Annotated in this window: 67 protein-coding genes, 1 tRNA gene and 15 pseudogenes (2 of these 83 running past the window's edge); 18 read left to right on the top strand and 65 right to left on the bottom strand. The window is 71.9% G+C overall.

The window, feature by feature from the left end:
* A protein-coding gene (locus G5V59_RS34705) for a hypothetical protein (protein ID WP_278259479.1) crosses the window boundary here: on the bottom strand, positions 1-217 show its 5' portion. The gene continues 32 nt to the left of window position 1, outside the view; only the first 217 of its 249 coding nucleotides appear in the window; its start codon is at positions 215-217; its stop codon lies beyond the left edge, outside the window.
* Between the two features lie 18 nt (positions 218-235).
* On the opposite strand from G5V59_RS34705, the gene G5V59_RS34700 reads away from it, so the two are divergent.
* A complete protein-coding gene (locus G5V59_RS34700) occupies positions 236-565 on the top strand; it encodes a hypothetical protein (protein WP_278259478.1) in 330 nt (109 codons plus the stop codon).
* On the opposite strand, the gene G5V59_RS34695 is transcribed toward G5V59_RS34700, so the two are convergent.
* The 13 genes from G5V59_RS34695 to G5V59_RS34635 form a co-directional block, all read right to left on the bottom strand.
* The gene (locus G5V59_RS34695) at positions 546-701 is read right to left on the bottom strand and encodes a hypothetical protein (protein WP_278259477.1); all 156 of its coding nucleotides are present in this window, start codon (positions 699-701) and stop codon (positions 546-548) included. The genes G5V59_RS34700 and G5V59_RS34695 overlap by 20 nt on opposite strands.
* 125 nt (positions 702-826) lie before the next feature.
* Positions 827-1426, bottom strand: coding sequence for a hypothetical protein (locus G5V59_RS34690; protein ID WP_278259476.1), 600 nt, complete (start codon positions 1424-1426; stop codon positions 827-829).
* 2 nt (positions 1427-1428) lie between these two features.
* A complete protein-coding gene (locus tag G5V59_RS34685) occupies positions 1429-1758 on the bottom strand; it encodes a hypothetical protein (protein WP_278259475.1) in 330 nt (109 codons plus the stop codon).
* The gene (locus G5V59_RS34680) at positions 1758-1952 is read right to left on the bottom strand and encodes a hypothetical protein (protein WP_278259474.1); all 195 of its coding nucleotides are present in this window, start codon (positions 1950-1952) and stop codon (positions 1758-1760) included. Before G5V59_RS34680 ends, G5V59_RS34685 begins: the two co-directional genes overlap by 1 nt.
* 366 nt (positions 1953-2318) lie before the next feature.
* Positions 2319-3545 (bottom strand): hypothetical protein, encoded by a 1227-nt coding sequence (locus tag G5V59_RS34675; RefSeq protein ID WP_278259473.1) that lies wholly within the window; start codon positions 3543-3545, stop codon positions 2319-2321.
* A 138-nt stretch (positions 3546-3683) separates the two neighbouring features.
* Positions 3684-4973: a hypothetical protein gene (locus G5V59_RS34670; protein WP_278259472.1), complete on the bottom strand. Its 1290-nt coding sequence runs from the start codon at positions 4971-4973 to the stop codon at positions 3684-3686.
* The gene (locus G5V59_RS34665; RefSeq protein ID WP_278259471.1) at positions 4970-5590 is read right to left on the bottom strand and encodes a hypothetical protein; all 621 of its coding nucleotides are present in this window, start codon (positions 5588-5590) and stop codon (positions 4970-4972) included. The genes G5V59_RS34670 and G5V59_RS34665 overlap by 4 nt, the downstream gene beginning before the upstream one ends.
* Positions 5587-6291, bottom strand: a complete 705-nt coding sequence (locus tag G5V59_RS34660) for a hypothetical protein (protein WP_278259470.1) — start codon at positions 6289-6291, stop codon at positions 5587-5589. The genes G5V59_RS34665 and G5V59_RS34660 overlap by 4 nt, the downstream gene beginning before the upstream one ends.
* A 10-nt stretch (positions 6292-6301) precedes the next feature.
* The gene (locus G5V59_RS34655; RefSeq protein WP_278259469.1) at positions 6302-6709 is read right to left on the bottom strand and encodes a hypothetical protein; all 408 of its coding nucleotides are present in this window, start codon (positions 6707-6709) and stop codon (positions 6302-6304) included.
* 430 nt (positions 6710-7139) lie between these two features.
* A complete protein-coding gene (locus G5V59_RS34650) occupies positions 7140-7844 on the bottom strand; it encodes a hypothetical protein (RefSeq protein WP_278259468.1) in 705 nt (234 codons plus the stop codon).
* The gene (locus G5V59_RS34645; RefSeq protein ID WP_278259467.1) at positions 7765-8064 is read right to left on the bottom strand and encodes a hypothetical protein; all 300 of its coding nucleotides are present in this window, start codon (positions 8062-8064) and stop codon (positions 7765-7767) included. Before G5V59_RS34645 ends, G5V59_RS34650 begins: the two co-directional genes overlap by 80 nt.
* A 3-nt stretch (positions 8065-8067) precedes the next feature.
* On the bottom strand, positions 8068-8298 hold the full coding sequence (locus G5V59_RS34640; protein WP_278259466.1) for a hypothetical protein: 231 nt from the start codon (positions 8296-8298) through the stop codon (positions 8068-8070).
* 147 nt (positions 8299-8445) lie between these two features.
* Positions 8446-8613: a hypothetical protein gene (locus G5V59_RS34635; RefSeq protein WP_278259465.1), complete on the bottom strand. Its 168-nt coding sequence runs from the start codon at positions 8611-8613 to the stop codon at positions 8446-8448.
* A gap of 254 nt (positions 8614-8867) precedes the next feature.
* On the opposite strand from G5V59_RS34635, the gene G5V59_RS34630 reads away from it, so the two are divergent.
* Positions 8868-9116: a hypothetical protein gene (locus G5V59_RS34630; protein WP_278259464.1), complete on the top strand. Its 249-nt coding sequence runs from the start codon at positions 8868-8870 to the stop codon at positions 9114-9116.
* 472 nt (positions 9117-9588) lie between these two features.
* On the opposite strand, the gene G5V59_RS34625 is transcribed toward G5V59_RS34630, so the two are convergent.
* From G5V59_RS34625 to G5V59_RS34485, 28 genes and pseudogenes are all read right to left on the bottom strand, one after another.
* Positions 9589-9900, bottom strand: a complete 312-nt coding sequence (locus tag G5V59_RS34625) for a helix-turn-helix domain-containing protein (protein ID WP_278259463.1) — start codon at positions 9898-9900, stop codon at positions 9589-9591.
* Between the two features lie 78 nt (positions 9901-9978).
* A complete protein-coding gene (locus tag G5V59_RS34620) occupies positions 9979-10215 on the bottom strand; it encodes a hypothetical protein (protein WP_278259462.1) in 237 nt (78 codons plus the stop codon).
* Positions 10205-10747, bottom strand: coding sequence for a hypothetical protein (locus G5V59_RS34615; RefSeq protein WP_278259461.1), 543 nt, complete (start codon positions 10745-10747; stop codon positions 10205-10207). The genes G5V59_RS34620 and G5V59_RS34615 overlap by 11 nt, the downstream gene beginning before the upstream one ends.
* A pseudogene (locus G5V59_RS34610) lies at positions 10740-11458 on the bottom strand (ParB/RepB/Spo0J family partition protein). The gene G5V59_RS34615 and the pseudogene G5V59_RS34610 overlap by 8 nt, the downstream one beginning before the upstream one ends.
* A 305-nt stretch (positions 11459-11763) precedes the next feature.
* Complete coding sequence (locus tag G5V59_RS34600; RefSeq protein ID WP_278259460.1) at positions 11764-12300, bottom strand: hypothetical protein; 537 nt, start codon at positions 12298-12300, stop codon at positions 11764-11766.
* Between the two features lie 196 nt (positions 12301-12496).
* Positions 12497-13144: a hypothetical protein gene (locus G5V59_RS34595; protein ID WP_278259459.1), complete on the bottom strand. Its 648-nt coding sequence runs from the start codon at positions 13142-13144 to the stop codon at positions 12497-12499.
* Positions 13141-13566 (bottom strand): hypothetical protein, encoded by a 426-nt coding sequence (locus tag G5V59_RS34590; protein ID WP_278259458.1) that lies wholly within the window; start codon positions 13564-13566, stop codon positions 13141-13143. The genes G5V59_RS34595 and G5V59_RS34590 overlap by 4 nt, the downstream gene beginning before the upstream one ends.
* Before the next feature lie 34 nt (positions 13567-13600).
* On the bottom strand, positions 13601-13900 hold the full coding sequence (locus tag G5V59_RS34585; protein ID WP_278259457.1) for a hypothetical protein: 300 nt from the start codon (positions 13898-13900) through the stop codon (positions 13601-13603).
* A complete protein-coding gene (locus G5V59_RS34580; protein WP_278259456.1) occupies positions 13897-14085 on the bottom strand; it encodes a hypothetical protein in 189 nt (62 codons plus the stop codon). Before G5V59_RS34580 ends, G5V59_RS34585 begins: the two co-directional genes overlap by 4 nt.
* Positions 14070-14633 carry a hypothetical protein gene (locus tag G5V59_RS34575; protein WP_278259455.1) on the bottom strand — a complete coding sequence of 188 codons (564 nt, stop codon included), beginning with the start codon at positions 14631-14633 and terminating at the stop codon, positions 14070-14072. The genes G5V59_RS34580 and G5V59_RS34575 overlap by 16 nt, the downstream gene beginning before the upstream one ends.
* 41 nt (positions 14634-14674) lie before the next feature.
* Positions 14675-15118 (bottom strand): hypothetical protein, encoded by a 444-nt coding sequence (locus G5V59_RS34570; RefSeq protein ID WP_278259454.1) that lies wholly within the window; start codon positions 15116-15118, stop codon positions 14675-14677.
* Positions 15111-15590, bottom strand: coding sequence for a hypothetical protein (locus G5V59_RS34565; protein ID WP_278259453.1), 480 nt, complete (start codon positions 15588-15590; stop codon positions 15111-15113). Before G5V59_RS34565 ends, G5V59_RS34570 begins: the two co-directional genes overlap by 8 nt.
* Positions 15587-16834, bottom strand: coding sequence for a helix-turn-helix domain-containing protein (locus G5V59_RS34560; RefSeq protein ID WP_278259452.1), 1248 nt, complete (start codon positions 16832-16834; stop codon positions 15587-15589). Before G5V59_RS34560 ends, G5V59_RS34565 begins: the two co-directional genes overlap by 4 nt.
* Positions 16831-17013 (bottom strand): hypothetical protein, encoded by a 183-nt coding sequence (locus G5V59_RS34555; RefSeq protein WP_278259451.1) that lies wholly within the window; start codon positions 17011-17013, stop codon positions 16831-16833. The genes G5V59_RS34560 and G5V59_RS34555 overlap by 4 nt, the downstream gene beginning before the upstream one ends.
* 57 nt (positions 17014-17070) lie before the next feature.
* Positions 17071-18051, bottom strand: coding sequence for a hypothetical protein (locus G5V59_RS34550; protein WP_278259450.1), 981 nt, complete (start codon positions 18049-18051; stop codon positions 17071-17073).
* Positions 18048-18524 (bottom strand): hypothetical protein, encoded by a 477-nt coding sequence (locus G5V59_RS34545; RefSeq protein WP_278259449.1) that lies wholly within the window; start codon positions 18522-18524, stop codon positions 18048-18050. The genes G5V59_RS34550 and G5V59_RS34545 overlap by 4 nt, the downstream gene beginning before the upstream one ends.
* Before the next feature lie 111 nt (positions 18525-18635).
* Positions 18636-18878 carry a hypothetical protein gene (locus G5V59_RS34540; RefSeq protein WP_278259448.1) on the bottom strand — a complete coding sequence of 81 codons (243 nt, stop codon included), beginning with the start codon at positions 18876-18878 and terminating at the stop codon, positions 18636-18638.
* Positions 18879-18895: 17 nt separating this feature from the next.
* Positions 18896-19888, bottom strand: coding sequence for a ParB N-terminal domain-containing protein (locus G5V59_RS34535; RefSeq protein WP_278259447.1), 993 nt, complete (start codon positions 19886-19888; stop codon positions 18896-18898).
* Between the two features lie 16 nt (positions 19889-19904).
* On the bottom strand, positions 19905-20030 hold the full coding sequence (locus tag G5V59_RS34530) for a hypothetical protein (RefSeq protein ID WP_278259446.1): 126 nt from the start codon (positions 20028-20030) through the stop codon (positions 19905-19907).
* A complete protein-coding gene (locus tag G5V59_RS34525) occupies positions 20027-20653 on the bottom strand; it encodes a hypothetical protein (RefSeq protein WP_278259445.1) in 627 nt (208 codons plus the stop codon). Before G5V59_RS34525 ends, G5V59_RS34530 begins: the two co-directional genes overlap by 4 nt.
* A gap of 645 nt (positions 20654-21298) precedes the next feature.
* Positions 21299-21523: a hypothetical protein gene (locus G5V59_RS34520; RefSeq protein ID WP_278259444.1), complete on the bottom strand. Its 225-nt coding sequence runs from the start codon at positions 21521-21523 to the stop codon at positions 21299-21301.
* A gap of 175 nt (positions 21524-21698) precedes the next feature.
* Entirely contained in the window at positions 21699-21932 is a 234-nt protein-coding gene (locus G5V59_RS34515) for a hypothetical protein (protein ID WP_278259443.1), read from the bottom strand.
* Positions 21933-22449: 517 nt separating this feature from the next.
* Positions 22450-22525 (bottom strand) — tRNA-Asn (locus tag G5V59_RS34510).
* 288 nt (positions 22526-22813) lie between these two features.
* Positions 22814-23083, bottom strand: coding sequence for a hypothetical protein (locus G5V59_RS34505; RefSeq protein WP_278259442.1), 270 nt, complete (start codon positions 23081-23083; stop codon positions 22814-22816).
* Complete coding sequence (locus G5V59_RS34500; RefSeq protein WP_278259441.1) at positions 23080-23364, bottom strand: hypothetical protein; 285 nt, start codon at positions 23362-23364, stop codon at positions 23080-23082. The genes G5V59_RS34505 and G5V59_RS34500 overlap by 4 nt, the downstream gene beginning before the upstream one ends.
* 410 nt (positions 23365-23774) lie before the next feature.
* A pseudogene (locus G5V59_RS34495) lies at positions 23775-23828 on the bottom strand (hypothetical protein); the annotation flags it as partial.
* Between the two features lie 147 nt (positions 23829-23975).
* Complete coding sequence (locus tag G5V59_RS34490; protein WP_278260246.1) at positions 23976-24161, bottom strand: hypothetical protein; 186 nt, start codon at positions 24159-24161, stop codon at positions 23976-23978.
* 70 nt (positions 24162-24231) lie between these two features.
* Positions 24232-24981, bottom strand: a pseudogene (locus G5V59_RS34485) (DNA primase); the annotation flags it as partial.
* A 216-nt stretch (positions 24982-25197) separates the two neighbouring features.
* Between G5V59_RS34485 and G5V59_RS34480 the strand changes: the two are divergent.
* From G5V59_RS34480 to G5V59_RS34470, 3 genes and pseudogenes are all read left to right on the top strand, one after another.
* Entirely contained in the window at positions 25198-25587 is a 390-nt protein-coding gene (locus G5V59_RS34480; protein WP_278259440.1) for a hypothetical protein, read from the top strand.
* Positions 25588-25653: 66 nt separating this feature from the next.
* Positions 25654-25971, top strand: a pseudogene (locus tag G5V59_RS34475) (L,D-transpeptidase); the annotation flags it as partial.
* A gap of 121 nt (positions 25972-26092) precedes the next feature.
* Positions 26093-26968 carry a choice-of-anchor P family protein gene (locus tag G5V59_RS34470; RefSeq protein WP_278259439.1) on the top strand — a complete coding sequence of 292 codons (876 nt, stop codon included), beginning with the start codon at positions 26093-26095 and terminating at the stop codon, positions 26966-26968.
* A 71-nt stretch (positions 26969-27039) separates the two neighbouring features.
* On the opposite strand, the gene dgt is transcribed toward G5V59_RS34470, so the two are convergent.
* The 8 genes and pseudogenes from dgt to G5V59_RS34430 form a co-directional block, all read right to left on the bottom strand.
* A complete protein-coding gene (gene dgt / locus G5V59_RS34465) occupies positions 27040-28278 on the bottom strand; it encodes a dGTP triphosphohydrolase (RefSeq protein WP_278259438.1) in 1239 nt (412 codons plus the stop codon).
* A 34-nt stretch (positions 28279-28312) separates the two neighbouring features.
* Complete coding sequence (locus G5V59_RS34460) at positions 28313-28963, bottom strand: hypothetical protein (RefSeq protein WP_278259437.1); 651 nt, start codon at positions 28961-28963, stop codon at positions 28313-28315.
* Positions 28944-29168, bottom strand: a complete 225-nt coding sequence (locus tag G5V59_RS34455) for a hypothetical protein (protein ID WP_278259436.1) — start codon at positions 29166-29168, stop codon at positions 28944-28946. The genes G5V59_RS34460 and G5V59_RS34455 overlap by 20 nt, the downstream gene beginning before the upstream one ends.
* 129 nt (positions 29169-29297) lie before the next feature.
* Positions 29298-30385, bottom strand: a pseudogene (gene dusB / locus G5V59_RS34450) (tRNA dihydrouridine synthase DusB).
* Between the two features lie 53 nt (positions 30386-30438).
* Positions 30439-30735, bottom strand: a complete 297-nt coding sequence (locus G5V59_RS34445) for a hypothetical protein (protein ID WP_278260387.1) — start codon at positions 30733-30735, stop codon at positions 30439-30441.
* A complete protein-coding gene (locus G5V59_RS34440; protein WP_278260386.1) occupies positions 30723-31091 on the bottom strand; it encodes a hypothetical protein in 369 nt (122 codons plus the stop codon). Before G5V59_RS34440 ends, G5V59_RS34445 begins: the two co-directional genes overlap by 13 nt.
* A 64-nt stretch (positions 31092-31155) precedes the next feature.
* Positions 31156-32557, bottom strand: a pseudogene (locus G5V59_RS34435) (glycine--tRNA ligase).
* Positions 32558-32653: 96 nt separating this feature from the next.
* Entirely contained in the window at positions 32654-32800 is a 147-nt protein-coding gene (locus G5V59_RS34430; protein WP_278259435.1) for a hypothetical protein, read from the bottom strand.
* Between the two features lie 262 nt (positions 32801-33062).
* On the opposite strand from G5V59_RS34430, the gene G5V59_RS34425 reads away from it, so the two are divergent.
* The 5 genes and pseudogenes from G5V59_RS34425 (at position 33063) to G5V59_RS38375 (ending at position 35802) form a co-directional block, all read left to right on the top strand.
* Positions 33063-33242 carry a hypothetical protein gene (locus G5V59_RS34425; protein ID WP_278259434.1) on the top strand — a complete coding sequence of 60 codons (180 nt, stop codon included), beginning with the start codon at positions 33063-33065 and terminating at the stop codon, positions 33240-33242.
* Positions 33212-33700, top strand: a pseudogene (locus G5V59_RS34420) (zinc ABC transporter substrate-binding protein); the annotation flags it as partial. The gene G5V59_RS34425 and the pseudogene G5V59_RS34420, both read left to right, overlap by 31 nt.
* A 258-nt stretch (positions 33701-33958) precedes the next feature.
* Positions 33959-34885: an ATP-binding cassette domain-containing protein gene (locus G5V59_RS34415; RefSeq protein ID WP_341351365.1), complete on the top strand. Its 927-nt coding sequence runs from the start codon at positions 33959-33961 to the stop codon at positions 34883-34885.
* Positions 34791-35144: pseudogene (locus G5V59_RS38380) on the top strand (metal ABC transporter permease); the annotation flags it as partial. The gene G5V59_RS34415 and the pseudogene G5V59_RS38380, both read left to right, overlap by 95 nt.
* A gap of 127 nt (positions 35145-35271) precedes the next feature.
* A complete protein-coding gene (locus G5V59_RS38375) occupies positions 35272-35802 on the top strand; it encodes a metal ABC transporter permease (RefSeq protein WP_341351364.1) in 531 nt (176 codons plus the stop codon).
* Positions 35803-35890: 88 nt separating this feature from the next.
* Here G5V59_RS38375 and G5V59_RS34405 read toward each other — a convergent pair.
* The 5 genes and pseudogenes from G5V59_RS34405 to leuA form a co-directional block, all read right to left on the bottom strand.
* A pseudogene (locus G5V59_RS34405) lies at positions 35891-36664 on the bottom strand (isoprenyl transferase).
* Between the two features lie 72 nt (positions 36665-36736).
* Positions 36737-37493: pseudogene (recO, locus tag G5V59_RS34400) on the bottom strand (DNA repair protein RecO).
* 833 nt (positions 37494-38326) lie between these two features.
* The gene (locus tag G5V59_RS34395) at positions 38327-38746 is read right to left on the bottom strand and encodes a hypothetical protein (protein WP_278259433.1); all 420 of its coding nucleotides are present in this window, start codon (positions 38744-38746) and stop codon (positions 38327-38329) included.
* Positions 38746-39207, bottom strand: coding sequence for an alpha/beta fold hydrolase (locus G5V59_RS34390; protein ID WP_278259432.1), 462 nt, complete (start codon positions 39205-39207; stop codon positions 38746-38748). Before G5V59_RS34390 ends, G5V59_RS34395 begins: the two co-directional genes overlap by 1 nt.
* A pseudogene (gene leuA, locus G5V59_RS34385) lies at positions 39207-40922 on the bottom strand (2-isopropylmalate synthase). The gene G5V59_RS34390 and the pseudogene leuA overlap by 1 nt, the downstream one beginning before the upstream one ends.
* 251 nt (positions 40923-41173) lie before the next feature.
* Here leuA and G5V59_RS34380 point away from each other — a divergent pair.
* The 7 genes and pseudogenes from G5V59_RS34380 to G5V59_RS34350 all read left to right on the top strand — a co-directional run.
* Positions 41174-42139: pseudogene (locus G5V59_RS34380) on the top strand (catalase); the annotation flags it as partial.
* An 88-nt stretch (positions 42140-42227) separates the two neighbouring features.
* Positions 42228-42545: a catalase gene (locus G5V59_RS34375; protein WP_278259431.1), complete on the top strand. Its 318-nt coding sequence runs from the start codon at positions 42228-42230 to the stop codon at positions 42543-42545.
* Positions 42440-42676, top strand: a pseudogene (locus G5V59_RS34370) (hypothetical protein); the annotation flags it as partial. The gene G5V59_RS34375 and the pseudogene G5V59_RS34370, both read left to right, overlap by 106 nt.
* A gap of 208 nt (positions 42677-42884) precedes the next feature.
* Complete coding sequence (locus G5V59_RS34365) at positions 42885-43385, top strand: hypothetical protein (RefSeq protein WP_341351363.1); 501 nt, start codon at positions 42885-42887, stop codon at positions 43383-43385.
* Positions 43386-43930: 545 nt separating this feature from the next.
* A complete protein-coding gene (locus G5V59_RS34360) occupies positions 43931-44587 on the top strand; it encodes a septum formation family protein (RefSeq protein ID WP_278259430.1) in 657 nt (218 codons plus the stop codon).
* Positions 44587-44739, top strand: coding sequence for a hypothetical protein (locus G5V59_RS34355; protein WP_278259429.1), 153 nt, complete (start codon positions 44587-44589; stop codon positions 44737-44739). Before G5V59_RS34360 ends, G5V59_RS34355 begins: the two co-directional genes overlap by 1 nt.
* Before the next feature lie 161 nt (positions 44740-44900).
* Positions 44901-45605, top strand: a complete 705-nt coding sequence (locus tag G5V59_RS34350; protein WP_341351362.1) for a septum formation family protein — start codon at positions 44901-44903, stop codon at positions 45603-45605.
* 70 nt (positions 45606-45675) lie between these two features.
* Here G5V59_RS34350 and era read toward each other — a convergent pair.
* The 3 genes and pseudogenes from era to G5V59_RS34335 all read right to left on the bottom strand — a co-directional run.
* Positions 45676-46626, bottom strand: a pseudogene (era, locus tag G5V59_RS34345) (GTPase Era); the annotation flags it as partial.
* A gap of 264 nt (positions 46627-46890) precedes the next feature.
* Positions 46891-47094 (bottom strand): annotated as a pseudogene (locus G5V59_RS38370) (SIP domain-containing protein); the annotation flags it as partial.
* 371 nt (positions 47095-47465) lie between these two features.
* The gene (locus tag G5V59_RS34335; protein WP_278259428.1) at positions 47466-47915 is read right to left on the bottom strand and encodes a hypothetical protein; all 450 of its coding nucleotides are present in this window, start codon (positions 47913-47915) and stop codon (positions 47466-47468) included.
* Positions 47916-47975: 60 nt separating this feature from the next.
* Between G5V59_RS34335 and G5V59_RS34330 the strand changes: the two genes are divergently transcribed.
* Positions 47976-48248, top strand: a complete 273-nt coding sequence (locus G5V59_RS34330) for a hypothetical protein (RefSeq protein ID WP_278259427.1) — start codon at positions 47976-47978, stop codon at positions 48246-48248.
* Between the two features lie 14 nt (positions 48249-48262).
* Here the strand turns inward: G5V59_RS34330 and G5V59_RS34325 are convergent, their stop codons facing one another.
* The 7 genes in view from G5V59_RS34325 to G5V59_RS34285 are tightly spaced (at most 20 nt apart) and all read right to left on the bottom strand, a layout consistent with a single transcriptional unit that may run on beyond the window.
* On the bottom strand, positions 48263-48973 hold the full coding sequence (locus tag G5V59_RS34325; RefSeq protein WP_278260385.1) for a hypothetical protein: 711 nt from the start codon (positions 48971-48973) through the stop codon (positions 48263-48265).
* Between the two features lies 1 nt (position 48974).
* Positions 48975-50102 carry a tail fiber protein gene (locus tag G5V59_RS38365; RefSeq protein WP_341351102.1) on the bottom strand — a complete coding sequence of 376 codons (1128 nt, stop codon included), beginning with the start codon at positions 50100-50102 and terminating at the stop codon, positions 48975-48977.
* On the bottom strand, positions 50065-50286 hold the full coding sequence (locus G5V59_RS34305; protein WP_278259426.1) for a tail fiber protein: 222 nt from the start codon (positions 50284-50286) through the stop codon (positions 50065-50067). Before G5V59_RS34305 ends, G5V59_RS38365 begins: the two co-directional genes overlap by 38 nt.
* A gap of 14 nt (positions 50287-50300) precedes the next feature.
* Positions 50301-51161: a hypothetical protein gene (locus G5V59_RS34300; protein WP_278259425.1), complete on the bottom strand. Its 861-nt coding sequence runs from the start codon at positions 51159-51161 to the stop codon at positions 50301-50303.
* Positions 51109-51516, bottom strand: coding sequence for a hypothetical protein (locus G5V59_RS34295; RefSeq protein ID WP_278259424.1), 408 nt, complete (start codon positions 51514-51516; stop codon positions 51109-51111). The genes G5V59_RS34300 and G5V59_RS34295 overlap by 53 nt, the downstream gene beginning before the upstream one ends.
* Positions 51517-51536: 20 nt before the next feature.
* Positions 51537-52808 (bottom strand): hypothetical protein, encoded by a 1272-nt coding sequence (locus G5V59_RS34290; protein WP_278259423.1) that lies wholly within the window; start codon positions 52806-52808, stop codon positions 51537-51539.
* Positions 52805-53675: the 3' portion of an Ig-like domain-containing protein gene (locus G5V59_RS34285; RefSeq protein ID WP_278260241.1), read on the bottom strand. 818 nt of this gene lie beyond the right edge of the window; only the last 871 of its 1689 coding nucleotides appear in the window; the start codon falls outside the window, past its right edge; it ends in the stop codon at positions 52805-52807. Before G5V59_RS34285 ends, G5V59_RS34290 begins: the two co-directional genes overlap by 4 nt.

Here is a 53675-nt window from a genome sequence, read left to right as displayed (position 1 = left end):
ATGTCACCGGCGGCCAGGTGCCGTCGGTGGGGATAAGGTCGCCGACCATGTCGGCCGAGACGTTGATGGCCAGCGCGCCGGCGGCGATCGTCCGGGCCTGGTTGCGGTTGGGCAGGAGACGGTGTTCCTCGCCGGCCCACTCGAGGCCGGTAGCGATGCCGCCGAGGCTGGGGTCGGTGCGGAGAGCCAGCCGGGTGATCGCGAGCCAGTTGCGCACGCGCGCCTGGGTGTTGTCGTGGTCGCGGCCGCGGACGTAGACGCCGATCGCGATGCGCCAGGTGGTCTCCCAGGCGTACTTCGCGCGGCTGTACCGCGGCGGCTCGACGAGTCCGGCAGACGCGATCGCGCCAGCGGGGAGCCTGGCCTCCGACAGCGCCTCGATGCTCGGGAGCTGCTGCCAGGTCGAGATCTTGTCCTGCTCGTAGTGACGGGCGTCGTCACCGACGAGACTCGACGACGTTCGGGTGCTCGAGCACCGCCGGCAGCCGGTCCACCAGGAGCCGCTCGGCGGCCGTGCACAGCCTGGTCGACGGAGATGATGGTGGTCACGGTCGACGTCCCGTAACGACGAACCCAAGGAGGTCGCGGCTCCACTTGGCGAGCACCGGCTGGTCGGGCTTGGGTGCAGGGTTGCGCTTCTCCATGCCGCGGTCGCCGTCGCGGTGGAAGCGGCCGTAGTACGCCGTGCCCTGGTTGACCACGACGGCCTCCCCGCTGATCTTGTAGCGGGTGAGACTCCTGCAGGAGGTGGCCGGTGTCGACGAGCACCCTGTTGGAGTGCTTCGCGTCGATGGTCACCTGGTCGGTCTCGGCCCACTGTCCGTGGTCACGGCTCTCGAACACGTCGCGCTCGTACTCCTCGAGGTCCTCGCCGAGGACGACCAGGGAGCTCGCGCGGGTCGTCGAGCCGCTCGCGGATCTCCGAGAGCAGGCCGGCGGCTGCGTCGACCTCGACGTCGATCAGTAGCCGCACCACGGCTCCTGGTAGGGCTCCGGGACCGCGGGGTCGAAGATCGGCCGGTACGCCGGGGGAAAGCTGCCGACCGGCGCCGGCGTCGTCGGGAGAGCCTTCCCCGTCGTCCGGGCCGTGGCCAGCGTCGACGAGGCTCTGCAGGCGCTGCAGCAGACCGAGGTAGCGCTGGTGGAGGTGGTAGCCGCGCCCGGTGTCTCCCTGGGCCTGCTGCTCGGGGAACTCGGCGTACTCGATCGCCGAGGCGGTCTGGACGGCGATCGCCTCGACCGCAAGGGCGCGGATGGCCAGGTCGTCGGGGTCGTCCCCCGTCAGGAGCACCACCTCGACGGCGGCGCCCCTGACGCGGGCCTCGAAGACATCCGTCTCCTCGAAGACCATGGGGTCCTCACGGCGGAGGAGCAGCCCCTTGATCTTCGTCTCGTCGATCTCGTCGAGCATGCCGTCGAGCGCCACGCTCAGGCCTCGGGGTCCTCGACCTCGGGGTCGGTGGATGTCTGGGCGGCGGCCAAGATCGCCTCGAGCCGGGCGATCAGGCCGGCGCGAGGCTTCGACCGAGTGCGCTCGGCGTCGAGGTACTCCTGTGCCTTGAGCGGGTCGTCACCGACCGCGGCGAGGATCTCGTCAGCCGTGGCCGGCGGGGGCCCCTGCTCCTCGACGATGGCGCCGAGGGACAGGAGCCGCTCGATCGCGCTGGGGAGTGCGTCCGTCGGGACGCGCTCCCCAGCGGCGACCTTGACGACACCGGTCTTGGTGCGAACGAAGGTCAGCGTCGTCGTGGTGAACATCAGGCACCCGCCGCCGCGGCGACGATGTTCTCGAGCTTGGCGACGAGGGTGCTCCGCGGCTTGTCCTTCGCCTTCTCGGCATCGAGCGCGGCCTGGGCCTTGTCGGCGTCGTTGCCGACGCTGGCCAGGACGTCCTCGACCCGGTCACCGCCGCCGTTGTCGCCGCCGTCCCCGCCCTGCGGGGTCTGCGGCACGGTCTCGGGCGCGACCTCGGACCGGACGTCCTCCGGCAGGCCGGCGAGGATGGCCCGGTAGTCGGCTGCCGCGCGCTCGGCGAGTCTCGCGCGCCTGCTCGGCCTTGGCCTTCTCGAGGGCGCCCGGCTTGACGACCGCGCCCGCCGCGACGAGGCGCTTCGCGTCCTCGGCGTTGAGCTCGACGATGTCGCCGCGGCGGTGACGGATGTAGTCGAGCGGCTCGCCCGGCTTGGAGGTGATCTGGTCCCACCGCGGGGAGACGAGTCTGGTACTTGCCCGCGGTCACGTCGTTGAGGTCCATCAGGGCGTCACCACCCCGGTGATCCAGCACGCGGCGAGCGGGTTGTCGATCCCCTCGCCCCGCTTCATCGTCGCGTCGGTCCGGTGCGACTCCGTCGGGCCACCGTTCGGGCCGTTGCCCTCCGGGTAGAGCGGCGTGACCTCGAGCGGCCGCGGGTCGGTGTAGAACCCGAGCGTCTTGCGCTGGCAGACCAGCACCCGGTCGCTGGGCCAGAACCGCGCCTTGAGGCCGAGCATCCCGAGGATGTCCTGCGGCAGCTTTGCCGGTGTAGGCGATGCTCTCGCCAGCGATGTTGCCGCGGTAGACCTTGAGGAAGTCCTCGTTGTCGAGCAGCACCGGGGTGATGCTGCCCGGGACGACCGTGGTGTCGGCCTCGTAGCCGAAGGTCGTGCCGGCCGTGTCGTCGCCGGCGGAGGCGATGACCTCCTGGGCGGCGGCGAAGTCGCGGCGCGGACGGCCCGACGAGGTGTCCCAGGCCGCGGACGCCGGGATCGAGGGGATGGCCGGGTTGAGCACCAGCCTGGCGCATCGCGACGAACCGGGCCCGGATCAGCGTGTTGACCAGGGCGGTGACCTGCCGGTTGATCGCGGCCATGTTGTTCTCGCGGCGCATGTCCTCCGAGACGCGGACACCGAGACCCTTCTTGGTCGCGATCGCGAGGCGCTGCAGGCCGCGCTGCATGCCGGCGACGGGGATCTCCTCGAACTCGATGAGCTCCTGCACCTCGCTGTCGAGGAACAGGGAGGTCCCCCTCCTCGAAGGCGATCGTGCTGGCGTCGCCCTCGTAGCGCAGCAGCACGTCGTCGATGAACTGCCCGTCGAGCAGTCTCGAGGATCCGGGCAGGCAGGATCAGCGGGTTGTTGCGGATGTCGTCGACGGTGGTCTTGCGACCGCCGTCGAGGGTGAGCCTGAGTCATCAGGTCTCTCCTCAGTAGATCCAGGCCAGGGCGACCGTGTCGGCCGCGGCGACGCCGCCGACCTGGGTGCACTCGCCGACGATGGTGCGGGCGTCGGGGGTCGCCCCGGCGGGGGTGACGCGCCCGTTGGAGGCGGCGACGAGTCTTGTCGCCGAAGGCCGCGGCCGCGGCGTACTTCACCGGGACCTCGACGCTCTTGGCCACGTTGACCCGGGTCCCCTTCGGGGCCAGGTCGAGCACGCCGTTGACCGGCTCGGTGACGAGGGTGGCGACGGCGTCGTTGAGCGCGACGCCGAGGACCTTCACGGAGCCGGCGGCGGCGACGCCGGCGCTGCCGCCACCGGCGGTGCGGCCCTCGACCAGCCCGGCCACCGACGATCGTCTCCGCGGCGGGGTAGGACTTGGGGCCCGTCTGGCGGACCTGCGGGATGGCCGGCATGTCAGATGCTCCAGTTCTGGTAGGCGGGGCTCTTGCGGACGTCCTCGAGGGTCGTGCCCGCGTTGGCGTCGTCACGGTTGACGCCGTCGGCCTGGTGGCCGGTCTCGTTGGTCGGGACCAGGTCGGGCGCCTCGGCGAAGTGCTTGCGCGTGCCCTCGGGGTCGCGGTCGAACTCCTTCGCCCAGGCGGCGCGGTTGGTGGCGGCGAACTTGGACTTGTTCGCGTCGAGGAAGGCCTCGCGCTCCATCACGTGGAGCCTTCTCGGCGGCCTTGAGGCCGGCGGCCGCGCCGGTCTCGAGGTCAGCGATCTTGGCCTTCGGCACGACGACGTGGTCCTCGGGGACGCCGCTGTCGGACGGGGGACGCTCCTCGAGCGACTCCGCGACGACGGTCGTGACGGCGGCGACGATGGCCGCCTCGTCCGCGTCCGCGGGGAGCCTCGAGCGTGTCCCGCAGGGTGGTGAGCCTGCGCGTCGCTGAATGCCACGGCAGATCCTCCTTCGGTGTGGGTGGACCCGCCCGCGGACGCGGTCGGGGGCTTGGGGAGCGCCGGGCGCTGGGTGGGCTGCTGGCCCTGCCAGGCGGCGCGGGCGGCGGCGTGGACGTCGTGCTCGAGGATCGCCAGGTCGTGCTCGATGCGGGCGAGCGTACTCGTCGTCGTCCTCGTCGATCTCGTCGTCGGGAGCGACCGGCGGGCTGCCGTTGGCGATGCGGACGCCGACCTCGTTGGCGAGGCCGGCGGCCACCGCCTCGGCCGCGGTGTACCAGGTGCCCTCGCCGTCGTTGGCGAGCATCACCTGACGCCAGGCTCTCGGGGGTGCCGCCCGCCTTGTGCGCGTAGACGCCGGCGTAGTTGTTGCTCTGGCCGTCGAGCCAGTCGGCGTCGCGCCGCAGCCTGGGCGGCGTTGCCCCAGGTGCCGATCGAGGCGTCGTGGAGCATCATCTGCGACCCGGGGCACATCACGATCTCGTCGCCGGCGATCGCGATCACGGAGGCCGCGGAGGCGGCCAGGCCGTCGACGACGACGACGATCTTGGCTCGGTGGTTGCGCAGCAGGTTGCTGATCGCGACGCCGTCGGAGGCGCGGCCGCCGGGCGAGTGCACGCGGACGTAGATGGTGTCGACGTCGAGCCTGGCGGATGGCGTTGCTGACGGACTCGGCGTCGAAGCCGCGCCACCAGCCGCCGACGACGCCGTACAGCCAGAGACCGCCGACGGTGCCGGTGTCGGGGGCCGCGGTCGTGTCGTCGTCGACTGCGGCGAGCGCGACGCGGGACTTCTCGCCCGAGAGCAGGCGGGCGTCGGCCTTGAGGGCCGCGGCGGTGCGGGTGCGGGCGCGGACGCCGGCGGGCTTGGTCACGATTCCTCCTGGGCGGGGCGGACTGTCGGGGCACCCGGCTTGCGGGCGGGGATGCCGATGGCGGCGCGGACGAACTCCTCGAGGTCCTGGTCGGCGGTGAGGACGCCGGCGTGCACGAGGGTCGCGAGGGCCTGCACGAGCGCGTCGCGCCGTGCGCCGATCTCGTCGAAGACGAGGCGGGGTGCGCGCTCGCCGGGCCAGTTCCAGCGGACCAGGTCGGCGACGACGTGGCGGGAGGCGGTGCGGGCGATGTCCTTCGCGATCTTCTGCAGCGCGAGGACGAAGGCGTTGAAGAAGGTGCTCCCGAGCGCGTAGGAGCCGGTGCCGGACTGTGATCCGAGGTTGAGGAAGTTGGCCAGGACGGATCCGGCGATGCGCTCGTCGTGCCGACGGATGGTCTTGTCGAGGTCGGGCAGCGTGCCGTCGACTCCCTTGAGCAGGATCTTCGCGCCGTAGGGCACGGCCACGCCGGCCTCTCGCCCGACGCGGACGGCCTTGGCGATCGCCTCACCCTTGGAGAGGTCCTTCTCCCCCTGGGCGCCCTCGTAGACCACGACGGGGCTGCCCGTGCGCTCACCGAGGATCGACTCGATGCGCTGGGCGCGGCTGCTCATCATCCAGGGGGCGTAGGCCGGCCGGAGGAGCGACTCGCCGCGCCAGTTGCCGCCGCGGCGATTGCGGACGTACACGACGACGCGCGAGACGGGGAGGGTGGTCGGCTTGGCCGATGCAGCCGAAACGACGAGGGAGCCACCGGTGCTCTGGCTCTGCTCGAGCGAGATGAGGCCGCCGTCACGAGCGACGTTGAAGCGGCTGATCGTGCGGCCTGAGCGCCAGCCGAGCCTTGGACAGGTGCCACAGGCCGTCCTCGCCCCACTGCGCCTTCTGCTCGAAGATCGAGTGCCCGTAGCGGGAGGTACTCGTCGATCGCGATCTCGACGTGCTCGTCCCAGGAGAACTTGTCCTCGAACGAAAGGGTGCTGCTGTCGTCATCCTCGTCCGTTGACCCGACGACCGGCACTGAGAGGTCGCGGGCGCAGTGCTGGGTGATCTCGTCGTCGCACCCGGTGCCGTCGAGGCGCCAGCCGGTACCGAGGATGGTCTGCACGACGGCTGAGAACACGCCGGCGACCTGCGGACTGGTCAGCATGTCGTCGTACACGCCGTAGGCGGTCGGCCACCGCGACTCGGGGACCTTCTCGAGCGTGAGGGAGTTCCACCAGTCGGTCGGCGCGCCGGTGTTGCCGACGCCGAGTCCGCGCTGGGGAACCTGGGTCATCAAAGGGCTGGCGGGTGCCGGTGCCTCCTCGTCGACCATGGGCACCTCCTCACAGCGGGATGTTGTTCCAGTCCGGCACGCCGCCCATGTCGCCGTCCTCGCGCTCGAGGCCGGAGATCTCGCTGCCGGAGATCCCAATCGGGCTGGGTGGCGGGTCGTTCTGCGCGGCTCCGTCTTCGATGGCCTGAGCGCGAGCGGCGAACGACAGGAGCATGGAGATCGCCGCGTCGATGAAGACCCCTTCGGCCTTCTTGACGACCTTGCGGTAGTGGTCGATCACGTTGCCGGCGTCGTCGATGCGGGGCTTGGAGGCCTTGCGCCGGCCCTTGGCGATCGCGGCGTTGCGGACGTGCTCAGTCAGGTCCGGGTTGCCGTCGTGGGTGATCTCGCCACGGTTCCTGGCGGTCTCGAAGAGCTCGAGGATGTCGTCCATCCGGCTCTCGACGTTGGTCGGCACCTCGACGACTCGGTTGGGCCAGCGTGCGGCCCACAGCGCGAGGTACTCGCCCCACTTGTAGGGGTCGCCGAACAGGTACCAGACCTCATAGCCGTCGAAGGCGTCGGTGACGGCCTGGTCGACCTCGTTGCGTGGGACCTTGCGGTCCTTGCAGGCCTTCGGCTCGTGGTCGGCATCCGGCCCGCATAGGCACTCGGGAACCCAGGTCCGCAGATGGAAGACGCGGCCGTCACTGATCCTGGTGGCTGTGAGAGTGGTCCGGTCGCGCGACCGGGATCCGTCGAAGCCGAGCGTGATCGCTTCGCCAGCCTCGAGCGGCCGCGCGTCCGTGTGGCCAGGGCCGCGATAGAGCGCCGCCCACCGTTCGGGGGTGCAGAGAGGCTCGTCGCCGGCGAGGATCTCGGACAGGAAGAAGCGGCGGATCTCGGCCTCACCGTGCAGACTCGGTGTCGCGGCAGTCCTCCATGAGCCTTGCCGACGGAGACGTGTCCGCCGGCCTCCTTGGCGGAGTCTCCGTAGAGGTAGAGCAACTCCTCGCGCAGCCTGCTCGTCGTCGGCCAGGTCGACCCGCTTCCGCGAGATCTTCGCGTCGACGTAGACCCGCGAGGGCTTGGACTCGAAGACCCGCTGGGCGTGCGACTTCGCAGTCGGGTCCCAGGTGTTCGTCGCGGCGACCCACATCCCGCGCATGCCGAGCACCGATCGAATCAGGGTGCGGGCGAAGGAGAGCGGACTCCGCGCGCCGGCCGTGGCGGCGTTCTGCATGGTGTCGGTCATGAGCCCGTTCTCGGTGAGCGAGCCAGCGGTGAAACGTCCGCCGAGACGTCCGGAACGCGGTGGTGGTCAGAGGCTCGATGGGGTTGCCGCACGGCAGCCGGATCATGTCGAGGTTGATCTCGACGCCGGCCAGGTCGGCGGTTCCGGAGTTCTCGACCATCGCCTTGAGCGGCAGCCAGGTGTTGTCGGTCTGACGGTCGTTCAGCGCGGCGATGAACACCCAGGGCGAGGGGTGCGGCCGGCCGACCGGGTCACCGTTGGCGTCCCAGCCTGCGAAGTCACAGGGACCGAAGGCGTGGAAGAGGTCGATCATCGCGATGAGCGGGTCCTTGCCCCACTTCTGGCCGCGGATGATCATCGAGCCCGAGCGCACGTAGCCGTCGTTCCCGTCGACCTCCACCGCGTCGGGCCGGAGGCGGTACCGGTGGAGCAGGTGCCGGACCTGCTCGTCGTACAGCCGGACCGGCTCGCCCTCCTTGGGTCCGTCGGTGAACCGGAGCGTGTCCTCGATCCAGACTCGCGGCGAGATAGCCGAGCGTCGGGAACTCCCCGGGGACCTCAGGGCCTCGCCACGGCACCGGTCAGCTCCCGTCCTCGTCCGCTGCAACGACCCGGAACCGGCGCGCGGGTGTCGGGCCGTCGGTGCCGGTGGAGGCGCGTCGCTCGTCGCGCCTCTCCTTGACCTCGTCGACGGCGATCGTCCACATGAGCAGCCGCAGGCCCTTCGGGGAGAGGCCGAGTCGGTCGGCGTACTGCCGGGACTCCTTGCCGGCGTCGAGGTCGCCGACCTCGGCGGCCGCCTTCCAGCGCACGTACTGCGCGACCTCGCGCGTCCACTTGAGCCGTTCCCACTCGACCGCCTGGGGCGTGTGCCAGAGGCTCGGACCAGAGCTCCTTCTCGGTGGCCTCGATCACCCGGCGCTCCTCGAGGGCGATCGCGAGCGACTCGCGCTTCCGCGTCAGCGCGGTTCGCGAGGTCCGGTCGAGCTTTGCCGTCGGCGAGTCTCGCGCTCCTCGAGCTCGTCGATCGCGTCCTGCAGGAGGTTGATCCGCGCGGTGAGCCTGGGGTTGGCCGGCAGGGGCCATTTCGGCGTCCGGCCCTTGCGACCTTCGGCCGGGAGGACCACCGGGCCGACTCGAGCGTTCCGCCGTCGAGCGTTCGGGTTGCCAGCGGGTCCGGGCATCTGCGATCACCTCCTAGGTCGACCGCAACTGCGAAATCCGAGGGCGGCGCACATGAAACAGCGCCCGAACCCGTACAGAAGAGATTTCACCTGCCCCCTGGGTCTACACCCCCCGTGGGCCGATTTTTTCGCCTCGGGGCGCCGCCGTTGCAGATCTCGTGTTCGGGCGCTTTTGGTGCTTTGCACTGCTCGTCGGGGTGACCGAGGTGCCACGGCTCGGTCGGGTCGATGACCGGGTCGTCGGCTACGCAGAGGCCGGCGTCGGCCCGTCGGCACCGCACTCCCCCGGCCGCGACGATGGGTGCCCACGCGTCGCGCTCCCGTTGGTGCTCGGCGCCGTAGCCACGGGCGGTCGACGACCCGCGGCGCTGGTCGCGCTGGCGGTTCCGCTGCGAGGTGCAGCCCGGACACCGGGTGCCCGACGTGATGCGGCCGCAGCCGCCTAGGCAGGGACGCAGCGGCATCGCGCTCCCCCTCTGAACGGCGGTGCGAGGTGTGATCCGGGCGAGGGCCGCGGCCTCGCCGTGCGCAGGTAGGCACACCCGCACAGCATTCGGCCCTGGCCCGGAAACCAGGAGAGCCCCGGCGCCGGTGCGGCTCGGGGCTCGTGCTGCGGATACACGTGATCCGCTGGCACAGATGTTCCCTGACGACGGAGAGGGTGTCAACGAGGCGCGCTAGGGGTGGCGGGGCGGGTGTCGAGTCTCGTAGCCGATCAAGCACGGTCTGTGCTTCCTGTTCGGCAGCAGCGTTGTCGGCACCTGCCGCGAGCAGCAGCGCACCTGCAGCGGCGGCGCCGTGGTAGATGACGGCGTCGTACCGGGCACTGCCCAGCCTCGACGCCGGCGGCTCTGCTCAGGAGGTCGACCCGATCGGTGATCGCCCGTAGTTCTGCGATCGCTGCGTCGCGGTCGTCGTCTACCGCCTGGCCGAGACGTCTCGCGGTTCCGCAGAGCCTGGGCGACGAGGACTCCGTCGGTGGGTCCGTGGGTCCGTGACCGGCTCACTGCGTGCGCCCCCGTCTTGCGTGGTAGGCCTCGGCCAGCGGTCGCAGGCTCGTCGAGGGTGAAGAGGTACTCTACGCCGCCCGGCACGGGGAGCCTGCCCGGCGGCGGCAGCGCGGCCAGTGCGGCGCCACTTCCGGATCGTGTTGGCGGGCACCTCGAGCAGGGCAGCGGCCTGGTTCGCGGAGTAGGTCGGGGGCGGCCCCGAGCGGGCTCGGTCGCGCACGGCGCTACTCCTCGTCGGACGCGGTGTGCACGCCGCTGGTCGACTCGTAGGTGCAGCCGTGGCCGGGCTCGTGCGGGGTCACGCGCGTGCAGACGAGGGGGCCGCCGGCGAGGCGGTGGGTGCAGGACGTGGTCGCTGGCACTCAGGCTGGCCTTCTTGCACTTGTGCTTCTTGCCGGCGGCCCGGGTGCGCAGGCTGGTCGAGGTCCAGGTCAGCCAGCCGCAGTCCTTGCAGGTCGCGAGGACGCCGCCACCCTCCTCGCTGTAGGCGACGGTCGGTCCGGTCGTCGAGTTTGCTCGAGGCGTCAGCCGGCATGGCCCGCGTGCTCCTCCCCGCGGAGGTGCGCCAGCGTCAGGACGCAGGCCTGCAGCCACTGCTCGCGCAGGAGGTCGGGGGCGTCTCCGGTCTCCGGGTTGAGGTCACCGCCGACGACGGCTCGCCCGCAGAGCCAGGCGACGGTGGTCATCTCCTGGTCGGTCGCGGTGAACTGGTGGCCGACGTTGGGCGGGTGGAGGTACAGCTGCGGCGCTGGCCGTTTGGCCCGCTCGCACAGTCCGATCGGGCTGACGGGGCCGTCGGCAGGGTTGATGGCGAGCACCAGGAGCCTCGTGGGTGGCGCCGTCGAAGTGCAGCGTGGGCGGTCCGACGTCGGGGCGGTCGGTCGTGAGGTCGACGACGACGATGGCGTACTGCTTCCAGACCGGGTGGTAGGCTCGGCGCCGTGACCAGGTACATCGCCGTGGTGGAGTCGGCGCCGGGCACGTCGGCGGTCAGGGGTACGCGCTCGCTGAGTCCGTGGCGGCCGACGCGGGTCAGGGTGGTGTCGTACTCGGTGAGTCTCAGGCATCGGCGGCCTCAGGCTCGTCCGGCGACCTGGGCGCGCTCGTCGGCGCGGATGGTGGCTTCCCAGCAGGAGCCGCACCCGACGCCGCCAGGACGGCCGGGCTTGTTCTTGTGGTGCCCGAGCCGCTCGCACTGGACGGCGACGCGCTCGGCGAGCGGGTGGTCCCACGACAAGTGGGCCGTCGACTGCTTGTGCTCGGGTCCGCGTGGGCGGGTGATGCCGCCCTGCTCCCGGCCCAGCCTTGATCGCGCGGGCCAGCGACAGCGTGCCGGCCCGCACTGCGGCCTGCTGCTGGGCGGTGAGCGAGAGCAGCGCCAGGGCGGCCGGAGACGTAGGCCTGCGACTTGCTGATCCGCTCGGCGAGTAGGTCGTCGGTGGTCTTGTCGGCGGCCTTGAGCCGAGAGAGGGCGCGTGCCTCCTCGATCGGGTCGAGGTCCCGCCGCTGGCCGTTCTCGAGGATCATCGCGGCGAGCACCTCGTCGGGGCTCATCGCGCCGGCCCGGACGATGACGGGGACACGCTTGAGGCCGGCGATCTTGGCCGCGGCGTGCCGGCGGTGGCCCATGACGATCATGAGACTTTGCCCTCGTGGCGCCGGGCGACGATGGGCTGCAGGATCCCCATGTCCTCGATCGAGGCGACCATCTCGCTGAGGTCGCCGAGGTCGTCGCGGACGTTGTCGGGGTCCGGGGCGAGGTGGGCGATCTCGACCATGACGAGTCGGTCGTCTGCAGGCGCCGCGGTCGGCCGGGAGGTGGCCGGTTGCTGGACCTCGGGGAGATCTCCCTCCTGCACCTCCTTGCCCGCCGTGAGGATGTCGGCTGCTCGCATCATCGACTTGGGCCGGGGCCAGCCGTGCGCCTCGACGATCGCCTTGACCTGCTCGAGCGTGAGACCGACGCGGTGGGCGATGTCGGGCAGGAGCCGCAGGGCCCTCTCCTCGTTGCCGGTGACGTGGGTCGCGGCTGAGCGCAGTACGCGGATCTTGGTGTCGCGGTCGATGTCGCGGTGGTCGACCATCAGAACGCCGCCCGGTAGATGGCCACCACCAGGGCGGGGAACGTGACGATGGCGAGGACGACGAGCACCGGGAGGACGACGTTCAGGCCGTCGAAGAAGTTGGCGATCGCGTCGGAGCGCTTGAGGGCGGCGAGCACCTGGTCGTTGTCGTTGGGCGGCGCGGGCTGCTCGGTGTCCGAGCCGCCGAGGTTGATCGGGAACTGACGCATCAGGGCTTCTCCTTGGTGGTGGGGTCGGCGGGCTGCGCCGCCGCGGTGTCGAGCCTGGGTGGCGCGGAAGGTCGGGCAGGGCCAGAGCAGGTAGCCGGCGATCGAGGTCTCGGGGTCGGTCCACTGGCACTCGGTGCACGCCAGGACGGCGTGCTCCTCGAGCTCGGGGTCGCACCGGTCGTGCCCGTCGATGACGCAGACGTGGCCCTCGGGCGGGTTGCTGACGAGGACGTAGAGCCGGTGCTCGTTGCCCTCGGCGTCGAGGTAGGTGGGCTGGTGGAGCGCGGCGATCTCGCGCAGGGCGTCGAGCGCCCTGGTCTCGAGCACGATGGTGTCCCTTCGGTGTTGCTGTTCGCGGGCGAGACCTGGTGCCAGGTGTTGGTGGCGCGGCCGGAGTTCACCCATTCGTGGCGGTGCTTGACCGGGTGGTGCTGGCACCCGCACCACTGGTCGTTGCAGACGCACGGGTGATCGCCCTCGCAGCGCACGAACGCGGCGTCGCGGCCGCGGGCGCGGTGGTAGATCACAAGGGACGCGTGGCCGCACCAGGGGCAGGGTTCGGGGTGGTTGGTCTTGGCGGGACCGTCGACGACGTTCGAGGCGACCTTCTCGAGGTGCTCGAGGTCGCGCAGGAGTGCCTCGAGGCCGGGCCGGCTGCTGTAGACGTCGACGACGTCCGCGAGGTGGTCGACGAGTCTCGATGAAGGTGCCGTCGGTGGTCGGTGGGTGGGTGGGCTGCCGGCCGTGGTGCCCGGGCACGGTCCTCGCGGCTGCGGCGACTGCTGCTGGCGCGAGGCGGCGGAGGTGGTGCTGCAGCGTGAAGGTCGACTCGGCTGCGGCGCTCACGGCGGTGACCGCGACCGGGGCGGGCTTCTGGCCGGGGCCCGAGGAGCCGAGCGGGTTCATCCACGCCTGGCCGAGCACGTCGCGCCGGTGCAGGCTGGCCGCGGGCGGCGGCGCGGTCCTGGCGGTCCTGCTCGCCAGCGAGCACCTTGGCCTGCGGGGTCATGAAGCCGAGGCCGACGGACTGCCGGGTGTCGAGGAGGTCGCCGAGGTGCCGGGCGAGACTCGAGGAGGACATCGAGCCTGCTCGCGGATGTCGGTGCGCAGCCTGGGTGACCGCGTCCGCTGTGCGCTCGACCGCGGCCCTGTGCCGGGCGTTGCCGGTCATCGGTTGCCGCCGTTCTTGCTCGCCGCCCGGGCGGCGGCGACGCCGGCCTTCGCAGCGCGGAGGCTCTCAGCGGCCTTGGCGGGATCACGCTGCCGCGCGGACCGGCTGCTGAGCGCCCGCTCGCGCTCACGGATCGCCAGCCGCCCGGCGCGACGCTGCTCGTCCTCGGCGCGCTTCGCCTGACGGGCACCGGAGGCGGCGAGCGCCTTGGGCGTGGTGCCGCAGAACCGACAGCGGCGGTGGCCGGTCGGATGCGCCGGGCAACGGACGGCGACGCCGTCGACGTAGACCTGGCCGTCGACGACCGCCAGGCCGTCGACGGCCTGCGGGGGAAGGGGGGTAATTGCTTTTGAAGTAGTGAAGGGGTCCGACGCACTGGACCCCATCTGGACCCGCTGGACCCCATCGGCGCCGTTATCCACAGGCTCAGCGGTCGATCGGTGTACGACGGGCTCGTTAGGGTCCGGTGCTTCGGACCCTGTAGGCGGGGACGTGTCCAGAACACCGGACCCGCTGCCCTGGGGATGAGCGTCCTGGGCTGCGTCCGGTACGACGGCGTCGATCGACAAGGCGTTGAGCACGTCGCGGGCCTGGTCGAGGGAGATCCCCGCCGCGACCGCGAGCCTGCCCGGCGTCGACGGCAGGCTCCTCAGCAGGCGTGCGGTGCAGGTCGCAGCAGCCGTGCGGGAACACGACGTACTCGGCTCGCTGGCCACGTCTGGCGGCCTTGTGGGGTTGCAGGTAGCCCCAGGTCACCAGGTCCTTGATGAGACTCGGCAGCGCGCGATCGGGAGACGCCGGCCCACTCCATGACGCCGGCGTAGCCGGCGAAGCCGATGTGGGTGCGGTCGTCGGCCGAGTCGGCGTAGGCGACGAGGGCGAGCTTTGTGGCTCGCGGGGAGGTTCGTCGGCTTGGTGCAGCCGATCAGGTGCCCGGACATGAGGGCGACTCCTTGCGGGGGGGCGTGGGGGAAGCCTGCGGGTGTAGGTGGTGCGCGGGCTGAGCCGTGTTGGCACGGCCGACCTCCTGCACCGCGGTCTTCGCGACCGCCCGGGCGAGCGCCGCCTGCATCGAGCGCGGCATTGGTTCGGGGTCGAGCCGCGGCGCTCGTCGGCGGACCCGGAGGCTGCCGACGCCGGCGAGCAGGCCCCAGCCGTCAGGGAGGTCGTCTCGGACGATCGCGGCATCGGGCACGACGAGCCACAGATGGTCGACGTACCGCATGAAGGCCTCCGCCTTCGTCGGGTCGCGCAGTTCGGCAAGCCAGTCCGACCGACTGACCTTGACCTCGAAGCCGTGGATGGCGTTGCCGCCGGATGGCCACAGGTCGACCGCCATCGCGTCGATCGTGCGAAGGGTGCTGCGCTTCCCGTTGACGGCCGACAGGGAGGGGTCGTAGCCGCCGAAGCCAGCCTCGTTGCGGACGTGCTCGGCCAGGACGTAGCGGGGCCCGTTGCCGCAGTCCTTGGTGTACCGCCTGCGGAGCAAGCTCGAGCATCTGGCGCTCGGTCACGCCACGGCCCAACGGTTCAGCCATCGACGCCGCCGAAGATGGAGGCGAGCCTGCGCTGCTCGTCGACACTGAGAGCTCGGATGCGGAGCTCCTGCTCTTCGCTCGCGCTGATCCGAGCCCCGTCGACGACGATCGTGTACTTGTCGACCCGCTCGACGGTGACCTCCGCCTCGACTGCTGCCGCCTCGACGTCGCCGGTCGCCACCGTCGCGGCTGCGCGCAAGCCGCTCGATCGGTCGGCCGCCTTGTCGAGGTGCCGGACGTCAGCGGCGGGGTACGGAGCGCCGACACCGTCGTCGAAGTAGATGAGGACCGAGCCGCTGTCCTGGACCTCCTCGACCGTGCCGTGGTGGTTGGGGGCAGGCTCCTGGCCAGTGGCGTTGCGCATCACCTCGCGCAGCGCGGCGAGACCGGTGTCGACGACGTACACACGGTCGCCGGGCTTGAACTGCTCAGGCATCGACTGCTCCTTCGGTGGGCCGCGTGGCGCGGGTGGGCGCGTGATCGAAGCCCGACAGGGGCCGGACGGCGAGGACCTCGACGACGTCGAGCACGCCGTCGCGCGAGGGGTGCGGGTCGTGCCACAACTCGCCGTCGCGGAAGATCACCTGGTGGAGCACGCCGCGAGGGCTGGGGCCGGCCACCAGCACGAGCTCCCCGGGCTCGGCGTCGGCGGGCGAGTCGAGCTCGTAGGCCCACAGGCCGCGGCCCGCGAGGAAGCCGAGCATCATGGCCCACCAGGCGTTGCCAGAGCCTGACTCCTTCGTCGGCATCACCCAGGCTCGAGACCCGCCTCGATGAAGTGGGGGACCTCGTTGAGCCTGAGCACCGACGACGGTGGCGATGCAGGCTGCGACGCAGTTGCCCTTGCGGGTCGGGTCGCCCGCGAAGATGGTCTGGTCGATGGTCTTGACCGCCGGCGCCGTGCTCATGCTCCGCCGCCCGCACTGTCGTCGAAGGCCGCGAGAGCGCGCTCGATCGCGGCTCGCGCCTCCGCGCGGGTGACGGCCATCGCGGCGTCGATGACCGGCAGTGCGTGGCGGAGGTCGTCTCGGACGCGGTCCCACGTCTCGTGGCTCGGTGGGCGGTCGTCGCTGTCCTCGGAGGCCTTGAGGACCGCGGCGACCATGTCCTCGAGCAGGGCTGAGGTGGCGGGGTGGACGTCTGCCGGCGGCGTGGCCTCCGCGGCCGCGGCGCGCTCCCACTCGGATGCAGCGAAGGTCATCCGGCGGTGGGCGTCGGGGTTCGCGGAGTCCTTGAGCCAGGCCGTGGTGGCGACCGCGACGTGGCGGCTGAGGTAGGCCAGAAGCCGGTCGCCGACGTCGGACTCGTCGATGCCGAGCACCACGTCGCGGAAGGTCATGCCGAGCCGCTGGGCGATGTGGGCGAGCACTTCGACGGAGGGCTTACGCTGCCCGTCCTCGATCCGCGACAGGTAGGCGGCCGAGCACTTGGGCTCTGCGACCTGCGCCTGGCTGAGGGAGCGGGCGAGGCGGGCAACGCGGATGCGCCGGCCGAGCTCGTCTGCCGGCGCTCGGTCCAGGAGGTCGGCGTCGGTGATGCTGACCGTGTCTTCCGCCGTGCTCATCGTGTGACCCCCAGCCAGGCAAGAAGGTCTTCGCCCGTGGTGGTGATGCGGTCGACCATGCGGGCCATGAGCTCGGGCTCCTCGCCGTCGCGGGTGAGGATGCAGGTGCGCTTGCCCCGGCCGACGGCCCAGCCGAGTCTCGAGGTGGGCGGAGCGACCGCAGGGCAAGACGAGGACGAAGGTGTCGGCGCGCTGCATGGCGTGGAAGTCGGACTCGTAGCCGCGGATCGCGCGGGGGTGCTGCAGGGCGTTGACGTACTGCTCTGCGGTCCAGGCCTGCCAGTCGGGGTCGATCTCGGACCAGGAGAACCCGGTGCTGCCCTCGGGATTCTTGAAGTCGTAGCAGGCGATGTCGTTGGCTCGGAGCAGTTCGATGACGGCCGGCTGGATGTCGTTGCGCCAGGAGGACGCGACGTAGACGTAGCGGGGGCGCTGGCGCGGCATGCCGGCGATATCGCGCTGCGCGCTGCAGCGCTCGCACCACAGGCGGTTGTCGCCGGTGCGCTCCGCGATCTCGAGGATGGCGGGGACGACCTCGCGGCTGTGGCCACACGCGAGGGCGACGGTGTCGATGGTCTGGTTCGTCACGACCCGCTCCCCCGCTTCGTCACGAGGAGGTGCACGTCCATGCTGCCGTCCTCCGGGACGTAGTCGCTCTCCGACCAGAGGCGCGCCAGGTTGTCACCGATGGTGTGCCGGTACGCCGGGTCGTTGAGCGCGATCGCGTTGAGGTGCTGGCCGATGGCCTGGGCGCGGTCGGCCGGCATGCCGTTGTGGTTGGCGAGGGTCGCGACGCCGGAGATGAAGCCGGAGCAGTAGAAGGCTCACGAACAGTTCGAGCTCGGCGTCGGTCGGGCGCGGCCGGTTGGCGCGCATCGTGGCAGACGGCGGGGCGTTCCCGGCGAGTCTCGGCCCGGTCGGCGTTGTCGGCGAAGGCGACGAGGGCGTTGCCGAGCGCCCGCGCGGTGGCCGGCTCGAGGCGTGGGCCGGCGACGATCTGGTCGGCCGGGTCGGTCACGGTCAGGCTCGAGGTGGACAGCGTGTCCGTTGTCGTGGAGGTGGAGGCTGATCGTCTCGCCGTCGACGGCCTGGACGTGGTCGACGTGCGGGTTGGGCTGGTTCATGGTGAGACTCCTGGTGTTGTTGCGGTGCGGGCTCGGGGAAGTCGTTGTCAGCGGGCCAGGTCGAGGACGCGCGCGGCCTGCTGGATGCGGTCGAAGTCGGCGCGGTTCCCGCCGGCGTCGGGGTGGGTGGCGCGGATCGCGGCCTTGTACGCCGAGGCGATGGGCGCGCCGATGGCGCCGTAGCCGCGGAGGATCTCGGCGGCGGTCTCGGGTGACATCCGCTCCGGCGCCGCCGGCAACGGGGTGCCGCCTCCGATCGCCTTGAACCCCTGGTACTGCTGGCCGGTGTCGACGGCGCCGTACCGATCCATCGCGCGGAGCAGACTCGAGGGTGAGGGCGATGGCCCGCACGTTGTGCTGCCAGTCGGGGCCCTGGTAGGCGTAGGCGGCATAGAAGGTGTCGCAGCGGTGCAGCTGCGGACCGTGCCGGGAGTCGAACGCGATGCGGACCGCGGGCGTTGAGGCCTCCCGGGCGTTGGCCCTGAGGGTGCCGTCGATCCTGAGGTCCTGCTCGCGCACGTCGACCTCGAGCACGAGGTTGCGGCCGTCGAGGTGGTTGACCTCGGCGAGCAGCATCTTCTCGGTGTCGCGCCACTTCGCGGTGAACCGGGTCTGGACACGCTGGCTGTCGGGCCGGACCCAGGTCCGATCCGAGAGCGGGCGCACGGTGTACGCGCTCACCGGTCCCCCGTCTCGTGCCGGGCCTGCGCCACGGCTTCGATCACCAGGAGGACGACGACCAGCGCGACGAAGATCATGAAGTAGGCGTAGATCGTCACGGCTGGGCACCGTCCTCGGCGCCGGCCAGGTCGGTGAGGACCTCGTCGCGGAGCCTCGACCTCGGTGTCGGTGAGGTGGTGCCCGACGTCCTCGGTGTGCTGCAGCCAGCGCAGCGCCTCGGGGAGCCGGGCGCGGTCGGTGTTGGTCACCCTCCTGTCGCCGAGGCCGACGTGGTGCATCGCTCCTGCGACCTGCCCGTGCTCGGCCCGGACGACGAGGTATGCCGTGAGGGCGCGCAGGATGACCCGCGGCGTACCGCCCGCGAGGGCCTCCGCGTAGGCGTTGAACCGGTCCGCGTCCTCCTGCCGGAACTGGTAGAGGCCACCGCGCCACCTCTTGTCGTCGGGGACGCCGACGAGTCTCGAAGTAGTCACCGGTTCCGAGGGTCCCGAGGTTGACGATGAGGCTCGGCAGACTCACGCCGACGAGCGCGAGCAGCCTTGGGGTCGACCTTCGCGCCGGGCTTCACCGACTCGAGGACTGCGTCACCACGCAGACCGCGGGCGATCTTGACCGCGGCCTCGTGCTCGGCACGCTGTCGCTCCCTCTCCTCCTCCGCGGCGCGCTTTGCCCGGCGCTCCTCGTCGAGCCTGCTCGTCGTGACCGGGGACGTTCGTGCAGACGTACTCGACGACGTCGGCGCCACGCTGGTCCTTGGTCAGGACGAACGCCAGACACCCGGCATGCTGGTCGCGGTCGCGGGAGAACGTCTGACCGAGCGCGGTCATGCCGTGCTCGGCGTGGGTCAGGTGGGTGGTCCACGTCTTGCCCGGCGGGGTTCGGCTTCGGGATCCCCTGGGCCTCGAGCTCGGCGATCAGCCTTGTCGGCCTTGGCCTGCGCGGCGATCTTCTCCTTGGCCTTCGAGACCTCCCACTTGAAGTTGGAGGTGCCGGCGTGCTTCGAGACCTGCTTCTGGACGGTGGTCGGCAGCGCCGCCACGGCGAGGGCATCGTCGAGCGAGAGCCTGCCCGTCGTCGACGGTCTTCTGGACCTTCTTGTCGAGCCTTGAGGAGCCTGAGCCTCTTGTTGATGGTGTCGACGTTGTGACCGGCGGCCTTGGCGATCTGACCGGGCTTCCAGCCGAAGTCGAAGCGCAGGCTGGCCGTAGCCCTCGGCCTCCTCCATCGGGGTGAGGTCGGTGCGCCGGCAGTTCTCGACGAGCATCGCGGCGACCTGGTCGGCCTCGTCGACCAGGTCGCGGCGGATGATGACCGTGGCGTGGGTGGCCTCGGCGCGGCGGAGTCCGTCGAGACGGCGGTGTCCGGCGATCAGGCGGTACGCGGGTCCTGGGTCGTTGCCGGTCTCGGTGCCGGGCATGGGCGCGACGACGAGCGGCTGGATGAGCCCCTGTGAACGGATCGACTCGACCATCTCGTCGTCGGCGACGGCGTTGTGCCGGATGTTCTTCGGGTGGGGGTGGATCTGCTCGAGCGGGAGCACGGCGATCGCGCCCGACGTGGCCTGCACCAGGGCGTCGGTGCTCGTGGTGGTGTCGGTGGTCATCGAGCCTACGCCTCCGCGTTCTCGAGCACCGCGATCAGGGGCACCGGCGTCCGCCGGACGAAGTCGCGGACCCGGGTGGTGTGCGTCCAAGCGGTGACGTTCTCGGCCATCGCCTTCGCGAGCGCCAGGTCGCGCTGTGGGCCGCCCTCGGCGCCGAGCCTTCTCGATGTGGGCCCGCAGTGCGTCGGTCACGACGGAGCGCGCCTCGTCGACGGTGAAGTGCTGGTCGGTCATGGTGCGTCCTTCGTGTTCAGGAGGCCGCGGAGGTGCGGCGGCGGTTGACGGTCTGGTGGGCCTCCCAGCCGAGCCAGACCTTGATCTCGTGGGCGTGCGTCGACTTGAGCGACGACGGGGTGCGGCCAACGGCGACCATCACGGGGTGGCCGTCGACCCGTTTGCAGGCGAACGCTCGGACGCGGTCTCCGACGAGGTGCTCGTCGGAGACCGGGAGGCGGTCGCGGATGTCGTTCGCGGAGAACCGCCGGCCGGAGTCGATGGCCTTCTGGATCTCGGCGTCGATGGCGAGGATGACGCGGGGGTCGGCCGCATGCCGGACCGTCTCGAGCCCCTCGTCCCTGGCGGCCTCGGCGGCGGCGACCCGCTCCGCGATGGGGGCCCGGCTGTCAGCCACGGCGGCGCCCCCGACGGGGGAACATGAGACTCGCCGATGAACGGCTGCAGGAGGTGCCGCGCCTGGACCTGCTGGTCGAGCACGAGGGCGGGCGCCAGGACGTCGACGATCGCGTCGACGAGCGGGACCGCGGCGATGACGTCGCCGTCGGGGAGGTCGGTGCCGTCGATCGGCTTCCAGAGCGGTCGGCCGCCCACGTTGCGCGATGCGAGGCTGCGCCGGACGCCGTCGGGCGACTGGTGGCTGACGACAGCGAGACCGCCGTGCTGCCAGCGGTGGACGAGCGAGGGCGCGTCGACCTCGACGGGGCGGCGGCGCCGACCCTGGTAGTCATCGGGGTGGTCGACGGGGTGGAGCGTTGCGGTCAAGGGTGCCTCCTTGGCTCGGGTGCCGCTGTGGGTGTTGTGGGGGGCAGTTGTGCCGCGGACCGGTACTGCAGGACCTCGTCCTCCGGTGACGCGCGCCGGGTGCCCAGCCGGCCTTCTCTAGGGGTGGGATCCGGGGCCCGCCGCGGCGGCCGTCACCGCGGCGGGCAGAGACGCGGGCCCGGTGCCGTCGCGCCTCGTGGGGGTGCAGCGACCGCGATCGGACGCCGGTGCAGACCGGAGGAAGTTGCGCGGCATGTTCGGACCGCGCTGGTTGTGGTTGTCGTCTGCCGGTCGTCGCGGCCGCTGCACGTTCGACTGGACCGTGAGCCAGGGAAGCCGCCGCAGTACGGCGAACCCACGGGCCAGTGCTTGGGTGGGAGCCCCGGTTGGCCGGCGCGAGGGCACCGTCTTCCCCGTCCGGGGCTCCCGGGCCGACGCGCGCGCAGTCTCGGACGCGGGCGCCGGCGTCTGTGGGGGCAGCGTCGGCGTCAGTGACGCAGGTGCTGCCGTCTGTCGAGCGCACGCTGAACAGAGCAGGCTCGCCGACCCACCAGCAGGGACCGAGATCGGTCACACAGGCGTTGTCGTCGGTGCATCCGCAGCCCTCGCAGGCGCGCACGTCGAAGAGTTCGAAGATCGGGTGCGTCACGACGCGCCTCGGGAGAGGACTACCGCGGCGCCGAATCCGGTGAGGCCGAGGGCGAGCACGACCAGGGGCGGGCCCGCCGCCTTGACGATGTCGACTAGCACGCCGGCGACGCGGGCGATCACCAGGTCCTCCGGCGTACCGTCGGATCCGGGCGCAGCGCGGCCGTCTGAGGTCGAGCGCCGCTCCCGGAGAGCCTTGACGACTGTCGGCGCCTTCGACAAGCTGCGTCCGGATGTCGCCGAGGGTGACGGCGACCTCGTTGACGCGATCGAGGATCTCGGCAACCTCGGCGGCGAGGTCGTTCGCCTGTGCACCGAATCGGCGGACGGCGATCGCGGCCGCCGCTGCGCCAGCGGCGAAAGTTCGCTGCTGCCTCCGGCAAGGCGGTCCGCCGGGTCACGACACGGCCTCGGTCGTCGACGGAGCGAGCAGGCTGCTCGACGGAGACGCCGAAGAAGGCCGCGAACCTGGCCGCTCGTGGGCCTGGACGCGCGCACGGCAGTTCAGCCGATCGTTGACCGCGGAGGGCGTCAGGCCAGTGCCAGCGGCGATGGTGGCGTCGGAGACACGCCGGCGCGCCTTGAGGACGCGCAGGTTCTCGGCGATGGTCGCCTGCTCGGGTGTCGGCATGCCCCGAACAATGTCGGGAAAATCCCGACGCTTCGGGGATTTCAGGATCGTCGGCGTGTCGGGATCACCGATCGACATCCCGGAAGGTCTCCGCAATGTCGGGATTTTCCGGTAATGTCACGGGCATGACGACCACGCAATCCGAGTCGCCGGCCGCGCCGAGCCTGAGCGACATCGCCGGGCGGCGCATCCGCGGCCTCCGCAACGGTACTCGGCCTGAGTCAGCGCAAGTTCGCCCTGCTGGTCGGCATCGTCTCGCCGTCCGGCTTGTCCGACCGCGAGTCCGGCGTCAAGTCGGTCTCGGTCGACGAGCTCCCCCACTTCGCCGCGGCGCTCGGGACCTCGGTCGCCTACCTGATGGGGATCGAGAACGACCGGAGCCGCCCACTCGAGGAGGCGGCGTCGGAGGCGTTGCGCGCTGCCCGGTCCAGGAACGACGAAACCCCCGACCGACGCGCTGCCGGCGGGGGCTCCCTCTTCATGCCGCGGCTGGACAACCAGTCCGCGCTCTCTCCGTTGGCTCCCCCGATTGGACTCGAACCAATAACCCTGCGATTAACAGTCGCATGCTCTGCCAGTTGAGCTACGGGGGAATGCCGGCTCGGCCCGCGGGCCGTGCAGCGGGGAAACACTAGCAAGGCCGCACCGGCGGCCCGAAATCGAGGTGCCTCGCGACGTCGTCAGGCGCCGATGTCGGCCCGCGCCGTCGCGAGGGCGGCCTGCACCACCGCGTCGACCTCGGGGTCGGCGGGGTCCAGGCTGGCGTCGTACTCGACGAACCAGGACAGGCTCGCCCCGCCGGGCCGGAGCCTGGCGAGCGAGCACGCGGACCGCGGCTCGGCCGCGCACCGGGACGTGGCGCTGCAGCGCGATGCTCGCCGTCACCCGTTCGCGGACCAGGCTTGCAGGAGCCGCCCCGCCTCCTCCAGCGGGACGACGTGCACGGGCTGCTCCTCACCGAAGCGACCGACCTCGGTGACGGTCAGGGTGCGCTCCTCGGCGTCCCAGTCGGCGGCCGCGACCTGCTCCCAGGGGACCCGCGTGGGCAGGTAGAGCGCGTCGCGGGTGCCGCCGACCGGCCCGGCGGCAGCCAGCAGCCGCTCCCCCGGCGCGACCTCGACCGCGGGCCGCGCGCGGCGCAGCGGGCTCACGGGCCCGAGCCCACGATCTTCTCGCGCAGCGTGCGCCGGTGCTGCTCCAGCGCCGCCAGCTCGCCGAACATGCGGTTGAAGTCGACCTCGTTCTCGACGGGGTTGGTGCGCTGGAGGCGGGACTTCACCTCGTCGATGCGGCGCAGCACGGTGAGCTCCTGCAGGCGGAAGAGGTGCGTGGCGACGTAGGTCGCGTCGATGTCGCGATGGTTCGGGATCGGCTCCACCGCCAGCGCGCTGACCACCGAGGACACCGCCGGGTCCGTCGCGCCCTCGCGCACCTTGGACACCCAGCCGGGGTCGCTCTGCCCGGCGGCCGCACCGCCGGCAGCGACGACCAGGCTCCCACACGGCGCGGTACGTCGGGTGGGTGAAGTCGTTGGCGCCGATGTCGGCGCTGGTGCGGCCGATCGCCATCGGGTGCTGCAGGACGAGCTTCAGCGTCTCCCGCTCGATGCCGAAGCGGGGGTCGCGCAGGTCGGGGAGGTTCGCGCGCGGTGCCGGAGCCTCCGCCACCGGGGCACCGGCGCGCTCCCGCGGGGTGGCACGGTCGGGCGCGCTGCCGCGAGCGGCGGCCCGTCGTACCTCGGCGCGGGCCTGCTCCATGTCGACCCCGACCATGCCGGCGAGTCTCTCGGGCGAAGGCGTCGACCTTGGACTTGTCGCGCACGCTCGCCACCAGCCGGGCGCCGGCACGCAGCGCGTCGACGCGGCTGTCGGCGCGGTCGAGGTCGTAACGGCCGATGACGTTCTCGAGGACGAAGCGGTAGAGCGGGCGGCGGGTGGCGACCAGGCTCGCGCACCGCGGCGTCGCCCTCCTTGATCCGCAGGCTCGCAGGGGTCCATCCCCTCGGGGGCGACGGCGACGTAGGTCTGCGCGACGAAGCGCTGGTCACCCTCGAAGGTGCGCAGCGCGGCCTTCTGCCCGGCCTCGTCGCCGTCGAAGGTGAACACCACCTCGCTGCGCAGGCTCGGCGTGGTCGTCGAGGAAGCGGCGCAGCACCCGGGCGTGGTCGTCCCCGAAGGCGGTGCCGCAGGTGGCCACGGCCGTCGTGACGCCCGCGAGGTGGCAGGCCATCACGTCGGTGTAGCCCTCGACGACGACCGCCTGGGAGCCTGAGCGCGATCGGCTTGCGGGCCAGGTCGATGCCGTAGAGGACGTGGCTCTTCTTGTAGATCGCCGTCTCGCCGGTGTTGAGGTACTTCGCCTCGATCCGGTCGTCGTCGAAGATCCGGCGCGCACCGAAGCCGATGGTGTCGCCGTTGGTCTCCCGGATCGGCCACAGCAGCCGGCCGCGGAACTTGTCGTAGTGGGAGCGGCCGATGGCCACCAGGCCGGCGGCCATCGCCTCCTCGGAGGTGAACTTGCGCCCGCTGAGGTGGCGCCACAGCGCCTCCCCGTCGCGGGGCGCGAAGCCGACACCGAAGTGCCGCGCGGCGTCCTGGTCGAAGCCGCGCTCGGCGAGGAACTGGCGCGCGGCGAGCGCGTCGGGCGAGCCCAGGCTGCTCGGCGTAGAACTCCTGGGCGACCGCGTGCGCCTCGACCAGCCGCCGCCGCTGCGGGCCCTTCGGCCGGTCGTCGCTGCCCGTCTCGTCGCGGCGCAGCCTGGACGCCGTACTTGTCGGCCATCCGCTCGACGGCCTCGCCGAAGGCTCAGCCCGTCGATCTTCATCAAGAAGGTGAAGACGTCGCCACCTTCCTGGCAGCCGAAGCAGTGGAAGAAACCCCGTGAGGGCGTCACGTGGAAGGACGGCGACTTCTCGTCGTGGAAGGGGCACAGCCCCTTCATCGACCCGCCACCGGCGTTGCGCAGGGTGACGTAGCCGGAGACGACCTCGTCGATCCGCACCCGTTCCCGGACCGCGGCGATGTCCTCGTCACGGATCCGGCCAGCCATGCTCAGGATCCTACTGAGGCACCCGTGGCGTCCACGTCCGGAGACCGTTCACAAGAAAAACTCAGGTTCCCCTATTGTCACGCGTGACCTAAGTCCCACTCAGGTCGTTTGGCATCCGGGAGCGGTGTCACAGCCGGAGAGTGGGAAACAGATGGACACACGGGGAGGGACCGGGAGTGGAGCAGTCGTCTGCGCGTACGCGCGCCAGGCTGGCCGGTGCCCCTCATCGCCGCGATCCTGGCGATCTCCGCCCTCTTCCTGGTCTTCCGCGACACCGACGAGAAGGAGCCGAAGGCCTCGACGCCGGCCCCGGTCTCCGAGCGGGTCGACCTGGCCTCGCTCAGGCTCAGGCTCCACCAAGACGGTCATCAAGGCCGCACCGAAGGACCCGCGTCCCGACCGCGTCCCCAAGGGCACGGTGGTGCACCCCAAGCGGATGCAGGCGCTGTACGACGCACCCGACGGCAAGCCGTTCGCCAAGATCGGGCCGAAGCAGTTCGGGGACACCTGGCTGCCGGTGATCACCCGCAACCAGGACTGGGTGCAGGTGCTGCTCCCCTCCAAGCCCAACGGCTCCACCGGCTGGCTGCGCTCGCGCGAGCCTGACCGAGGCGCACAGCCGGTTCCTGGTCAAGGTGCACCTGGAGACGCACTCCCTCGAGGCTCTACGAGCGTGGCAGCAAGGTCGGCTCCTGGACCGTCGCGATCGGCGCACCCGCGACGCCGACGCCGGTCGGGCGGACCTTCGTGCTCGGGCAGATCTCGGACGAGAAGCAGCCCTTCTCGCCGGTGATCCTGCCGCTGGGCAGCCACAGCGACACCCTCGACTCCTACGGCGGCGGCCCCGGCACGGTGGCCCTGCACGGCTGGACGGACTCCTCGGTGTTCGGCAAGTCCATCAGCCACGGCTGCGTGCGGGTGCCCGATGACGCCCTCGACCTGCTGCGCACCATCCCGACCGGAACCCCGGTCATGGTCGACAAGGCCTGACCCCAGACGCCAGACTCGCTCTGCCGACAAGTGATGAAGATGAAGGGAAACCCCATGAAGAAGACGAGGACCTTGGCCTCGGCCGCCGGCGCGGTCGTGCTGGTCACCGGCGCCACCGCCTTTGCCGTCCTGGGCGGCGGCGGTACGGCGACGGCCGCGGGCCAGCCGTCGTCGGCGTTCGGCCTGGAGCCTGGAGATCGCCGGCAACACCGCGATCGACGCAACGCCGTCCGTCACGTCCACGGACGGCAAGCCGGTCACCGACTCCCTGATCGCACTGCCCAGCAACCCGTTGGTCACCGGCGGCGTGATCAACGCGAGCGCGGAGAACGGCAAGGCCACCGCAAACGTGGCCGGCCTTGGCGTCGGCGACGGCCTGCTCTCGCAAGCTGCCCGCCGCGCTCACCGGCCCGCTCGGCACCGCGTGCCAGCAAACCACCACGGTCCTCAACGGCCCGGTCGGCGACATCACGACCGGCATCAACCAGGCCTGATCTCTGGGCCGCTCGGCCGGGCGCTCGACCAGGCTGGCCACCGCTACCGGAAGCGCTGGCATCGACCTGAGCGCTCTCGGCGCTCTGGACCTGTCCAAGCTCCTGCCCACGCAGGCTCAGCGGACTGTGCGACGTGCTCTCGGGCAAGACCAAGGCTGATCGGCGCGACCGCCGTCGAGGCTCAGTGCACCGGTGACACCGGCACCACGACGATCGCGGACCTCGCGGCCCTCGGCCTGCCGGTCAACATCGACACCAACAAGGCCAACGCGTCGGTGTCCATCCCGGGCCTGCTGACGCTGACGGTCAACCGCCAGACCAAGAACGCCGACGGCACCTTCACGGTCGACGCGCTCTACGTCAACCTGCTCGGCCAGGTGGACCTGACGGTGGCCTCCGCCACCTGTGGCAACGTCACCACGGACACCGGTCCCACCACCCCGACCGAGACCGACGCGCCGACCCCGACCCCGATCGAGTCGCACGTCCCGGTCACCGGCTGATCCCTTCGGGACAAGCTTTGTCGGCAGCCGGCCGGCCGCAACCCTCGTGGTTGCGGCCGGTCGCGTTTTGCTCAGTGGTTCTCGGATCCGGTGACGACGAGGCGACGGTGCCAGGCGACCGCACTGGCGTCGGTGAGCGAGGCCACCTGGTCGATGACGACCCGGGTCCGGCCGGCGTCACCGGCCGCCTGCTTCCAGTCCTCCGCGAACGCCTCGTCGAGGTCGGTGCCCTCGGTGCGCAGCAGCGCCGCGACCAGGCTCGGAGAGCAGGCTCGCGCTGCCGGACCTGCAGCGCGACCCGGGTGGCGTCCTGCATGACGTAGTGCGCGGCCACGGCCTTGAGGACGGTGATCTCCGCCCACGTCTCCACCGGGACGACGAGGTCCGCCGCGTAGCGCACGAACGGCCCCGGCGAGGCCGCGAAGGTGGCCTGCTGCACCGCCCCGCAGAAGCGGCCGATCAGGTCGCTGGTGAGGTTCTTGAGCGCCGCGAGGCCGGTCCGCCGCCCGTCGTACGACGCCCCGGGCCAGGCTCCCCACCGACCGCAGCCGCGCGAGCACCGCATCGAGGTCGTCGTCGGTGGCGTCCGGGCGGTACCAGGAGCGCAGCGTGTCCCACACCCCCGCCGTGTCCAGCCGGGTGAGGTCGATCTTGCCGGCGACGATGCCGTCCTCGACGTCGTGCACGGAGTAGGCCACGTCGTCGGCGAGGTCCATCACCTGCGTCTCCACGCAGCGCCGGCCGGCCGGCGCCCCCTCGCGGATCCAGTCGAAGGCGGCACGGTCGTCTTCGTAGACCCCGAACTTGCCCTCGCGCGCGGCCTCCGGGCCCCAGGGGTACTTCGTGCACGCGTCGAGCGTGGCCCGGGTCAGGTTCAGCCCGGCGTCGCTCGTCTTCGCCTCCAGCCGGGTCAGCAGGCGCAGCGTCTGCGCGTTGCCCTCGAAGCCGCCGCAGTCCGCGGCGAGCGTGGCCAGCGCCCGTTCGCCGTTGTGCCCGAACGGCGGGTGCCCGAGGTCGTGCGCCAGCGCCGCGGTCTCGGTGATGTCGGGATGGGTGCCGAGCGCCCGGGACAGGTCGCGCGCGATCTGGGCGACCTCCAGGCTGTGGGTCAGCCGGTTGCGGACGAAGTCGTCGCTCTGCGGCCCCACCACCTGGGTCTTGGCCGCCAGCCGCCGGAAGGACGCCGCGTGCACCACCCGCGCCCGGTCCCGCTCGAACGCGAGCCGCTCGGGCGCCTCGACCCGCTTCGGCGGCTCGGGGACGACGCGCTCGCGGGCGTGCTCGTCGTACCGCGCCTCCACCTGGTCCACGCCGCGACCCTATCGAGTGGGGCGGCCTCGGGGCTCAGTACGTCGTGACGTGCACGTGGTCGTAGTGGTTGGCCGTCGTGGAGCCGCGGTCCGGCATCCCGCGCCAGCCCTCGCCCGAGCGCTGCACGGACCAGATCTTCTGCGAGTAGATCACGTAGTTGACGCCGAGCGCGGCGGCGTTGGCGCGGACGAACTCCGCGACCTCCCAGCCGCGGGCGCCGGAGACCATGATGTCGACGGCCAGGCCCTGGGAGTGCTCGCCGTCGTTGCGGAAGGTGCCGTAGGTGCCGATCTCGGGGAAGTTCCCGCAGACGGCCTCGTGGACCTTCTTCACGTTCGGGCTCACCGCGGCGGGCACGGTCGTGCCGTTGGTGCAGGTGGCGGCGATGGTGGCGGGCTTCTCGTCGGAGAGGTGGCCGGCGGTGACCCAGCGGGCCTTGCCGCCGACGACGATCTCCTCACGCTCGCCGTAGGTCCGGCCGGTGAGGAAGACCTTCTCGCCCGCGTCGACCTCGCCGACCTTGCGCCCGGCCTTGTCGGGACGGGTCCACAGGTTGAGGGCGTCGGTCGTCCACCGCTTGGCGTCGGCACCGGCGACAGCCTTGGCGGTCGCCGTGCTGGCCATCAGGCGGTCGACCTTGGAGCCGATGCCGTCGGCGGAGCGCTCACTGCTGCGTGAGATCACCGGGAGGCTCACGCGGCGTCGCGTCCTTGACCGAGCCGGCGGCGGCGCGGTTGCTGTCGACGGCGAGCAGGTCGTGGTCGGGGGCCGGGGAGCTCATCACACCGGCGGAGACGACCGCACCGGTCGCCAGGACGGCCAGCGAGCCCGCCAGGACGGCGGCTCGCGGCGTACGTCGCGCGGTTTCCCGCTTGTGGCTGGTGGCCACGCGCTGATTCCTTTGCTGTTGCTTGCAGGTCGTCCCGAGAGCCTCAGCCGGGGCCGAGGCATCGTGCGAGTGAAGCACACCCCGAGAGTGGTTCACGAATCAACAACCCGCGCCGAGGGGTGAGACGGCTCACCCGCCGGTGGTCTCGTTCGCGTCCTCCAGGACCACCGATCCGCCCTCGCACAGGCCGTCGGTGTCGTCCAGCCAGCCCTCCGGGAGCACCACCTTGTGGCGCGGCGCGCCCTGCCGCCCCCGCGGCGCGCCCGACTCGGAGACCGGGAACGGTTCGCTCGGGTCGAGCTCGGCCAGCAGCCGGTCGAGCGCGGCGAGCGAGTCGACCAGGCCGAGCGAGCGGCGCAGACTCGCCGCCCGCACGGAAGCCCTTGAGGTACCAGGTCACGTGCTTGCGGAACTCCTTGCAGCCCCGCTCCTCCCCCATGTGGGCGCAGAGCGACTCGGCGTGCCGGCGCATCATCGCCGTCACCTCGCCGAGGGTCGGCAGCGTGGTCTCCCCCGGCCCGTCCTCGGAGAAGGCGGCGGCCAGGTCGCGGAACAGCCACGGCCGGCCCAGGCAGCCCCGGCCGACGACGACCCCGGCCGCCCCGGTCTGCTCCACCATCCGCACGGCGTCCGCCGCCTCCCAGATGTCGCCGTTGCCGAGCACCGGGATGTCCACCGCGGCGGCCAGGTCGGCGATGGCGTCCCAGTCGGCCTCCCCGGAGTAGGCCTGCGCGACCGTCCGCCCGTGCAGCGCGATCGCCGCCACCCCGGTGTCCTGGGCGATCCGCCCGGCGTCGCGGTAGGTCAGGTGGTCGTCGTCGAGGCCCTTGCGGGTCTTCATGGTCACCGGCACGTCGTACGGCGCCGCGGCGGCCACCGCCTGCTCGAGGATCGCGCCCAGCAGGTTGCGCTTCCACGGCAGCGCTCCCCCGCCGCCCTTGCGGGTGACCTTGGGGACCGGGCAGCCGAAGTTCAGGTCGACGTGCGCGACGCCGTACTCCTCGCAGAGGATCTTGGTGGCCTGCCCCACGTAGAACGGGTCGGTGCCGTAGAGCCTGCACCGAGCGCACCGACTCCGACTCGTCGAAGACGAGCATCCGCTTCGTGGTCTCGTCGCCCTCGACCAGGCCGCGGCTCGTGATCATCTCGCAGACGTAGAGACCGGCGCCGTGCTCGGCGCACAGCGTGCGGTAGGCCGCGTTGGTGATCCCGGCCATCGGCGCGAGCACCACCGGGGTAGGCACCTCCAGGGAGCCCAGGCGCAGCCCGGTCACGACGCCGAGGGGGTGTTGCTCGGCAGGACCGGGCGGCCACCCTTGCCCGGCTTCTTCGACGGCTTCTTCTTCGCCGGCGGGGTCACCGCGCTGATCGCACCGCTCCAGGTGATCGCGTCGAGCCCGCCGTAGGGCAGGAAGGACACGTGCTCGAAGGTGCGCCCGGGGGCGAGGAAGTAGACCTGGCACAGCCTGCGCGGTCGTGCCGGCCGGGAAGGCCGCGGGCAGCGAGCCGCCGTTGCACAGCGGCTGCTGCTGCGCGGTGTAGTAGTTCGGTGCCTCACGGGTGGCACCGTCGTCGGCCCACAGCACGTTGTCGAGGCGCATCCCGCCGAGGTCGGTGTCCCCGTCGTTGGTGACCTTCACCCGGACGAAGTACGGCGTGCGCGCGGCGGTCGTCGCGTCGACGTTCCACCCCTTGAAGGACTGCTGGAAGGAGGTGCGCTCGATCCGCTCGACCACCACCGTGAGCACGCCGACCTGGTCCTGGCGGCGCTGGAAGGCGACGACGCCCTCCTGGCCGAGGGTCAGCGCGGTGCCCGGCTCGGTGAGGGTGACCCCGTCCGGCACCTCGAGGTACGTCGCCGGGGCGCTCGAGGACGCGGCCGGCTTCGGCTTCGCGTCCTTCGTCGTGTCGTCCGAACCGCACCCGGCCAGGCCGCCGGCCACCGCGAGCGCGAGGCTCGCGGCGACGGCCGGCCGGATGCGGTCCCTCAGCATCCGACGAGCCGCTCGGCGAAGTAGGTGGTGAGCTTGTCGAGCGCGACCCGCTCCTGGGACATGGTGTCCCGCTCACGGACCGTGACCGCCTGGTCGTCGAGGGTGTCGAAGTCGATGGTGACGCAGTACGGCGTACCGATCTCGTCCTGGCGGCTGTAGCGCTTGCCGATGGAGCCGGCGTCGTCGAAGTCGATGTTCCACAGCGCGCGCAGGCTCGCTGGAGACCGCTCGGGCCTTGGGGCTGAGGTCCTCGTTGCGGCTCAGCGGGAGCACCGCCACCTTGACCGGTGCCAGGCGCGGGTCGAGGCGCAGCACGGTGCGCTTGCGGACACCGCCCTTGTTGTCGGGGGCCTCGTCCTCGGCGTAGGCGTCGACGAGGAAGGTCATCAGGCTGCGGGAGAGGCCGGCTGCGGGCTCGATGACGTAGGGCACGTAGCGGTTGTTGTTGGCCTGGTCGAAGTACGACAGGTCCTTGCCGGAGTGCTCGGCGTGCGTGGACAGGTCGAAGTCGGTGCGGTTGGCGATGCCCTCGAGCTCACCCCACTCGGAGCCGGCGAAGTTGAAGCGGTACTCGATGTCGACGGTCCGCTTGGAGTAGTGCGACGAACCTTCTCCTTCGCGTGCTCGTAGTGGCGCAGGTTGTCGGGGTCGATGCCGAGGTCGGTGTACCAGGCCGTCCGGGTGTCGATCCAGTACTGGTGCCACTCCTCGTCCTCACCGGGCTTGACGAAGAACTCCATCTCCATCTGCTCGAACTCGCGGGTGCGGAAGATGAAGTTGCCCGGCGTGATCTCGTTGCGGAAGGCTCTTGCCGATCTGCGCGATGCCGAACGGGGGCTTCATCCGCTGCGAGGTCACCACGTTGGCGAAGTTGAGGAAGATGCCCTGCGCGGTCTCCGGGCGCAGGTAGTGCAGGCCGGACTCGTCCTCGACGACGCCGAGGTAGGTCTTGAGCAGGCCGGAGAACTGCCGCGGCTCGGTCCAGGCGCCGCGGGTGCCGCAGTTGGGGCAGGCGATCTCGGCGAGGTCGACGGAGTCGGGGTCGTCGATCCCCTTCTTCTCCGCGACCGCCTCCTGCAGGTGGTCGGCGCGGAAGCGCTTGTGGCAGGACTGGCACTCGGTCAGCGGGTCGCTGAACGTCGCGACGTGGCCGGAGGCCTCCCAGGTCTGGCGCGGCAGGATCACGCTGGAGTCGAGGCCGACGACGTCGTCGCGGCTCTGCACCATCGAGCGCCACCACTGGCGCTTGATGTTCTCCTTGAGCTCCACGCCGAGCGGGCCGTAGTCCCAGGCCGAGCGGGTGCCGCCGTAGATCTCCCCGCAGGGGTAGACGAAGCCTCGGCGCTTCGCGAGGGAGACGACGTGGTCGACGGTGGACGGGGGCGGCTTGGCCACGGAAGGATCCTTTTATGGGACGAGCCCGGCTGGCTGTCGGGCATGGTGTGTTGACTCGCGGAGCAGGCTCCTAGGTTACGCGAGAGCCCGCGACGTTCAGCACCGTATTCGGCGCGACCAGGCTCGTAGGCGCCCGGCTCGTCGATCGCCCGGGCCAGCCGCGGCATCCCGTGCAGGCTTGAAGTCGTACGACGACAGGGCCCGGCGGTAGGCACCCACGCTCTCCCAGCGGGTGGTGAGCACCCACAGGTCCGGGTCGTCGAGGTTGCGGCCGAGCCTGCCCCTCGACGTACCCGGGGGCCGAAGCGAGCAGACTCGCGGACGGTCTCCAGGTCGGCACGGAGCGCGGCGGGGTCCTCCCCCGCGCGGAAGCGGTTCACGACGAGCACGCCCGCACTCTACGCAGCGCCGACTTGACCCGGAGCCCGGCGCAGTTGAGAATGATTCTCATGCGCTTGTCTACCGGTCTCGCCGCCCTGTCCGCCGTCGCCGTGCTCGCCTCCGGGTGCTCCGCGTTCAGCGAGGACGGCGGCTCCGCGAGCGGCGGCGGCGAGCACCCCACGGTCGCGGCGGCGTTCTACCCGCTGGCCTGGCTGACCGAGCAGGTCGCCCAGGGCACCGGCACCGAGGTCGAGTCTCCTCACCCAGCCCGGGATGGAGCCGCACGACCTCGAGGTCGACGTGAAGAAGACCGCCGAGATCGCCGCGGCCGACCTCGTGGTGTACCAGGCGGGCTTCCAGCCCGCCGTCGACGACGCCGTGGGCCAGAACGCGCAGGGCGACACCCTCGATGTCGCCGGCCTCGCCGACCTGATCCCGGTCGAGGAGTCCGCCGCCGAGCACGAGGAGCACGCCGACGAGGAGGGCCACGACCACGACCACGGCAACCTGGACCCGCACTTCTGGCAGGACCCGCTGCGGGTGGCGGCCGTCGCCGACGCGGTCGCCGAGGAGCCTCGGGGGCATCGATGAGGACCAGGGCGGAGACGTACGAGAAGAACGCCGCGGCGCTGCGCTCGAAGCCTGGAGGCGCTCGACGCGTCGTACACCGCTGGCCTGCGCGACTGCGCGCGTGACACGATCGTGGTCTCGCACGATGCGTTCGGCTACCTGGAGAAGTACGGCATCCACCTGGCCTCGATCGTCGGGCTCTCCCCCGACGCCGAGCCGACGGCGGCCGCGCTCGGGAAGCTGCAGAAGCTCGGTCAAGGACGAAGGGATCACCACGGTGTTCAGCGAGCCGCTCAAGCCGGCCCTCGGCACGGGCATGGCCACCGACCTCGGGCTCACCAACGGCGTCCTCGACCCGATCGAGGGGCTTTCCAAGGCCACCTCGAAGGAGGACTACCTCTCCCTCATGCAGGCCAACCTGAAGGCGCTGCAGACCGCCAACGGGTGCCGATGACCGCGGCCGTCTCCGTCACCGGCGGGACCGTCGCCCTCGGCGGCCGGCCGGTCCTGCGCGGCATCGACCTCGCCGCGCAGCCCGGAGAGTTCGTCGCGCTGATGGGCGCCAACGGCTCCGGGAAGTCCACCCTGGTGCGCGCCCTGGTCGGCCTGCGCCCGCTCGTCGCCGGTGAGGTGCGCCTGTTCGGCACGCCCCTGGGCGAGTACGACGAGTGGTTCCGGGTCGGCTTCGTCCCCCAGCGTGCGACGGCCGCGGCCGGCGTACCGGCGTCGGTGTGGGAGGTGGTCGCCGCCGGCCGGCTCACCCGCCGCCGCCTGCTCCGCCCGCTCTCCCGCGCGGACCGGGCCGCGATCGAGGACGCGCTGGAGGTCGTCGGTCTCGCCGACCGGCGCCGCGACGCGGTCACCAACCTCTCCGGCGGCCAGCAGCAGCGGGTGCTCATCGCCCGGGCGCTGGCCGGCGAGCCGGAGCCTGTTCTTCCTCGACGAGCCGACCGCCGGCGTCGACCTTCCCAACCAGCACGTCCTCGCCGACACCCTGGACCGGCTCAAGGAGCGCGGCGCCACCATCGTGCTCGTCGCCCACGAGCTCGGCCCACTCGCGCGCCTCGTCGACCGGGCCGTGGTGATGCGCGACGGCCGGGTCGTCTACGACGGCGCGCCGCTGCGCGACCACGAGGTGCACCAGCCCTGGCTCGGCGAGCCGCACACCCACCACCATCACCACGCACCCCGGCCCGCCGACCACGTGCCCGGCGTCGCCTCCCCGGTCGACCGGACCGGAGAGCAGCGATGAGCCCGATCGAGTTCGTTCTCCCTGCCGTTCATGCAGCGCGCGCTCATCGCCGCGCTGCTCACCGGCCTCGCCGCGCCCGCGATCGGCACCTTCCTCGTCCAGCGCCGGCTCGCCCTGATGGGTGACGGCATCGGCCACGTCGCCGTCACCGGCGTCGCCCTCGGCCTGCTCACCGGTTCCTCCCCCGTCTGGACCGCCGTCGTGGTGGCCGTCCTCGGCGCCGTCCTCATCGAGGTGATCCGCGAGCGCGGCCAGACCAACGGCGACGTCGCCCTCGCCCTGCTCTTCTACGGCGGACTGGCCGGCGGCATCTTCATCAGCGGGCTCGGCGGCGAGAGCGCCGCCTCGCTCAACACCTACCTCTTCGGCTCGCTCACCACGATCTCGGTCGCCGACGTGCTCGTCACGATGGCGCTCGCCATCGCCGTGATCGCGCTCTGCGTCGGCCTCGCGCCCCAGGCTCTTCGCCGTCGCCCAGGACCAGGAGTTCGCCCGGGTCGCCGGGCTGCGGGTGCGCGGCTACAACATGCTCGTCGCCGTGCTCGCCGCCGTCTCGGTCACCGTCGCCATGCGCACCGTCGGGCTGCTGCTCGTCTCCGCGCTGATGGTCGTCCCGGTCGCCACCTCCCAGCAGACTCACCCGCTCCTTCCGGACCACCATCGCCGCCGCTATGGCGCTGGGCGTGCTCGCCTCGGTCGGCGGCCTGGTGGTGGCCACCTTCGCGTCGTACCAGGCGACGGTGGCACCGGGGCCGACCATCGTGCTGCTCGCCCTCGCGTGCTACGCCGTGGCCTGGCCACTCGGCATCTGGACCCGCCACCGGGCCCGCCTGCGCGAGCCCTTCGCCACCGGCGAGCCGGACGCGCACCAGGCCTGCTCCGAGCATCCGCACGACCACGGGCCGGGCTGCGGGCACCTCGCCGTGCCGCACGACGACCATGTGGACTACGTCCACGACGGCCACCGCCACGCCGCCCACGGCGCCCACTACGACGAGCACTGAGCCTGGATGGCGCGAGCGCTCCCGGTCGGGTTGCGTAGTTTGTCCCTCCGCCTGGCGGCACGCCGGACCGCGCCGGGGACAGCCCCCTCCCTGCGCCTCCGGGCCGGGGCCGTTCCCGGCCCGCCGTCAGACGACCTGGTTGGGGACCGCGCCGCCGTAGCGCCGGTCGCGCCGGGCGTACTCGTCGATCGCCTGCCACAGGTGGCGACGGTCCACGTCGGGCCAGAGCACGTCGGTGAAGACCAGGCTCGGCGTACGCCGCCTGGTAGAGCATGAAGTTCGAGAGCCGCTGCTCCCCCGAGGTCCGCCAGATCAGGTCCGCGTCGGGCGGACTCGGGGACGTAGAGGTACTTGCCGAGGGTGCGCTCGTCGACGCGCTCGGCGTTGACCCGGCCGGCGGCCACGTCGCGGGCCAGCGCCCGGGCGGCGTCGCCGAGTCTCGGAGCGGCCGCCGTAGTTCACGCACATGGTCAGCGTCAGGACGTCGTTGTGCTTGGTCAGGCTCCTCGGTCGTGCGGAGCTCGTCGATGACCGACTTCCACAGGCTTGGGCGCGCGCCCCGCCCACCGGACCCGGATGCCGCGCTCGTGCATCTCCTCCCGGCGGCGTCGTACGACGTCGCGGTTGAAGCCCATCAGGAACTTCACCTCGTCCGGGCTGCGCGACCAGTTCTCGGTCGAGAAGGCGTAGGCGGAGACGGCCTTCACCCCGATCTCGATGGCGCCCTCCACCACGTCGAAGAGGCTGGACTCGCCCTCCTCGTGCCCACGGGTCCGCGGCAGGCCGCGCTCCTCGGCCCACCGGCCGTTGCCGTCCATCACGATCGCGACGTGCTCCGGGACCAGGCTCGGCGGGGATCGCCGGCGGTCGTGCACCCGAGGGGTGCGGCGTGGGGGGCAGCGGGGTCGCGCGGGGCGCGGACGCCTCGGCGGCTCGGGTACGACGGGAGGAGCGGCTCACGTGCCGATTGTGTCAGCGCTCGACGTACGCCAGCGAGCGGAGGCCGCGCTCCAGGCTGCCACTGAACGAACGCCGCGACCAGGCCGTTGGCCTCCTTGACGTTCCGCGGGTCCGCGGCCTCGATGGCCGGCCAGTCGCCGGCGAGCAGCGCGCCCAGGAGGGTCAGCGTCGCGGGCGCCGGCGTGGCCGAGCCGGGGATCCGGCAGGTCGAGCAGAGCACGCCGCCCATCGAGGGGTTGAACCAGCGGTGGTGGCCGAGGCTCGCCGGTCGCGGTCACCGGCGGCCGCCCGCAGTGCGCGCAGTCGACGAAGGCCGGTGCGTAGCCGGCGATGGCGAGCGCGCGGAGCAGGTAGGAGTCGAGGACGTGGCCGGGGCGGCGCTCCCCCGCGGCCATCGCGTTGAGCCCGCCGAGCAGCAGCGCGAACTGCTGGCGCGCGGGCTCGCGCTCCTCCACGACGAGCCGCTCGGCGGTCTCCAGCATCGCGGTGCCGGCGGTGTAGCGGTCGTAGTCGAAGCCGATCGGGGCGGCGTACGACCCCCGCGTCTCGGCCTGGGTGACGGTGTCGAGGTTGCGCCCGTGCGCGAGCCTGGAGGTCCACGTGGGTGAACGGCTCGAGCCGCGACCCCCACCGCGAGGTGGTACGACGCACGCCCTTCGCCACCGCGCGGACCCGGCCGTTCTCGCGGGTCAGCAGCGTGATGATCCGGTCGGCCTCACCCAGGCTTGTGGGTGCGCAGCACGATCGCCTCGTCACGGTAGAGAACCACCTGCCCATTGTGCCGCCCGGACGGTGGGAGATCCGGGAGCCACCCCGGTGGCAGGGGTGGCTCCCGGTCGGCTCAGCCGCGCCGGATCCGGGGGGACAGCCGGAGGTCCTCGCCGAGGGCGCGGCGCAGCGCGTCGTCGCCGTGGACCACGCTCTCGCCCTCGAAGAGCGCGACGCCGGCGCCGACCCGCACCACGCGCGGCTTGCCCAGGCACGTGCGGGGGACGGAGAGCACCAGGGCGGTGCGGTCGAAGCGCGCGGACTTCCCGGCGCAGCGGACCAGGCTTTGCCGCCGTTGGTCTTGGTGAGCACGAAGCCGCGGGCCTCGCCGACCTTGACCTGGGTCAGGTCGAAGGAGGTGCTGGGCGTGCGGACCACCGCGAAGGCACTCCAGTCCCCGCGCGGCAGCGCGCGCATCCGGAGCCGGATGACGACCTTGGTGCGGGTGTGGCTGACGGTGGTGCGCACGACGTCACCCTGGGTCCGGGTCGGCGCGTAGGCTGACCGAGTTGTCCTCGTGGATGGTGACGACGTCGCCGACCGGGTCCGCGAGGGACCAGGCTCTGCGCGGAGGCGACGCCGGCGGAGGAGAGGAGGAGGGCGGTGGTCAGGCCGAGAGTCGCGCCGAGGCGACGGAAGCGGGTCATGTCACGAACCCTAAGGCCATGCGGAGCCGACGTGTGACTCAAGTTGTCGGATCGGAGATCATCTGGGGGCTTGCCCGGACGTCCCCGTTCACCTGGGCGATCGCGGCACAGCCCGGACGGTCGAAGCACGGGGCGAGGAGCACCGACGGACGACACGGACCGACAGCACTGTCAGGAGTCTGTCCGATCAGGAGCCTGCGGGTACGACGCGTCCGCAGCGACCCGCGCGAGCACTCCCGCGCGAACCGCGCGACCACCAGGTCCAGGCGCTCGGGCCGCCGTCGCCACTCCAGCGGCAGACTCCGTCCGCTCGAGCACCGCGCCGGGGATCTCCCGGGCGAGTCTGCTCCGCGTCGCCCGCGGGGTGGAAGGGGTCGCGCGACCGGGACAGCACCAGCGCGCGGGCCGTGATCGCCTCCCGCTCCCCGGCGGCCGGCGCGAGCCGTCCGAAGAGCACCCCGTGGATCACCGCGGCGACCGTGCCGGGGCGCTGGTCGAGCGTCTCGTGCGCGAGCCGCAGCCACGCGGGCAGCACCCGGGTGGGCACGGGCCGGGTGACCAGGCGCAGCAGGCTGAGCGGCAGCGGGGCGAAGCGCGCGGCGTACATCACCGGACCGAGGACGGCCAGCCTGCGCCGCGAGCGCGTTGTCGAGCACCGGGCCGTCGAGCAGCAGCCCGGCCACCCGGTCCGGCGCGCGCACGGCGACCTCGAGAGCGACGTTGGCGCCCAGCGAGTCTGCCGCCGACGACGGCCCGGGATGCCCCGACGTGGTCGAGGAGGGCCACGACCTGCTCGGCGAAGGCCGGCACGGAGTACGACAGCGGGTCCGCCGGGCGGTCCGAGCCGCCGTGGCCGAGCGGGTCGAGGACCAGCACGTGCAGGCCCGCCGCGGCCAGCGTGCGCGCGGCGTGGTCGTGCACGCTGCGCGGCACCAGCAGCGGCGGCACCAGGACGACCCAGGCCTCGCCGGCGCCGTACTCGGTGAACTCCAGGCGGTCACGACCGCGCCGGCTCTCCACGAAGCACTGGCCCACCTGCTCGGAGGCGAGGGCCGCCCTGGTGGCCATCAGCCGATCGGCTCGACGGGCGTGGCCGGGATGGTGGTGGCGCGGGCCCGGTTGGCGGCACACACCACCGCGCGGAGCGAGGCGGTCACGATGTTGTGGTGGATGCCGATGCCCCACACGATCTCGCCCGCGATCTCCGCCTCGACGTACGCCGCCGCGAGGGCGTCGCCGCCGGAGGACAGCGCGTGCTCGGCGTAGTCGAGCACCCGAATGTCCGCGCCGGCCTGACGCATCCCGTCCACGAAGGCCGCGACCGGCCCGTTGCCCATGCCGGTGAAGGTCTGCTCCTCACCGCGCACGCGCAGGTTGACCTCCTGGCGGTCGTCGCCGTCGGTGTCGGTGGTGGAGGAGAACGCGACGAGCGAGTAGGGCTCCTCGCGGTCGAGGTACTCCTTGCGGAAGATGTCCCAGATCGCCTCCGGCGTCACCTCACCGCCCTGGGCGTCGGTGTGCTGCTGGATCACCCGGCTGAACTCGATCTGCGCGCGGCGCGGCAGGTCGAGGCTGTGCTCGGCCTTGAGCACGTAGGCCACGCCCCCCTTGCCGGACTGGCTGTTGACCCGGATGACGGCCTCGTAGGTGCGGCCCACGTCCTTGGGGTCGATGGGCAGGTAGGGCGCCTCCCAGGCGACCTCGGAGACGGGCTTGCCCTGCTCGGCGGCGATCCGGTCGAGGTCCTCCAGGCCCTTCTTGATGGCGTCCTGGTGGGAGCCGGAGAACGCGGTGTAGACGAGGTCACCGGCCCACGGGTGCCGCGGGTGGACGGGCAGTTGCGTGCAGTACTCCACCGTGCGGCGGATCTCGTCGATCTCGGAGAAGTCGACCTGCGGGTCGATCCCCTGGCTGAACAGGTTCATCCCGAGGGTGACCAGGTCGACGTTGCCGGTGCGCTCGCCGTGGCCGAACAGGCAGCCCTCGACCCGGTCCGCGCCGGCCATCAGCGCCAGGCTCGGTGGCCGCGACCGCCGTACCGCGGTCGTTGTGCGGGTGCAGGCTGATCACCGAGTGCGCCCGGCGGGTCAGGTGCCGGCCGAAGTACTCGATCTGGTCGGCGTAGGTGTTGGGCGTGGACATCTCCACCGTGGCGGGCAGGTTGAGGATGATCTCGCGCCCCTCCTCCGGCTGCCACACGTCGGAGACCCGCTCGCAGACCTCGAGCGCGAAGTCAGTAGGCGTCTGGGTGAAGATCTCCGGGCTGTACTGGTAGCCGAAGTCGGTGCCGGCGAGCAGGCTGCTCGGCGTACTTCATCACCCACTCGGTGCCGCGCGTCGCGATCGCGATGCACTCGGCCTCGCTCACGTTGAACACCACGCGCTGGAAGAGCGGCGCGGTGGCGTTGTAGAGGTGCACGGTCGCCTTGTCGGCGCTCTGCAGCGACTCCACGGTGCGCGCGATGAGGTCCTCGCGGGCCTGGGTCAGCACCGAGACCCGTACGTCGTCGGGGATCCGGTCCTCGGTGACGAGCCTGGCGCACGAAGTCGAAGTCGGTCTGGCTCGCGGCCGGGAACCCGATCTCGATCTCCTTGTAGCCCATCTTCACCAGGAGCTCGAACATCTTCATCTTGCGCGAGGGGCTCATCGGGTCGATGAGCGCCTGGTTGCCGTCGCGCAGGTCGGTGGAGAGCCACCGCGGCGCGCGGGTGATCTTCTGGTCGGGCCAGGTGCGGTCCGGCACCGTGACGGGCTCGAAGGCGGTGTAGCGGTGGAACGGCATCCCGCTCGGCTGCTGCGGCGGGACGGTGACGCGGTTCGGCTGGGTCATGACTTCCTCGGCTGGTTCGTGACGATGAACAGGCGCCGGGCGCGCAACTTCCTCCGCAGCGAGGGGGTCCGGCTGATCAGACCTCGCTGCGGCCGCTAAGAAGCAGGGCTCGCATCATGACGAGATCACTCTAACAGGACCCGGACTCCGTCGCCGGGGCCCGGGTACCGGCCGGTGACCCCCACCTCGAGGAGACATCCCCCATGAGCAAGATCCCCGGCGTCCCCGCCCCGCAGGCCCCCGACCTCGCCGAGCCGACCGAGCCGGTCGAGCCGCTGCCGCCCAAGCCCGACCAGGGCGCACCGGAGGCGCGTACGGCGACCGGTGCCGACACCGGCGCGGAGCCCCAGGCACGCGCGCAGCAGGGCCGCTGGCTGACGACCTCGACCGGCACCCGGCTGCGCGACACCGACCACTCGCTCAAGGCCGGCGAGCGCGGGCCGACCCTGCTGCAGGACCACCACCTGCGCGAGAAGATCACCCACTTCGACCACGAGCGGATCCCCGAGCGCGTCGTGCACGCCCGTGGGAGCGGCGCGCACGGCTACTTCGAGGGGTACGGCACCGCCTCGACCGTGTCGTACGCCGGCCTGTTCGCCGAGGGCAAGCGGACGCCGGTGTTCGTGCGGTTCTCGACCGTGCTCGGCAGCCGCGGTTCGGCCGACACCGTGCGCGACACCCGCGGCTTCGCCACGAAGTTCTACACCGACGAGGGCGTGTGGGACCTGGTCGGCAACAACATCCCGGTGTTCTTCATCCAGGACGGGATCAAGTTCCCCGACGTCGTGCACGCGGGCAAGCCGCACCCGGACCGGGAGATCCCGCAGGCGCAGAGCGCGCACGACACCTTCTGGGACTTCGTCTCGCTGCACACCGAGGCCCAGCACCACACGCTGTGGAACATGTCCGACCGCGGCATCCCGCGCTCCTACCGGATGATGGAGGGCTTCGGGGTGCACACCTTCCGGCTCACGAACGCCGACGGCGACACCTCGCTGGTGAAGTTCCACTGGAAGCCGAAGCCTGGGCGTGCACTCCCTCACCTGGGAGGAGGCGCAGGCTCATCGGCGGGCTCGACCCCGACTTCCACCGCCGCGACCTGGCCGACGCCATCGAGGCCGGTGCGTACCCCGAGTGGGAGGCTCGGCATCCAGGTCTTCGAGGACACCGAGGAGCAGATGTTCCAGGGCATCGACCTGCTCGACCCGACCAAGCTCGTCCCCGAGGAGCCTGGCGCCGGTCCAGCCCATCGGCCGGATGGTGCTCGACCGCAACCCCACCAACTTCTTCGCCGAGACCGAGCAGGCGGCCTTCCACGTCGGCCACCTCGTGCCCGGGATCGACGTCACCGACGACCCGCTGCTCCAGGTCCGGCTGTTCTCGTACGTCGACACGCAGGCTGAGCCGCCTGGGCGGACCCAACTTCAACCAGGCTCCCCGTCAACCGCCCGCACGCGCCGGTCAACGACATGCTCCGCGACGGCTTCCACCAGCACGCGGTGCACACCGGCGTCGCGCCGTACCGGCCGAACTCGCTCGACGGCGGCTGCCCCTTCACGGCGGGGGCGGACCTGAGTGACGAGCAGACCCGGGCCTTCGTGGAAGTGGCCCGCGCGGTCGAGGGGACGAAGGTGCGGGCGAGCCCGGCCAGCCTTCGAGGACCACTTCAGCCAGGCCCGTCTGTTCTGGGCGAGCATGAGCCCGGTCGAGCAGGAGCACATCATCCGGTCCTACGCCTTCGAGCCTGGGCAAGTGCTACGAGCAGACGATCAAGGAGCGCCAGTCTGCTCGCGCTGGCGAACATCGACGAGCGGCTGTGCGCCGAGGTCGCCACCGCGCTCGGCCTGCCCGCCCCGGAGCCGACCGAGGAGCCCGGCGAGGTGATGCCGAGCCCGGTGCTCTCGCGAACCACCGGTGGCCCGTGGCCCGGTGACGGCCGGGTGGTCGGCATCGTCGTCGACCCGGCCGGGGACCTGCCGGACGTGGAGGCCGTGCGGACCGCGATCGACGAGGCCGGCATGGTCCCGCTCGTCATCGCCCCGCACGGCGGGAAGGTCGGCGGGCTGGACGTCCAGCGCACCTTCGCCACCGTGCGCTCGGTCGAGCCTGGACGTCGTCCTGCTCGCCGGGAGCCCGCCGCCGGCACCCGACGCGCTGCCCGCCCGCGACGCCAAGGCCGGCGCCGCGGACAGCCCGGCGCTCGACCCGCGGGTCGTGCTGCTGCTCGAGGAGGCCTACCGCCACGCCAAGGTGGTCGGGGCGTGGGGCGCGGGCGTCGATGCGGTGACGGCGACCGGGCTCACCGACGACGTACCCGGGGTGGTGACGGGGAGCGAGGGGCCCGCCGTGCTCGCCCAGGTGCAGGACCTGATGGGCACGCACCGGGCGTGGGAGCGCTTCCCCGCCTCGGTCTAGCCTGGTCCGATGGCCCGCCTGCTCGTCGTCCACCACTCCCCCAGCGGCTCTCTGCAGTCACTGCTGGAGCAAGTGGTCGCGGGTGCGAACGACCCGGACGTGCAGGCGGGCGGTGCGGTCGAGGTGGTCGTGCGACCGGCCCTGGAGGCGAGCGCCGAGGACGTGCTCGCCGCCGACGGATACCTGCTCGGCACCAGCGCCAACTTCGGGTACATGAGCGGCGCCCTCAAGCACTTCTTCGACTCCACCTTCCTCGCCGTCGGCGGCGCGCTCGACCCCTCGGGCGCGCCGGCCGACGGCGCGGGGGCGACCGCCGGGCGCCCCTACGGCCTCTGGCTGCACGGGCGCTACGACCTGACCGGCGCGCAGCGCTCGGTGCAGTCGATCGTCGGCGCGCTCGGCTGGAAGCAGGCCTACGACGTGCTCGGTGTCCTGGGCCCGGTCGACGACGACGCGCGGGCCGCCGCCTATGAGCCTGGGCGCTACGATCGCGGCACTGCTGACGTGACGAGCAGACCCGGGGGCGGGACGAGAGGGGACCTACGATGAGGCTGCGCCATGCCGTCGCCGTCGTCTGCCTCGGTCTCCTCGGCGCGGGCTTGAGCGGATGCGGGTCCGAGGACCAGGGAGGCAACACCGATCCCGACCTGGTCGACGCGGTCGAGGTGCCCAAGACCGGCGTGTGCCGCGACCTCTCGCCCGACGACGTCGCCAAGCCGGCCAACGCCACGGCCGCCGTGGACTGCGCGAGCCGGCACACCGCCGAGACCTACGCCGCCGCCGACCTGCCCGCGGAGTACGACGACGCCGACTACGACGACCCCGACCTCGGCACCTACGCCTACCGGACCTGCTCGACGAAGTTCGCCGAGTTCGTCGGCGCCGACGAGAGCCTGGTCCTGCGCACCACGGTGAGCTGGGCCTGGTTCCGGCCCTCCGAGAAGGCGTGGTCGAAGGGCGCTCGGTGGTACCGCTGCGACGTGATCGGCGGCAATTCCGCCAGCCCCGCGTACCGCGCCCTGCCCAGGACCGCCCGCGGCATGCTGTCCGGGCGGCCCGACAACAGGCTGGCTGGCCTGCGCCAGCGGCCCGTCGGTCGCACAGGGCGAGAAGGTGCCCTGCTCGCAGAAGCACGCCTGGCGCGCGGTCACGACCGTGAAGTCTGGGCCAGCCCGACGACGAGTACCCCGGCGACCGGGTGATGGAGAGCCGCACCCGCTCGTTCTGCGCGGCGTCGGTGAAGGCCTGGCTGAACTACCCGGCCGAGTTCGAGTACGGGTTCACCTTCTTCCACCAGGCGGAGTGGAAGGCCGGCATCCGGCGCTCGGTGTGCTGGGCGAAGACGACGAAGTGACGAAGTAGAGAAGCCGAGGATGCGCTCCACCCCCCACCTGACGACCGTACGACGCGCGCTGCTCGCCGCGCTCACCGTCGGCCTCGCCACCGCGCTCGCCGCGTGCAGCGGCGACGAGCCGGCGAAGAAGGCCGAGCAGGAGCCCACCGCCACGCAGACCCCTGCCCCCGTTCCGCCGGCCGCGCCGAAGGTCGGCGCCTGCTACCAGCCTGCCCTACGACAAGGCGATCGCGCCGACCTCGGAGAGCAAGCCGCTCCCCTGCACCACGGCCCACACCAGCGAGACCGTCGCCGTCGGCCGGATCGACGCGCTCGTGGACGGCCACCTGCTCGCGGTCGACTCCGACCGGGTCCAGCAACAGGTCGCCAGCGCGTGCCCGAAGGCCCTCACGTCGTACCTGGGCGGGAGCGTGAAGAGCCTGCGCCTGTCGATGATCCGCCCGGTCTGGTTCACCCCGACCGTGGAGGACTCCGACGCCGGAGCCGACTGGTACCGCTGCGACGCCGTCGTCCTCGCCGGCACCTCGGCCCTCGCCGAGCTCCGGAGCGGGATCCGCAACGCGCTGGGCGATGCCAAGGCGCGCGACCGGTACGCCATGTGCGGCACCGCGGCGCCCGACGACAAGAGGTTCGAGCGGGTGCTCTGCTCGGCGAAGCACTCCTGGCGCGCGATCGACGTGGTGCTCTTCCCCGAGGGCGCCTACCCCGGTGAGAAGAAGGTCCGCGCCGCCGGGCGCTCGCAGTGCGAGAATGCCGGCGCGGACGTCGCGAAGGACCCGCTCACCTTCGAGTGGGGCTACGAGTGGCCGACCAAGGAGCAGTGGGCCATGGGTCAGGCCTTCGGCCGCTGCTGGGCTCCGGACTAGCCTGGACTGCGCGAGCGCCGCGGTCGTCCGCCGAAGGTCCTGCCTCCGCCCGGCGGCTAGAAACCCAGGCTTTGCGCAGCTGACGCGGGTCGCGCTGCCAGTCCTTGGCGATCTTGACGTGCAGGTCGAGATAGACCGGTACGCCGAGCAGGGCCTCGATCTGCTGGCGGGCGGCCGTCCCGACGGTCCGCAGCCGGGCGCCCTTCTTGCCGATCATGATGCCCTTCTGGGAGTCGCGCTCGACGTAGAGATTGGCGTGGATGTCGAGCAGCGGCTTGTCCTCGGGGCGGTCCTCGCGCAGGCCCATCTCCTCCACGACCACGGCGATGGAGTGCGGGAGGCTCGTCGCGGACGCCGTCGAGGGCGGCCTCGCGGATGAGACTCGGCGGCGAGGATCTCCTCGGGAGCGTCGGTGAGGTCGCCGTCGGGGTACAGCGGCGGGCCCTCGGGCATCAGCCCGACCAGCAGGCTCGGCGAGCAGGTCGATCTGGTCGCCGGCGACCGAGGAGACGGGCACGATCTCGGCCCACTCGGTGCCGGTCTCGCGGCCCAGGCTCGGCGATGTCGAGCAGGTGCTCACCGATCCGCTCGGGTGTGGCGAGGTCGGTCTTGGTGGCGATCGCGATCTTCGTCGTCCGCCGTACCTTGGCCAGGCTCGGTGACCAGGAACCGGTCGCCGGGGCCGATCTTCTCGTCGGCCGGGAAGCAGACCGCGACCACGTCGACCTCGGCCCAGGTGGTCTTCACCAGGTCGTTGAGCCGCTCGCCGAGCAGGGTGCGCGGACGGTGCAGGCCGGGGGTGTCCACGAGGACGAGGCTGGCCGTCGGGGCGGTGCACGATGCCGCGCACGACCGTGCGGGTGGTCTGCGGCTTGTCGGAGGTGATGACGATCTTCTGCCCGACGATGGCGTTGGTCAGCGTGGACTTGCCGACGTTGGGCCGACCGACGAAGCAGGCGAACCCGCTGCGGTGGCCCTCGGCGACGTCGCTGGAGAAGACCGGGGCGGCGGGCGGGGGCAGTGCGCCGAAGTCCTCGTCGAAGTCCTCGTCGAAGTCGTCGTCGTGCTCGGTCATCGGCTCGCCTCCTGTGCGGCGTCGTAGTCGGCCCAGATCTCCTCGTCGGACTTCCCGGCGGCCTTGCCGGCTCGCCAGATCGGGCCCGGGTCCACGGCGCGGGGCTGGCGCTGGGCGACCGAGCGCCAGTAGCCCATCACGTCGTAGTGGGTGCTCGGGAGGCTTGCGCTCGCGCATCAGGTGCTTGCGGATCGCGCGCATCTGCGCGGACTCCCCCGCCATCCAGAAGTAGCCGGGGCCCTCGGGGAAGTCGAGCGACTCGACCACCTCGGCCAGCCGGCTGGCGCCGTCGGTGGGCAGCCAGGTGACCTCGGTCCCGTCCGGGAAGTAGCCCTCGACACGGGAGTCGGTGGGCACCTCCGCCACGATCCGGGTCGGCGTGGTGGTGCCGTGCTCGACGGCGATCCGGGCCATCGCGGGCAGCGCCGTCAGGTCACCGACGAGCAGCAGCCAGCCGGCGTCGGCGGGAGGCAGGAAGGAGCCCTTGGCCTCGGTCAGCGTCACCTGCTGGCCGACCGGGTCACCGGAGGCCCACTCGGTCACGAGCCCGACCGGGTGCACCACCACGTCGAGAACGATCCGCACGTTCCCTGAGCCCGCCGAAGAGTCGATCGAGCGCACCGTGTAGTAGCGGCTCTGGAACTGCCCGGGCACCACGAGGCCGACCCACTCGTCGGCGATGCCCGTCGAGACGAAGCCCGGCGCGTCGAGCGTGAGCCGCACCAGGTGCGGCGTCACCTGCTCCCGCGCGACGACGTCGGCGGTGTGCTGCTGGGCCCGGGTGCTCACCGGTCAAGGCTAGTGCTTAGCGGTTGTTGACCACCGCTCGGTAGGTGCGCCGGTCGGTGCCGGTGGGCACCAGGAACAACGAGGTCGCGGCGAACCGCTTGCGGCTGAGCGTGTAGGTGCCCTGGACCGGCCCCCTGCGGGCCGCCTGGAAGGTCGACTCGAAGGCTGCGCAGCGAGCCCCGGCTCACGCCGGTGATGTCGGTGACCTCGACCAGCCTCATGCTCACCCGCACTCCCGTGCCGGTGACCCAGAAGGCCGACCCGCGGCGGGAGGCGAAGCGACCGCGCCGGTAGAGCGCGTGCTCGGCGGTGAAGCGCCGCGCCAGCAGTCCGGTACGACGTGCGGGTGCCGCCTGCGCGGGCGCGGCGACCGCGCCGCCGACGACGGTCGCGGCGAGCCCGGTCGCGCTCGCGCCGAGGACGGTGCGGCGGGTGAGGTCGGACATCAGTTCCTCCTGCTCGGGGCGGCGTGCCCGGCTACGGTGGGCGGGTGGAGTGGCTCACTCATGACGACTTCGCCGGGCTCGTCGGCGACCGCTTCGCGGCCGGCCTGCCGGGTGGTGCCTGGTTCGAGCCTGACGCTCGAGGAGGCCACGCTCGGCGCCGGGACCGGCGCCGCGGGCCCCGACGGCCGCGTGCGGCAGCAGTTCGCGCTGGTCTTCGCCGGGCCCGACGGGCTCCCGCAGGGCACCTGGCAGGTCCGCCACGACGCTCTCGGCGACACCGCTCTCTTCCTGGTCCCCGTCGGTCCCGGCCGCTACGAGGCCGCCTTCGCCTGAGGCCGTCCAGCGCATCAGCAGGTAGACGCCCAGGTCCTCGACCACGCGGAAGTCGAGCCGCTCGTAGAGCCGCCGTGCGGGGTTGTGGACCTCGACGTGGATGCTGGCCGTGCGCCCGGTCGCGGCCGCCTCGACGAGCACCCGGCCGAGCAGCGCTCCCCCGATCCCCCGGCCCCGGTACGCCGGCAGCAGGGCCAGGTCGACCACGCGGAGGTCGTCGGGGCGCCGGTCGAGCGTGATCCGCCCGGCGAAGCGCCCCGCCACCTCGACGACGTCGAAGGCTCGCCTCCGGGTTCGCGTCGCGGTAGTGGCGCTCCCGGGCGTCGTGCTGCATCCGGAGGAAGGCCTCCCGCTGGCCCGGCGGCCACGCGACCTGGTCGAGGCTCCTCGGCCCGCCCGGCGGCGTACAGCGCCAGGAGGTCCTCGGAGTCGTCGGCCACGACGGGACGCAGCGCGACGCCGTCCCCGCTCCCCGTGGTCACGGCCGGGCCGGGAAGACGCCCTGCAGGGCGATGCAGAAGTTGAGGGTCAGGTAGGGCTGCATGTTGTTGTGCGGCTGGCTGCCGCCGGCGGACGCGAGTGCGGTCGGCGCCAGGCTCCGTGTCGGCCACCGCCTGGTAGAGCGTGCCGCCGGTCGAGGGCGCGAAGGTCGCGCTCGTGCCGGGGGTGCTGGTGTCGGCGGGGTCGATCGTGTTCGCTCGCAGCGCGTGGGTGTGGGCGGGCATCTCAGACCCGATCAGCGTGACGGTCTCCGAGCCGCCCTGCTCGCCGAGGAAGTGCTGGCTCAGCCCGGGCCCCTGGCCGGGGTGCATCGGGGCGCTGCCCTGCAGGTTCGGCAGCGCGAAGGTCGACTTGCCGTCGCCGCCGTAGGTCGTGCCGAGCAGGGAGAAGAGCGCGGTGTTCTGCGAGATCGGCAGCAGGCTGGCCGTCGCAGAAGGCCCATCCCCGGGGCGGGAAGTTGAAGCCGAAGATGCGGATCTCGGCGACGAACGGGTCTGCCATGAGGGGCTCGTTCCTAGGTCGGGGAGGGGTAGATGCCGTACATCGAGATGATGAAGTCTGATGCACAGGTAGGGCTGGAAGTTGGTGTGCGGCTGGCTCCCGCCCGCCGGCGTGACCGCCGTCGGGTCGAAGGCTCCCGAGACGGCGTCGTTGAGGTAGGGCACGACGTTGAAGGAGATCGCCGGCAGGTTGCCCGCCGGGCTGACCTGGTTGCCGGGCAGGCTGTTGACGGCACCCAGCGGGTGGGAGTGCACGGGGATCTGGTTCGCGGTGAGGGTGACCTCCTCGGCGCCTCCCGTCTCGGCGAGGATGAACCCGTTGCCCTGGTGGAGGGGCAGACGGCCGCGCAGGTCGGGCAGCGCGAAGGTGGACTCCCCGTCGCCGCCGTAAACTCGTGCCGATCAGGTTGAAGAGCGTCTCGTACTCGCTGATGGGCATCAGGTGGCCCTGGCAGAACTCCCAGCCCACCGGCGCGAAGTTGCCGCCGAACATCCGGACCTCACCCACGTACGGTTGTGCCATCGTCGTCCTCCTCAGTCCCGGCTCGGGAAGATGCCCTGGAGCGCGATGCAGAAGTCGATCGTCAGGAAGGGCTGCATGTTCAGGTGCGCCTGGCCCCCGCCGACGTTGGCGACGGTCTCCGCGCTGAGCGTCGTGGTGGCGCCGCTGGCGCCGTAGACGTTGTTGCCGCCGCCGAGGAACTTCCCGCTCGGCGTGGCCGCGCCGCCGGTCGCCGCGCTCGCGGCCCGGACCTGGTGGCTGTGCTGCGGGAGGCTCGCTGGGCGTCAGGGTGTGCGCCTGCTCGCCCGCCCGCTCACCCTGGGTGTGCCCGCTGCCCACGTGGATGGGCACCCGGCCACGCAGGTCCGGCAGGGCGAAGTTGGTCTGCCCGTTGCCGCCGTACAGCGTGCCGAGGAGCGAGAACAAGGCCTGGTTGGTGTTGATCGGCAGGAGCCTGGCCGTTGCACAGCGCCCATCCCTGGGGAGGGAAGACGAAGGACATCAGGCGGATCTCGCCGAGGAAGGGTTCAGCCACGGGTGCTCCTGTGCTCAGGGGAGGGACGGGCAGGCCGCGCCGGTGAAGCCGCCGCCCCCGCTCGCGACGGTGTTGGAGGCGGAGATGGTCGGGGCGCCCGCCGGGTTGGCCGCCGCGACGAACGCCTGGACGGCCGCGTTGTCGTTGTTCGCCCCCGCGTAGCCGGGCAGGCGGATCGTCGTGCTCTGCCGCTGCCGCAGCCGGACGTCGGCGTCGATGGTCGGCGGGTTGGAGTCCGCTCCGCCCGTGGCCAGGCTGTTGCCGCTGATCGCCGCGCAGGCCAGGAAGGTGTCGCCCGGCTGGGTGCCGATGTTGTAGTGGATGGCCTGCTTGGCGAGGCCGATCGTTCCGGGCGTCGTACCGGGCTCGGTCAGGGTGTTGCCGGTGACCGTGGTGACGAAGGTGCCGCCCTGGGCGCTGCCACCGCCGCCGGCGAGCACCTCGATCCCCATGTTGTTGTAGCCGCGGACCTGGTTGTTGGCGACCGTCCAGCCCGAGGAGCCGCCGCCCACGAGCCTGGATTCGAGGGCGGAGCCCTCCGCCGACCCCGAGTTGGGTACGCCGGCGACGCCGATCGTGTTGTTGCTGAACGTCCCCTGCTGGGTGCTCGCACCGAGGTCCTTGACGAACAGCAGGCCCGGGCCGACCGCGTCGCGGAAGGTGTTGCCGGTGACGTTCATCGTGGTCGCCCCGGCGGTCCCGGACTGCACCACGGTGAGCCCGCCGCCCCCAGTGGCGATCGCCGGGTGCGCGTTGCTGAACGCATTGCCCGTCAGCACCAGGTCGCCGGCGCCGCTGCCGCCGTGCGTGACCTGGAGCAGGTCACCGGCTGCGCTCTGGAAGGCGCTGTCGGTGACGGTCAGCCTTGAGCGCACCGGCACCGCTGGTGGACTCCACGGCCACCGCGTCGTTGGTCGGCCGGTTGCCGCTGGCCGCAAGGGTGACGTGGTCGAGGGTGAGGCGGTCGAGCGAGCCCGCCGCGTTGGCCACCCGGAGGTTGTCCTCGAGCCCGCCGCTGACGTGCGTGGCGGTGATCGACGCGCTGCCGGTGAGATCGGTCAGCAGGATGCTCGAGTCGTCGTACGGCGTGGTGGCGTTGTCGCCGTTGGTGCCGTTGACCACGCTCTGCGCGATCGTCAGACCGCGCACGCTGCTGCCGCGCACCCCGTAGTTGCTGTGGTCGTGGATCCACATCCGGGTCAGGCTCGGAGCCTGGGTGTCGTGCAGCACGATGCCGGTCCCGGGGGGCGTCAGCGAGGAGCCTGTCCGCGCCGGTGGTGTGCGTGATCTCGCCGCCGGTGCAGCCGGAGGTGTCGGCGGCGGTGCACGTGCCGCCGGTGCCGGTCACCTGGAGCGAGCCGGTCGAGCCGGTGCCGTCGAGGACGATGCCGTTGGCCGCGCCGTCGCTGCTGATGCTGTCGAAGACCAGTCCTGCCGACCCGATGGCGGTGCTGGTGACGCCGAGCGCTCGACCGGTGCCGCTGTCGATGACGTTGCCGCTGCCCGAGACCACGAGCGTGCCGCTGCCGGTGGCGTCGACGCCCTTGCCGCTGGTGGTGGTGACGGTCAGCCCACCGCCGGTCAGGCGCAGCGCGTGGCCGGCGCTCGAGGTCATCGCGACCGCGGTCGCGGCCCCGGTGCTGAACGTCTTGGCACTGCCGCTGAGCACCGTGGCGCCGCCGCTGTTGCCGCTCAGGCTGATCCCGCCGCCGGCGTCGGCGCCGTCGGCGAGGGTGCCGCTGAGCGTCACCGTGCCGCCGGTGCGGCCGGTGACCTCGGCGGTGGCGCCGCTGCCGTCGGTGACGGCGCCGGCGTAGGTGATGTCGTCCGCGCCGCCGTTGACGTCCACGGCGACGACGCCGGCACCGCTGATGGTGCCACCGGCCGCCGCGGAACGTGCCGCTGGCGTCCAGGTTCACTCCGTCGGTCGCGCTGTTCGACGACGACACGCTGTCGAACGACAGGTCCGCGGCGGGCGTCGAGGTCACGTCGACCGCGGGGCCGCCGGTGGCACTGACCACCGCGGTCGAGGCGGGCGGGACGACGACCGGGCCGGAGCCCTGCACCGCGAAGGCAGCCTTGGCTCCGCTGGTCGTGGTGAGCGCGAGCCCGCCGAAGGTGAGGCTGCCGGTCGTCGAGGACAGGTCGACCGCCCCGCCGCCCGAGCCGGTGACCGTGACCTGGTCGACGGCGCTGGTCCCGAGTGCGGTGCCGCTGACCACGAGGCCGCGAGCGCCCTTGGTCGTGATCGAGATCGTGCCGGTGGGCGTGAGGACCACGGTGCCGGCGCTGTTCAGCCGCAGGCCGATCGACCCGCTGGTCGCGCCGGAGGCCGCGGAGGAGTCCACGACCAGGCCGGTGATCGTCGAGGTCCCGCTGGTGCCGTCGAGCTCCAGGGCCGGCTCCGTGCCGGCCGTGCCGCTGTCGACGATCCGCACGTCGGTGAGGGTCGCGCCACCCGCGCCGGCGCCGCCCGCGATGCCGCTGCCGGCACCGGACGGGTCGACCTGGACACCGGTCACGGAGTTGCCGGTGGCGAGGGTGATGACGTCGCCCCCGACCGGGTCAGCGTCGGGCGCTCGGCCGGCGCGCCGATGGCGAGGGAGGTGCTGGCGACGACGAGGTCGGCGGCTCCGCCGACCAGGCGCTGGCCGGGCTTCAGCACCACCGCGGCGTCGTACGACGCACCGGTGCCGCGCACGACGTGGATGACGTCGTTGGCGCTGCCCGCGGTGACCGCCTGGGCGAGGGTGTCGAAGGGCGCGGCGGAGGTCCCGTCGTTGCCGGGGCCGGCGCTGTCGACGTACCAGACGCAGCCGGTGGAGGCGATGCTCACCTGGGCCTGGCCGGTGGCGTCGCCGTCGGTCACGGTGTGACTGAAGGTGTCCGGCGTCGTGGAGCAGCCGGCAGGCGGCGTGTAGGTGATGTCGCCGTCGGTCTCGATGACCGCCGTGCCGCCGTGCGCGGTGGTGACGCTCTCCGCCACGATCGCCAGGCTGGCCGGCGTCTCCACGTCGCTCGCGCCGCCGAGCAGGTCGCCGCCGACGGTCTTGTGCGGACGGACGACCGAGGGCGGACCGTCGGTGGAGTCGTCGATGACGAGGGTCGTGTTGCCGATCGCCGCGTTGGCGCCCGAGAAGGCCACGTCCGTCGCGGTCGGTGCGTCGTTGACGCACGTCACCGCCACGCTGACGGTGGCCGACGAGCCGCCGGACAGCGTGTAGTCGAAGGTGTCGACGTCGGGCGCGACGTTGCAGTAGTTCGCGTCCGGCTGGTAGGTCACCACGCCACCGGCGAGGGCCGCGGTCCCGTGCGCGGGGCTGGTGACCGCCGTGACGCTCGGGGCTCCGCCGTCGCCGGGCTCGTCGTTGCCCAGCACGTCGACGGTG

It is taken from the genome of Nocardioides convexus (assembly GCF_011090295.1).
The sequence above is the reverse complement of the archived record's forward strand: the minus strand, read 5'-3'. Positions and strand labels throughout refer to the sequence as shown.

Bases quoted from the DNA above. Each gene is read 5' to 3' on its own strand.
- G5V59_RS34415 (WP_341351365.1), top strand. From the start codon at position 33,959: ATGACCGCGGCCGTCTCCGTCACCGGCGGGACCGTCGCCCTCGGCGGC.
- G5V59_RS34535 (WP_278259447.1), bottom strand. From the start codon at position 19,888: ATGACCGACCAGCACTTCACCGTCGACGAGGCGCGCTCCGTCGTGACC.
- G5V59_RS34650 (WP_278259468.1), bottom strand. From the start codon at position 7,844: ATGATCATCCGCGGCCAGAAGTGGGGCAAGGACCCGCTCATCGCGATG.
- G5V59_RS34515 (WP_278259443.1), bottom strand. From the start codon at position 21,932: ATGCCGACACCCGAGCAGGCGACCATCGCCGAGAACCTGCGCGTCCTC.
- G5V59_RS34660 (WP_278259470.1), bottom strand. From the start codon at position 6,291: ATGGTCGACGAGGAGGCACCGGCACCCGCCAGCCCTTTGATGACCCAG.
- G5V59_RS34395 (WP_278259433.1), bottom strand. From the start codon at position 38,746: ATGTACGCCGCGCGCTTCGCCCCGCTGCCGCTCAGCCTGCTGCGCCTG.
- G5V59_RS34555 (WP_278259451.1), bottom strand. From the start codon at position 17,013: ATGCCGGCCGACCGCGCCCAGGCCATCGGCCAGCACCTCAACGCGATC.
- G5V59_RS34390 (WP_278259432.1), bottom strand. From the start codon at position 39,207: ATGGCCACCAGGGCGGCCCTCGCCTCCGAGCAGGTGGGCCAGTGCTTC.
- G5V59_RS34330 (WP_278259427.1), top strand. From the start codon at position 47,976: ATGACGACTTCGCCGGGCTCGTCGGCGACCGCTTCGCGGCCGGCCTGC.
- G5V59_RS34620 (WP_278259462.1), bottom strand. From the start codon at position 10,215: ATGCCGGCTGACGCCTCGAGCAAACTCGACGACCGGACCGACCGTCGC.
- G5V59_RS34615 (WP_278259461.1), bottom strand. From the start codon at position 10,747: ATGCCTGAGACTCACCGAGTACGACACCACCCTGACCCGCGTCGGCCG.
- G5V59_RS34325 (WP_278260385.1), bottom strand. From the start codon at position 48,973: ATGCCCGCCCACACCCACGCGCTGCGAGCGAACACGATCGACCCCGCC.
- G5V59_RS34375 (WP_278259431.1), top strand. From the start codon at position 42,228: ATGGTGCTCGACCGCAACCCCACCAACTTCTTCGCCGAGACCGAGCAG.
- G5V59_RS34565 (WP_278259453.1), bottom strand. From the start codon at position 15,590: ATGAGCACGGCGCCGGCGGTCAAGACCATCGACCAGACCATCTTCGCG.
- G5V59_RS34490 (WP_278260246.1), bottom strand. From the start codon at position 24,161: ATGGCCTGCCACCTCGCGGGCGTCACGACGGCCGTGGCCACCTGCGGC.
- G5V59_RS34685 (WP_278259475.1), bottom strand. From the start codon at position 1,758: ATGTTCACCACGACGACGCTGACCTTCGTTCGCACCAAGACCGGTGTC.
- G5V59_RS34360 (WP_278259430.1), top strand. From the start codon at position 43,931: ATGAGGCTGCGCCATGCCGTCGCCGTCGTCTGCCTCGGTCTCCTCGGC.
- G5V59_RS34665 (WP_278259471.1), bottom strand. From the start codon at position 5,590: ATGATGAGCAGCCGCGCCCAGCGCATCGAGTCGATCCTCGGTGAGCGC.
- G5V59_RS34580 (WP_278259456.1), bottom strand. From the start codon at position 14,085: ATGTCCGGGCACCTGATCGGCTGCACCAAGCCGACGAACCTCCCCGCG.
- G5V59_RS34570 (WP_278259454.1), bottom strand. From the start codon at position 15,118: ATGCCTGAGCAGTTCAAGCCCGGCGACCGTGTGTACGTCGTCGACACC.
- G5V59_RS34595 (WP_278259459.1), bottom strand. From the start codon at position 13,144: ATGACCGGCAACGCCCGGCACAGGGCCGCGGTCGAGCGCACAGCGGAC.
- G5V59_RS34540 (WP_278259448.1), bottom strand. From the start codon at position 18,878: ATGACCGCGCTCGGTCAGACGTTCTCCCGCGACCGCGACCAGCATGCC.
- G5V59_RS34335 (WP_278259428.1), bottom strand. From the start codon at position 47,915: ATGTCCGACCTCACCCGCCGCACCGTCCTCGGCGCGAGCGCGACCGGG.
- G5V59_RS34355 (WP_278259429.1), top strand. From the start codon at position 44,587: ATGGAGAGCCGCACCCGCTCGTTCTGCGCGGCGTCGGTGAAGGCCTGG.